A 56,159-nucleotide genomic window follows, 5' to 3' on the forward strand; every position below is an offset into this window, starting at 1 on the left:
GCGGGCCTACGTCGCGCTGCTGCGCAGCGGCTCGGTCGTCTCCACCGGGGAGACCGACGCCATGGTCGACGGCGTGCGCGACCACATCGTGGACCTGCTGTGCGTGCGCGGCGGCGTGCCCGACCCGACCCCGCTGCAGCTGATGACCCTGCGCGGCTGGGTCGCGCTGGTCGAGGGCTCGGTGCTGGTGTGGCTGGAGGCGGGCCGGGTGCCCGCCCACGCCGAGCTGCGGGACTGGCTGGTGGAGCAGCTGTTCGCGATGCTCGGGGTCACCGTCGCCCGCGACCCGGACGCTCAGTTCTCCACGACGCCGAGCGCGTTGGGCACCAGCCGGTAGGCGTCCTCGGACGGGCTGTTCACGACCTGGTCGCGGAACACCATCGTCGAGGAGCCGCCGCCGTCGAGGTTGACGCCGTCGACGGCGCCCGCCCGGCGCAGCTGCTCGGCGGTCTCGGCCAGGGTGATCCCGACCGAGGTCGACTCGCGGCCGTCGGCGGTGAGCAGGATCAGCCGTCCCTGCGCGGTGTAGCCCGCGGCGCTGCGCGGGTCGCGCGAGCGGGTGTCCAGCCCGGCGACGGGTGCGCCGTCGCGCAGGATCGGTGACGCCCCGACCGCGGTCCGCGGCGCGGTCCCCGACGCGGCGGTGAGGGCCTGCCGCACGGTGACCCGGTCGCCGACGGCGAGCCCGCGCAGCGCGGCGGCGCCCTGGTCGCGGCCGGCGAGGACCTGTTCCCCGGCCGGGATCGCGCCCCCGCCGGGCGGGCCGACGGCGGTGACCGCGCCGTCGCGGACCACGACCTCGACCCGGTCCGGTGCGCACGGCGCGTCCCGGTCGGTGTCGCTGCCGCACAGCGTGGCGGCCCGGTCGCCCGCCCAGTCGGAGGTGAACAGCCCGATCCCGCCGACGGGCACGGCGTAGGCGTTGAGGGTGTCGATCCGCAGGCGGCCCTTCGGCCCGGTCGCGGACGCGTCGAGGGTGAGCCGGTCCAGGCGGGGGGTGCCGTCGTCGTCGATCGCGAGGACGTCGCCCTGCTGGGCGCCGGGGACGCCCGGGGCGAGCCGCCGCCCGGGCGGCACGGCGGAGGTGAGTGCCCGGCCGTCGCGGACCGAGGGGCCGGCCGGGGCGTTGCTGCGGGCCAGGTCGAAGAAGTCGCCGTTGATCGCGGCGACGGCGCCGCCGCGCCGGGCGTGCGCGGGCACCGAGGACCGCTCCCCGACCGTCGCGCCGGTGAGCAGGGTGGCGCGCAGCTCGGCCCGGTTCACGTCGGCGACGACGATGTCGACGGTCACCGGCCCGGCCGGGGTGTCGACGCGCTCCTCGCGGTGGGTGATCGCGGGGGCCTGCGGGGCCGGGGCGACGGGCGCCGCGGCCGGGCCCGGGGCGGCACCGGGTCCGGTGGACGCGGGTGCGGCGGCGGGACCGGCGGACGCTGCCGCCGGCGCGGTGGCCGCGACGGGGTGCGCCTCCCGGGCGGGGGCCGCGGACGCCTGCTGGGTGACCGGTACCAGTACCCCGATCACGACCGCCGCCGCCACCGCCGCGCCCCGGCTGCCCGTCCACCCCACCATGCCCGCACTCCCCCGATCGCCACCCCGGCCGGGACCGAGGTGAACACGGCGGTACGGCGACGGCGCGGGGCGTCACGCGTCGGTGGTGCAGGGCCACCCGGTCGGGGTCGGGACGTCCCCCTGTGGGGTGGCCCGGCTCCGCGGAGCGCGACCGTCGGCACCATGATCGCCGGGAGTGGAGCGGCCGGGTGAGGGAGCTGCTCCCCGCGCTCCACTCCCGGTGATCATGGCGTGGGTCAGAGCGTGCGGTGCGCCGCCCCGGGGTGGTCCTTCGCGAGCCGGGCGCCGTCGCCGGTGCCGTAGCGCTCGCGCAGGGTGGGGCCGCCCGCGTCGGCAGCGGCGGGCATCCGGCCGCGGCGGCGCAGCTCGGGCACGACGTGGGTGACGACGTCGGCCATCGTCCCCGGGGTGACGGCGTAGGCCAGGTTGAAGCCGTCGAGGTCGGCCTCGTCGGCCCAGCGCTCCAGCTCGTCGGCGACACCCGCCCCGGACCCGACGACGAGCGGCCCGCGCCCGCCGACGGTGATGAACTCCGCGAGCTCCCCCACCGTCCAGTCGCGGTCCGGCCCGGTGAACGACGCCAGCGCCGAGCGGGTCGCGTCGGTCTGGACGTACTCGAGCTTCTGCTCCGGCGACGCCCCGGCCAGGTCGACGCCGGACCAGCCGCCGAACAGCGCCAGCGCCGCGGACGGGTCGGTCAGCTCCAGGTACTCGGCCAGCGTCGCGCGGGCGGCCTCGTCGGTCTCCCCGGCGATCGCGGTGAGCATCGCGAAGACCTTCACCGAGTGCGGGTCCCGCCCGGCGCGGGCCGCCTCGGCGCGCACCGCGTCGACCGAGCGGCGGACCACCGCGGGCGACGGCCCGGACACGAACACGGCCTCGGCGTGGGTGCCGGCGAACCGGGCACCGCGCGGCGACGCGCCCGCCTGGAAGATCACCGGGGTGCGCTGCGGGGACGGCTCGGACAGGAACGGGCCGGGCACGTCGAACCAGCGGCCGTGGTGGGCGATGTCGTGCACCCGGTCCGGCTCGGTGAACACGCCGCGGGCACGGTCGCGGACCACGGCGTCGTCGTCCCAGGAGCCCTCCCACAGCTTGTAGCAGACCTCCAGGAACTCCTCGGCGAGCTCGTAGCGCTCGTCGTGCGGGATCTGCCCGGACCGGCCGAGGTTGCGCGCCGCGGAGTCCAGGTAGGACGTGACGACGTTCCACGCGACCCGGCCGCGGGTGAGGTGGTCGAGGGTGGTGAGCCGCCGCGCCAGCGCGTAGGGGTGCTCGTAGGCGACCGAGACGGTCACCCCGAACCCGAGCCGCGAGGTCACCCCCGCCATCGCGGGGACGAGCAGCAGCGGGTCGGCGAGCGGGACCTGCGCGGCGGCGCGGACGGCGGCGTCGCGGGAGCCGCCGTAGACGTCGTAGACGCCGAGGACGTCGGCGAGGAACAGCGCGTCGAAGCCGCCGTCCTCCAGCATCCGGGCCAGCGAGGTCCAGTGGTCGAGGTCGGTGTAGCGGTGCCCCTCGTCGGACGGGTGGCGCCACAGCCCGGCGGACTGGTGGCCCACACAGGCCATGTCGAAGGCGTTGAGCAGGATGCGGCCGGTCATGCCGACACCTTCTCCCGGGCGGTGCGCAGCCCGCCGCGGTGGGTCTCGCGGAGCAGGACGGTGGAGACGATGCAGATCGCGAACAGCACCCCGAAGTACCCCCAGATCAGCCACGGGGTCCCGCCGCCCGCGTAGAGCAGCGCGGTGGCGACCAGCGGCGTGGTGCCGCCGATGACCGACCCGATCTGGTAGCCCAGCGACGCCCCGCTGTAGCGCAGCCGGGTGTCGAACAGCTCGCCGTACCAGGCCGCCTGCGGGCCGTACATCGCGTCGTGGAAGAGGTTGACCAGCACGACCATGCCGACCACGACCAGCACGGTGGACCCGGTGTCGAGCAGCAGGAAGAAGGCCCCGAGGAACAGCGGCGCCCCGATCGCGCCGACCAGGTAGACCGGCTTGCGGCCGACCCGGTCGGACAGGACCGCCCACAGCGGCGTCGAGAACAGCCCGATCGCCGAGGCGATGATCACCGCGGTCAGCCCGGCGCCCTCGGCGGCGCCGGAGTCGCCCTGGGCCAGATAGGTCAGCGCGAACGTCGTCGCCAGGATGTAGACGGAGTTCTGGGCGATCCGGCTGCCGACGGTCAGCAGCACGGTGCGCCAGTCGGTGCGCAGCACCTCCAGCACCGGGCGGCGGGACAGCGTCCCGGCGTCGCGGGCGGCGGTGAACACCGCGGGGTCGGCGAGGGTGAGCCGGATGGCCAGCCCCACCACGACGAGCACGGCGCTGAGCAGGAACGGGATCCGCCAGGCCCCGGCGAGGAACGCCTCCTTGCCCGCGATCGCGAGCACCGCGGTGTAGACGCCCGACGCGAGCAGCATCCCGGCCGAGGAGCCGATCTGCGGGAAGCTGCCGAACAGGCCGCGCCGGCGCTCGGTCTCGGCGTGCTCGACGGCCATCAGCACCGCACCGGCCCACTCCGCGCCCACGGCGAGACCCTGGGCCAGCCGCAGCACCACGAGCAGCACCGGGGCCAGCAGCCCGACGGTCGGATAGGTCGGCAGCAGCCCGATGAGCGTCGTCGCGACGCCCATCAGCACCAGCGACCCGACCAGGACGGCACGGCGGCCGATCCGGTCGCCCAGGTGCCCGGCGACGACGGCGCCGATCGGCCGCGCCCCGAACCCGGCGGCGTAGGTCGCGAACGACGCCAGCACGCCGGTCGCCGGGTCGGCGTCGGTGAAGAACAGCGGGGCGAACACCAGCGCCGCGGCGGTGGCGTAGAGGTAGAAGTCGTACCACTCGATGGTGGTCCCGACGAGGCTCGCGACGGCGGCGCGGCGCGGGGTGGCGCCGGACGGCGGGGCGGGATCGGACACGGCGGAGCTGGACACGGGACCTGCCGGTGGGTGAGGCGGAGCGGGGAGTCGGTGCGCGGGGCCGGGGTCAGCGACAGGCGTGCGACGACAGGCGGCCGTGGTCCAGCCACCGCCGGCGGGTCAGCTCCGAGTGCTCCACACCGTCCACCCGAACAGACGACCCCCGCCCGGCGCAACGGAGCGGGACCGGAGTCACCTCCGCCCGGCCACCCGGACGTGCAGCCGGACCCACGCCCCGGCGTCGAGGTCGCGCGGCAGCGCCCGCGGCCCGAGCCCGCACTCGCGCGCCCAGTCCCGGGCGAGGGCGCGGCCGAACCGCCGCCCGACGACGTCGACGACCCCGCGGCCGCGGCCGGTGAACACCGCGTCGACCAGCCGGTGGTGATCCCGGGGCCGGGCGTCGAGCAGCGGCACGTCGCGGCGGGCGATCTCCAGCACCCCGCCGTCGACGGCCGGGACCGGCCGGAACGCCCGGGCCGGGACGCGGTCGTGCAGGGTGAAGGTGAACCACGGCCACCAGCGGGCGGTGAGCGCGCTGGTGCCGCCGACCGCCGCCCGCTTGCGCGCCACCTCCCACTGCACCAGCAGCAGCGCGTGGGCCCAGCGCGGGGCACCCAGCAGGCGTCGCAGCAGCGGGGTGGTCACCGCGTACGGGACGTTCGACACCACGTCGACGGGCCGGTCCAGGCGGGCGTCGAGTAGGTCTCCGTGGACGACGGTGACGGCGTCACCGAACCGCCGCCGCAACCGGGCCACCCGGTAGGGGTCGAGTTCGACCGCGGTCAGCGGCCTGCCGGGCAGCCGCAGCAGCGCGGCGGTCAGCGCGCCGTCGCCGGGGCCCAGCTCCAGCAGCGGCCGGGCCGGGTACCCGGCGACGACCGCGGCCAGCGCGGCCGGGACGGAGGCGTCGACGAGGAAGTTCTGGCCGTGCTCGTGACGGCCGAGCGGACGGGGTAGGGGGGATCGCACAGGAGGCTCCCGGGGTGGGAGCCGGGGGCGCGGCGGGGCGCCGCCCGGCAGGGGTACGAGGACCGGCTGCTCGGACGGCGGCGCCAGGATCGGCAGGGATCAGGTGTGGCGCCGCCGTCGGGCGACGCGCAGGCGTATCGAGGCCACGGGGCGACGGTAGGGGCGCCGGGGTCGCCGGCGCACCCGGATTTCAGTCCGTCAGGTCGGCGGGCGGCGCGGGCCAGTGCGGCAGGACGTGGCCGGGGTAGTCGTCGGTGACGGTGTCGGGGAAGGCGGGCGGGCGCTTCTCCAGGAACGAGGTGACACCCTCGGCGACGTCGCGGCCCTGCCCGAGGTGCGCGATCGCGGCCGAGTCGGCGCGATGGGCGTCCCACGGGGTGGGTGAGCCGAGCATCCCCCACAGCAGCTGGCGGGTCAGCGCGACCGACACCGCGGAGGTGTTGTCGGCGATCTCGCGGGCGATCGCGCGGGCGGCGCCGAGCAGCTCGTCGTCGGGCAGGACACGGGAGACCAGGCGTCCGTCGAGGGCCTCGGCGGCGTCGAACACCCGGCCGGTCGCGGCCCACTCCATGGCCCGGGAGACGCCGACGATGCGCGGCAGGAACCAGCTCGACGCGGCCTCGGGGACGAGCCCGCGGCGGGCGAACACGAACCCGAACCGGGCCGAGGCCCCGGCCAGCCGGATGTCGGCGGGCAGCGTCATCGTCGCCCCGATGCCGACCGCGGGCCCGTTGACGGCGGCGATCACCGGGGTGCGCAGGGCCGCCATCCGCATGGTCACGGTGCCGCCGCCGTCGCGGACGACGCCGCCGATGGTGCCGACGCCCGCCCGGTCGGCGGCGCGCTGCGGGTCGGTGGGGTCGAACGACGCCCCGCCGCGGCCCAGGTCGGCGCCGGCGCAGAAGCCGCGGCCGCGGCCGGTGAGCACGATCGCGCGGACGGTGTCGTCGGCGTCGGCGCGGTCGTAGGCGGCGATCAGCTCGCGGGCCATCGTCGGGGTGAACGCGTTGAGGCGGTCCGGGCGGTCGAGGGTGATCGTGGCGACCCGGTCGTCGACGTCGTAGGAGATCTCGGTGAAGGCGGGAGCGTCGGTGCTCATGATCGGCGAGTCTGCCCCGCCCCGCGCCCGGGCGACAGTGCCCGCGGCGTCCGCAGCCCGTCCGCAAGTGGGCTGCAAGCGGCCGGACGCACGGTGGTCGGGTCGCGCCGGACCGACCGGACGCGCCCCTTCCGGAAGGACCCACCGTGACCGTGCAGGACTCCCCCACAGCCCCCACCGCCCCGGCCGTCCCCGCCGTCGACCCCGCCCGGCGACGCCTGGTGGTGGGCGGCGGCGTGATGCTGCTCGCCTCCGCCGTGCTCTCGCTCGCCGGTGGCGTCGCCCACCCCGTCGTCGACGGGAACGCCCACTCCGTCGCGTCCCTGCTCGCCCCCGGCTCGCCGTGGGCGCAGCTGTCGATCTACGCCGGCGCGCTCGCGCTGATGATGGGCCTGCCCGCGGCCTGGGGCTGGTTCGCCCCGCGGGCCGGTGTGCTCGGCACGCTCGGGTTCGGCCTGTACTTCCTGGGCAACGCGCTGAGCGCGCAGGGCCACCTCGTCGTCGAGGGGCTGGTGGCGCCCGCGATCGCGCAGGCCGCCCCGGAGCTGGTCCCCGACGACGGCAGCATCCTCGCCGCCCCCGGTTTCGCGCTGCTGCAGATGGTCGGCGGGCTGGTCTTCCTGGCCGGGCTGGCGCTGATGGGTGTGGCACTGATGCGCACCGCCGGGGTGCCGCGCTGGATCGGCGCGGCCGCGCTGGCCGGGTCGCTGCTGCTGTTCGTGCCGCTGCCGGAGGCCCCGGTGCTCAGCGGGCTGCACGTGGAGCTGCTGCGCGGGATCGCCGTCGCCGGGCTCGGGGTCGTCATGATCCGCGAGGTGCGGGCCGCCCGGTGAGGCCCGCCGCGTCATCCGGCAGTCGCGAACCGCCGGGTGCGCACCGTCACGCCGCCGTCCGGGCGGCCGCCCGCGATGGCGGCCGCCCGGATGCAGGCGTGCGTCCACATGTTGAACTGCACCTCCTTGGCCACCCGCAGGGTGTTGTAGAGCACGTGCGACAGCCGGTCCCCGGGCCGCGCCCAGGACTCGATGTCGAAGCGCAGCATCTCCGGGTGGTCCGGGTCGCGACGGGTGCGGAAGTCGATCCGGCCGGCCTCCAGGTGCCCGTGCAGGGTGACGAAGGAGAACCCGGTCGGCCCGGCGGCGGCCACCCGCACCGGGCCGTCCCACGGGCCGGGCATGCGGATCAGGAACTCGTCGCCGACGGCCATCCCGCCGGGCTCACCACGGGTGCGGCGGAACACCGCGAACTCCGGTGACCAGCGGTCGGGGTCCGCGGCGAGGCGCGTCATGAGCTCCTCGGGGCTCAGCCGGGACCCGCGGATGCGCACGCTGTAGCGCCGGTGCAGCAGGGTCCCGACCCCGTCCGACGGGCGCTGGACGTCGTCGCCCTCGGCGCCCTGCGGCGAGGCGGGTGGCAGGTCCCCCAGGTCCCCGACGACGTCGCTGCGGTGGATCGGTGTGGTGCGCCAGAAGTAGCGCCACGACACCAGCGCCAGGCCCACCGGCCAGCGCAGCACCGCCGACACCCGCCGGGACCGCCGGTCCCCCGTCACCGGGGTGGACCGATCTCTCGTCGTGGCCGTCCTGGGAGTCCGCACGGCGTGGACGTACCCCCTCTGCGGGATTACATCCGCCGGGAGCGGGGAAGGAACCGCCATGACGGTCGGACGTGTCCTGCACCGGGTCGGGTTGCGCGGTGCCCAGCTCCAGTGGTTCTCCCTCGGCTCGGTGGGCTTCTCCATCGCGCTGTGGCTGCGCGCGAAGACCGTGGACCAGGACGAGCGCGGCAACGCCGAACGCCGCGCCGTCTTCGTCGGCCTGTGGCCGTCGATGTTCTGGCTGATCGGCGACTCGATGCGGCGCGAGGAGAAGGGCCGTCGGTCCTGAAGCGCCCCGCCCCCGGAGACCGTCGCGCCGACCTGGACGGGCTCGCCGCACGCGGCGTGAACTTCGACGACGCCGAGACCCCCACCGACACCCGTGACCCGCGCTGGCACGTCGACCACGGCCGGGCCCTGGTCGGCACCGAGCCGCCCGGCGACCCGGTCCCCGACGGCCCGTGGGAACGTGCCTGCGCGGTGCTGCGCGACTACCAGTTCACCGCCCCGAACCGGCTGCGCGGCGTGTTCCGCCCGTCCGACCCGCTGCTGGGGCGGGACATGCTGCTGGAGGGCCGGTTCGGGCCGATGCGCTTCCACCTCGGCGTCCGCGTGACCGGTCTCGTCGACGAGACCGTCGACGGCCGGCGCGTCTGGGGCTGGACCTACGAGACCCTGCACGGACACCTGGAGGAGGGGCGGCTCACCTACGAGGTGGTCAAGGACCTCACGACCGGCGACGTCGAGTTCGTCATCCGCGCGTTCTCCCGGCCCGCGCACATCCCGAACCCGCTGTTCCGGCTCGGCTTCGGACTGTTCGGCCGCGCGGTGCAGCTGGAGTTCTACCATCGGGCCGGGCAACGGGTCCGCGAGCTCGTGGCCGACGCGGCGGCGGGCAGACCGCTGCCACAGCCGCTGCCGGGTGCCGACGGGGTGACCGTCGCCCCGCAGAACGGCGGACGGCACTGGACGGACCCGTTCGCGGTGCTCGTCCGGCATCCGGGTGTCTGACCCGGGTGCGCGATCCGATGAGGGGGAGCTTCCGATGGACGACCGGATCCGGCGTCCGAACCCGTTCCGCTGGGTGGCCTACGCCTTCGGTGCCCGGCTGCCGGCCCGGAACCGGCGCTGGGTGCTGCACGACGTCACGACCCGCACCTGGGTGCTGCGCCACCTGATCCGCACGACGGTCCAGCTGATCCCGCTGCTGGCCCTGCTGTTCCTGGTGGTGCCCGGCCCGGCGTGGGTGCGGCTGGGCGCCATCGCCTCCGGCGCGGTGATCGGCTACTTCTACTCGACGGTCTACGTGGTCGAGGCGTGCGAGACCCGGGTGATGAAGGCCGGCTACCCGGTGGGGGCGGCCGCGTCGACCCGGGAGGCGCGACGCGCCGAGCAGCACGTCGACGCCCGCCTGCGTCACGACCGGGAGTTCGGGGCGGACCGCGACCGGGACGACCGCCGGGGCTGAGCACCCCCGCCGCGGCGCGCCCCGGCAGCGGTCACGCCGCGCCGTCGAGCCGGGCCCGGTGCTCCCCGGTGAGGTGCAGGTCACGGGCGTCGAGGGCCTCGTCGAGCTGGGCGGTGCGGCTGACCCCGACCAGCGGCCACGCCGGCCCGACGGCCTGCTCGCCCGCCAGCCCGGTCCGGCCGTGGCCGCCGGTGGTGATCCAGGCGAGCACGACCTGGTTGCGGGTCGCGCCGGTGTCGGCGGCGACAGCGTCGAGCGCGGCCAGCCGCGCGGTGGTGCCGGGGTGGTCGTAGGCGTCGGGCAGGGCGCGGTCGGCGCGGGTCAGCGCCCCGTTGACCAGCGGGGTGTAGGCCCACAGGGTCAGGTCCTCGGCGGTCGCGAGGTCCGCGGCGTCGGCGCCCAGCAGCATGTGCCCGGAGTCCGGCAGCGCCGCACCGGGCCGCGGGACCACGTAGGAGTGCCGGTACTGGACGGCGTCGAACCCGGCGACGCCCTGGGCCGCGGCGCTCGCACGGGCCCGCTCCACCCGCCACGCGGCGTGGTTGGACGCGCCGAGCCGCCCGGCCAGTCCGTCGGTGACCAGCGCGCCGAGCGCGGCGACGGTCTCGTCGAGGCCGGTCGCTCGGTCCTCGGTGTGCGCCCAGAACAGGTCGACGGCCTCGACGCCGAGCCGGGCCAGGCTGCCGGCGGCCGCGTCGCGCACCGCGGTGGCGCCGAGCCCGCCGCGCACCCCGGTCTTGGTGGAGATCCGGACCTGCTCGCGCACCCCGGGCCGGGCGGCGAGCCAGGCGCCGAGCACCCGCTCGCTCGCCCCGATCTCCCCGGCCGGGTCGTTCCAGAAGGCGTAGACGTCGGCGGTGTCGAGCCACACCCCGCCGCGCTCGACGAAGCGGTCGAGCAGCGCGAACGAGGTGGCCTCGTCGACACGGGTGCCGAGGTTCATGGTGCCGAGGACGATCTGCGGCGCGGGCGGGGAGGTCGCGGGGGTCATGGGAGGAGCATCCGGGTCGATGCCCGCGGCGGGGCGCCGGGGTGTGCCACGATGACCGTCGTGGATCCCGATCTCGACCCGGTGTTCACCGCGCACGACGTCGCGGTGGCCTACCTGTTCGGGTCGCGCGCCACCGGGACCGCGCGGCCGGACAGCGACCACGACGTGGCAGTGCTGTTCGCCGGTGAGCCCGCTCCCGTCGCCACCGAGCTGCTCGCCGCCGACCTGGCCGCCCTGCTCGGGACCGGGGTGGACGTCGTCGACCTCGGGCGGGCGGGCCTCGAGCTGCGCGGCCGGGTCGCGGAGTCCGGCCGGCTGCTGTTCAGCGCCGACGAGGTCGCACGGGTCCGGTTCGAGGTGGACGCCCGGATGCGCTGGATCGAGTTCCGCCCCGTCCTGGAGGAGACGACCCGTACCTTCCTCGCCCGTGTCGCGCGGGAGGGGTTGCGCTGATGGTCGACACCGACCGCGTGCGCCGGTTGCTGGTGATGCTGGAGCGCTACCGAGACCTCCTCGCCGAGGACGCCCCCCGACCCGTTCCGCCGCCGCCGTAGTCCTGCGGGGTCCGGTGGGCGCCTTCGCCACCCGCATCGCCGCCCTCGCCGCCTGACACCGGGCCCGCGCCGGTCCCCCGGCACGCCGCGGCGCCCCGTCCCGACGCGCGGCCCCCGGTGCACGGGGTGCCGCGCGGCGTCACGGGGCGCCGCGGGTGGAGCGGGTCAGGGGATGACGACCGGCCCGGTGGTCGGGGCGGGGTCGTCGGCCCAGCGGTGCCCGGTCTCGCGCGGGGTGACGCCGTCCTCGGACCACGCGGCCAGCAGCTGCGCGACCTTGGCGTGCATCACGGTGCGCAGCCGGTCGAAGGAGTTCTGCGGGTCGTCGTCGACCTCACCGAGCAGCAGCCACCAGGCCCAGGCGACCGCACCGGCGTTGGCGACGAAGTCCGGCAGCACCGGCACGCCGCGGGCGGCGAGCATGGCCTCGGCCTCCGGGGTGGTCGCGGCGTTCGCGGCCTCGACGACCACGCGGGCGCGGACGTCGTAGGAGTTGTCCGGGGTGATCGCGTAGGAGATCGCGGCCGGCACCAGGATGTCGACCTCGGCGGAGAGGATCGCGGTGCGCGGGAGCTGCTCGACACCGGCGGGCAGCCGGGTGCGGTCGATCTCGCCGAAGCCGTCGCGCAGGTCCAGCAGCGCGGGCACGTCGAGCCCGTCGGCGCAGTGCAGGGTGCCCGCGGCGTCGGCCAGCGTGGTGACCTTCATCCCGGCCTCGTACAGGTAGTAGGCGGCCGCACCGCCCATCGTGCCGACGCCCTGGATCGCGACCGTGGTGTCGGCCGGGATCTGGCCCCAGGACACCGCGGAGGCCAGGCAGGCGTGCGCGACGCCGTAGCCGCCGATCACGTCGCCCAGCTCGAACCCGCCGTCGACCTCGGCGGTCAGCCCGGTGCGCACCCGCTCCAGGGTGGCGGCCGGGTCGGCGGCGCGGCTGATCGCGGCGTGGTAACTCTGGCCGAGGCCGATCTTCTCGAAGACCTCGTCGATCAGGTGCTGCGGGACGCCGAGGTCCTCCGCGGTCACCCAGTGCGCGTCGATCCAGGGGCGCATGGCCTCGCAGAACCGCTCCAGCACCTCGACGGCGCGCGGGTCCTTCGGGTCGAAGTCGATGCCGCCCTTGGCCCCGCCGATCGGCAGGTCGAAGGTGGCGGTCTTGTTGGCCATGCCGCGTGCGAGGTCCTCGACCTCGGACAACGTGCAGCCGGCCCGCATCCGGGTGCCGCCGGTGGCGAGCCCGGCCCGCAGGGTGTGCACGACCAGGTAGCCGACGGCGCCGGTCACGGCGTCGTTCCACTGCAGGCGCATGTACGGCTCGGGGCGGCGGACGACCGGAGCGACGGTGGGCGCCGGGGCGCCGGAGACGTACGGGGCGGCCGTGGCCGCCGTCTGCGGGGTGCTCCCGGCCGGGTTCTGCATCGTCGTCATGGCGACCCACCTCCTGCTCGTGCTGCACCGGTCGTCGCCGCCAGGGGCCGTTCCGGTCTCGTCGACATCGCGGACCTCGTCGTCCCCCGGCCGCAGTCGTTCCCGACCGGTGGCCCCAGGTTGCGGTCGCACCCGGCCCCGCGTCCATTTACGGATCATTCACGGCGCTGTTCACCGTTCCTGCACAGCGCAATAGGCTCAGCCACATGGAGCTGTCCCTGTCTCGGCTGCGGATGCTGCGCGAGCTGCACCGGCGGGGAACCATCACGGCGGCGGCGACCGCGCTGCACTACACGGCGTCGGCGGTGTCCCAGCAGCTCGCGCAGCTCGAGCGCGACGTCGGGACCCGCCTGTTCGAACGGAGAGGTCGCCGGGTCCAGCTCACCGACCTCGGGGTCCTGCTGGCCGAGCACGCCGAGGAGATCCTCGCCTCGGTCGAGCGCGCCACCCAGGCCCTGGAGGAGGCGGGCGAGACCGTTGCGGCCAAGCTCACCGCCGGGGTGTGGGCCTCGGTCGCCTCGGGCCTGCTGCCCGACGCGCTGACCGCGCTGGCCCGTACCCACCCCGGTGTCGAGGTCCGCACCCGCGAGCTCGCCCCGGAGGAGACCGCGGCCGCGGTGCGCGACGGCGAGCTCGACCTGTCGTTCGTCATCGACTACTCGAACTACCCGATGACGTGGGACAAGGGCCTGGAGCGAGCGGTCATCGCCGTCGAGCGGGTCTACGCGGCGGTGCCCGCCGGGGCGGTGCCGGCCGCGAGCGTGATGCTGTCGGAGCTGGCCGAGCACCCGTGGATCGTCTCGCCCGCCCGGTCGCACTTCGGGCAGGCGGCCCGGCTGGCCTGTCAGAGCGCGGGCTTCGAGCCGCGGATCGACCACGAGGTCGAGGAGCAGGCCACCGCGATGGCGATGGTCGCGGCCGGGCTCGGCGTCACCCTGGTGACCGACCTGGGCCTGGCGCTGCGCCCGCCGGGGGTCGACATCGTCGCGCTCGGCGACTCCCTGACCCGCACGGTGTCGCTGGCCTACCGCACCACCACCGCACGACGCGCCGCGCTGCCGCTGGTGATCGAGGCCGTCCGGACCGCGGCGGCGCAGAAGGGGCTCGGCGCCGACGTCCCGGTCCCGGCGCAGCCGGACTCGCTCGGCCTGACCTGACCCGTTCCGCGGCGGAATCGTCGGAACCCGGTCGAACCGTTTCCGCCGCCGGTTCCGAAGAACGGTCGTGCTGACCGAGAACCGGACCGAGGGAAACGGGCCCCTGGCCCTTCCGTCGCGTTCCGTGGCGATCCTGGTGGAACTGCTGGCGATCGCCGCGGCGGTGGCATCGGGGCACCTCGTGGCGGCCCTGGTGGCGCCGGCGTCGTCGCCCTTCGTGGCCGTCGGCGACGCGGTCGTGCGGCTCTCGCCGCAGCCGGTCGTGGAGTTCGCCAAGTCCGCGTTCGGGACGGCCGACAAGCCGGTCCTGCTCACCGGGATCGGCGTGCTGCTGGTGCTGCTCGGCGCACTGGCCGGGCTCGCGGCGCGACGACGGCCCGCGGTGGGGACCGCGGCCGTCGCCGCGCTGGGGCTGCTCGCGGTGGCCGCGGTGCTGACCGGTCCGGTGCCGACCGCGACCGACCTGCCCGCACCGGTCGTCGCACTGGTGGTGGGCGTGGCGGTGCAGCGGGGGCTGGACCGCCTCGCCCGCCGTCCCGGTGGGACACGCACCGAGGGCGGCGGGAGCGGTGCCGGGGTCCCCCGGCGCACCGTGCTCGCCGGGGCCTCGGCCGCCGTCGCCGCCGGGACGCTCGTCGCGGGCGGCGCCGGCCTGGCGCTGTCCTCCTCGGGCAGCGGGATCGCGGCCTCGCGGGCCGCGCTGACCGGCAGGCTGGCCGCGGCGACGCTCGCCGAGACCGCCCCGCCGGTGCCCGCCTCGGCCGCGTTCCCCCAGCTCGGCACCGTCCCGTTCGTGACGCCGAACGCCGACTTCTACCGGATCGACGTCGCCCTGACGATCCCCGCGGTCCGGGCCGAGGACTGGTCGCTGCGGGTGCACGGCCGGGTCGGGCGCGAGCTCGTCCTCACCGTCGACGACCTGCTGCGACGCCCGTTGGTGCAGCGCACGATCACGATGACCTGCGTGTCCAACACGGTCGGCGGGAACCTGGTGTCCACCGCGGACTTCGTCGGCGTCGAGCTGGCCCCGCTGCTGCTGGAGGCCGGCGTCGACCCGTCCGCGGACCAGATCGTGTCCACCAGCCGCGACGGCTGGACCGCGGGCACCCCGACCGCGACCGTGCTGGAGCCCGGCCGCGGCGCGCTGCTCGCACTCGGCATGAACGGCGAGGCGCTGCCGGTCGAGCACGGCTTCCCCGTGCGCATGGTCGTCCCCGGCCTCTACGGCTACGTCTCGGCCACCAAGTGGCTCGCCGACATCGAGCTGACGACCTTCGCCGAGCGCAGCGTCTACTGGCGCGACCGGGGCTGGGCCGAGCGCGCCCCGATCAAGACCCAGTGCCGCATCGACGCCCCGGTCGGGTTCTCGAAGCTCCCGGCCGGACGTGTGCAGGTCGCCGGGGTCGCGTGGGCACAGCCGGTCGGGATCACCGCCGTCGAGGTCCGCGCCGACGACGGACCCTGGGTGCGCGCCGAGCTGGCCACCGAGGTCAACCCGAACACCTGGCGGATGTGGCGGGCCGAGCTCGACCTCTCCCCCGGCAGCCACACCCTCACCGCCCGCGCCACCGACCGCCGCGGGCTCGTTCAGACCGACGTCCGCGTCGAACCGATCCCGGACGGCGCGACGGGCTGGCCCAGCACCATCGTCACCGTCGTCTGAACCGATTCCCGAGGCTCTCGGAAAAAAGATCCGGAAACTTCCCGGAGACCCCGAACCGCCCGGCCCCACAGCCCGAACAATTCATCGACAGTCCACACAGGACAGACAGTTTCCTCGAAAGGGAATTCAGCCATGCGCGCCTCTCGCACCCTCGCCACCGTCGGCCTGCTCGCCGCCCTCTCGCTCGGCCTCACCGCCTGTGGCGGCGGCAGCGACTCCTCCACCCCGCCGGCCGCGGCCCCGGCCTCCTCCTCGGCGCCGGCGACCACCGCCGCCGCCGACGGCGTCACCACCAACGACGACGTCTTCGGCCCGGCCTGCAGCCAGCTGCCGCAGGGCGACGAGCCCGGCTCGCTCGACTCGATGGGCCCGCAGCCGGTCGCCACCGCCGCGAGCACCAACCCGCTGCTGACCACGCTGGTCACCGCCGTCGGCAAGGTCCCCGGCCTGGCCGACACCCTGAACCAGCAGAAGGGCATCACCGTCTTCGCCCCGGCGAACGACGCCTTCACCGCGGTGCAGAAGCAGCTCGGCGACGAGAAGTTCAACGCCCTGCTGGCCGACACCTCCGCGCTGCAGGGCCTGCTCTCCTACCACGTGACCCCGGAGCGCCTGGACGCCGCGGGAATCGTGGAGAAGAAGACCCTGACCGAGCTGGCCGGCGGTGACCTCACCATCGGCGGCACCGCCGAGGCCCCCACCGTCACCGACGGGCAGGGCAACACCGCCAACATCCTCTGCGGCAACATCCCGACCGCGAACGCCACCGTGTTCGTGATCGACAAGGTCCTCATGCCCAAGAGCTGACGACCGACAGCACGACACGACGGGCCCGGGGTGCGAACCCCGGGCCCGTCGTCGTACGAACACCCTGGTGTGACCGCGACCCCGATCCGCCCCGCCGAGTCCCTCACCCGGCCGCGGGCGGTGGTCACCGGTCTTCTCGGCGTCGGCTCGGCCCTCGCCGTGGGCGACCTCGTCGCGGGGCTGGTGGCGCCGGCGTCGTCGCCGTTACTGACCGTCGGCGACCAGTTCGTCCGGCTGACCCCGGAGTGGCTGAAGCAGTTCGCGATCGCCACGTTCGGCACCGCCGACAAGCTCGCACTGCTGACCGGGATGGCGCTGGTGATCACCGGGCTGGCCGTGGCCGCCGGGCTCCTGGCCCGGCGACGGCCCGCCCCGGGCGTGGCGGTCGTGGTCGCGATGGGGGTGACCGCCCTGGTCACCACGGTGCTCGCACCCGCGTTCCGGCCGGTCGACCTGCTCGCCCCCGCCGTGGCGCTCCTCGTCGGGCCGACGGTGTTCCTCGCGGTGCACGCCGCGTTCACCCGGGCGGCCCGGGACGGCCTGGGCGCCGCAGCGCCGCTGTCGCGCCGGCGGGCCCTCTCGCTGGCCGGCGGGGTCGCGGTCGTGTCGCTGGGGGCGACCGTCGCCGGGCGGCTGCTCGCCGCCGCGCCGTCGACGTCCGGGCCCGCGGCACTCGCGCTGCCGCCCGCCCCGCCGGTACCGGCGCTCCCGCCGGACGCGACCCTGCCGGGCGCACCGGCCTGGCTGACCCCGACCGCGGACTTCTACCGGATCGACACCGCGCTGCAGGTCCCGCGGGTCGACGCCGCGTCGTGGACCCTGCGGGTGCACGGCATGGTCGAGCGCGAGCTGACCCTCTCCCTGGACCAGCTGCGGGCCCGCCGGGTCGTCGAGGTGCCGATCACGATGGTGTGCGTGTCCAACCCGGTCGGCGGCGCGCTGATCTCCAACGCGCGGTTCACCGGGGTGCGCCTGGCCGACCTGCTCGCCGAGGCCGGGGTCGGGCCCGGGGCCCAGCAGCTGCTGTCCACCAGCGTCGACGGGTTCACCACCGGCACCCCGGTCGACGTCGTCACCGACGGCCGCGACGCCCTGCTCGCGTTCGGCATGAACGGCGAGGCGCTGCCGGTCGAGCACGGCTTCCCGGTGCGCATGGTCGTCCCCGGCCTCTACGGCTACGTCTCCGGCTGCAAGTGGATCACCGACATCGAGGTGACCACCTGGGACGCGGCCACCCCGTACTGGGCCGAGCGCGGCTGGGCCCGCGAGGGCCCGGTGAAGACCCAGTCCCGCATCGACACGCCGGTCGCCGGGGCGTCGGTCCCGGCCGGGCGGGTCGTCGTCGCCGGGACGTCGTGGGCGCCGCACCTCGGCATCACCCGGGTCGAGGTCGCCGTCGACGGCGGGACCTGGGTCCCGGCCCGCCTCGGCGCTGACGTCGCTGCCGACACCTGGCGGATGTGGCGCACCGAGATCGAACTGGGACCCGGCGAACACACCCTGCGCGTGCGCGCGACCGACCGGACCGGCACGGTGCAGACGGAACGGGAACAGGTCTCGATCCCCGACGGCGCGACCGGCCGGCACACGGTGCCGGTCACCGCGGTCTGACGGGCGGGCCGGCCCCGCCGCGCTCCCCCCGCCGAGTCGATCCGGAAGTCGATGCACCCCTCAGCCCACCCCGCCCCGCCGTCCGTCCCCCGCCGCCTGGTGGTCGCGACCCTGCTCGCCGGCCTGCTCGCGGGCCTGCTCGCCGCGCTGGTGCCGTTCGCCCCCGTCGACACCCGCAGCACGACCGTGACCTGGCCCCGGGCGGGCGAGCAGCCGGTGTCGACGACGGCGGCGTTCCAGCCCTACGCGCCGGAGGCGGTGCGCGTCGACGTCGGCTGCCGGGTGCTGCGCGCCGCGCAGGCCCGCTCCGCCGACACCGGGACGGCGACGACCGTCGTGGCCTCGGAACGGCCCGGTGCAACCGGGATCGGGTTCGCCGTGCTCACCGGACCGGGCGGGGAGCTGCGGGTCCTGGTCGGGGGCCGTGAGCTGCTGCGCGCCCCCGTCCCGCCCGGCGACGACTGCGGGCTGGTCCTCGACACCGACGAGGCCGGGTCCCGGGTCACCCTCGGCGACGCCGCCCCGCGCGCCTTCTCCGGCGACGTCGTACGCGCGGTCGCCGCGTTCACCACCCAGCTCTCCCCCGCCGACGCCGACGGCCTGCGGGTCACCGCGCGCACCGCGGACTGGTTCGCCGCCGCGTCGTCGCCGGCCAAGACCGCGCTGATCGGGCTGCAGTGGCTCGCCGCCGCCGTCGCCGCGGTGCTGCTGGCCCGCCTGGCCGGTGACCGGTTCCGGCGCCGCCGTGGCGCGGCCCGGCTCCGGCGGGCCCGGCTGGCCGCGGTGGGCACCCCGGCCGGGATCGGGCGGGCCGCCGCGGACGTGCTCGTCGTCGTCACCCTCGCGGTGTGGACGGTGCTCGGGCCGCTGTCCACCGACGACGGCTTCACCGAGGCGATCGCGCGCAACGCGACCGGCACCGCGACCGGCGACTTCGGCAACGTCTACCGCTGGGGCAACGCCTCGGAGGCGCCGTACACGCTGGTGATCCGTATGGTCCGGGCGCTCGCCGAGACCGGGGTGGGGCCGCTGGTGCTGCGCGTGCCGTCGGTGCTCGCCGGGATCGCGGTGTGGCTGCTGCTGTCGCGGGTCGCGCTGCCGGCGGTGCTGGCACGCCACCACCGCCGGGCCTGGGTGCGGGGCACGCTCGGCGTCGCGCTGCTGGCGTGGTGGCTGCCGCTGAACCTCGGGGTCCGCCCGGAGCCGTTCGCGGCGCTCGCGACGACCGCGGCGCTGTGCTGTGCGCTGCGCGCCGCCGCCCGGCCCGGGCGCCGCGGCGGGACGTGGACCGCGGCCGCCGCCCTGGCCTCGGGGCTGGCACTGGCGGTGACGCCGTCGGCGGTGACCGTCGCCGGTCCGCTGGTGCTGCTGCTCCCGGCGCTGTGGCGGCGGGTCACCCGCCACGGCGGCGGGGGGCTCGCAGTCGGAGTCGCGGCGACCGTCGCCGCGGCCGGGATCGCCGCGGCCGGGCTCACCCCCGTCTTCACCGGGCAGAGCCTGTACACGGTCGCGCGGGCCACCGAGATGCACCAGTTCTACGGCCCGGCCACACCGTGGTTCCAGGAGCTGCGCCGCTGGAGCTACCTGCTGGGGTTCGGCACCGAGCAGGGCGGCCTCGGCCGCCGGGTGCCGGTGCTGCTCGCCGTCGCGATGCTGGTCGCGGCGCTGCCGCTGGTCGCCCGCGGCGCGCACCGGTGGGGTCCGGGTCTGCGGTGGACACCGGTCCCCCTGGCCGGGCTCGCACTCGGGTTCGTGCTGCTCACCCCGGCGCCGTCGAAGTGGACCCACTACTTCGGGACGCTCGCCGGGACCGGGGCGCTCGCCGTCGCCGCGGGGGCGGTGCTGGTGGTGACCGCGGCCCGGCGGCCCGCCGACCCGACCGTGCGCGGCGCGGCCGCCGCCGGGACCCTGGCGGCGGTCGTGCTGGCCGCGCTGGCCTTCTCCGGACGCAACGAGTGGTTCCTGTGGTCGGGCTGGGGCGTGCCGCGCGCCGACGGGCCGTTCGCGCCGCTGAACTCGCCCGCGGTGTGGGCCGTGGTGGCGGTGGCGGTGCTGGTGGTGTCCACCGTCGCGGGACGACGACGGCACCGGACACGGCGGGAGTCCACGGCCCGGGCCGCGGCGGCGCTGCCCGCCGGGGTCGTGGTGGTCGCCCTGGTCACCGGGGTGTCGGTGGTGGTGGCGTCGTTCGTCGTCGCCCCGGTGCGCCAGGGCGGGGGCTACAGCGTCGGCGGACAGATGTGGAGCGAGCTGACCGGCCGCGACACCTGCGGGATCCTCGACCACGTCACGGTTCCGGTCGACGCGGGCGCGCTGCCCGCCGCGGGCGGCGCCGACACCCTCACCGGGTTCGCCGAAGGCCGTGGCTGGGTCGACGCCCCGCCGCGCGGCGAGCTCGCCTGGGGCAGTCTCGACGGCGGCCCGGGCACCACCGGCGAGCTCCGGACCCGCTGGTTCACCGTCGCGCCGGGACCGGGCGACCGGGTGCTGTCGGTCGACGTCGCCGGGCGGACCGGGCAGGGCAACACCCTGGAGCTGGAGTACGCCCGCGCCGGGTCGCCGGGCCCGGACGGGCGCGTGTCGCTCGACGACACCGCGACCGGTGCCCGCGGCACCTACCCCACCGAGCGGGTGCAGGAGGCCGTGCCGCTGGACCGGCCGGCCTGGCGCACCGTGCGGGTGCCCGTCTCCGCGTTCCCGGCGGACGTCGACCGGGTGCGGGTGCACGCCGTCGACACCGCCGTCGGGCCGGGCGGCTGGGTGGCCGCGGCCGCCCCGCGGATGCTCACCCCGGCGCCGGTGGTGCCGATGCTGCGCGACGCCGACGGCCCGGTCTACGTCGACTGGTCGATCCTCTGGTCGGCGCCCTGCCTGCGCGACCTGCCCGCCGTCCGGGCCGGGCTGGTGCAGACCCCGCGCTACCTGGTGCTGGGCCCGTCGTCGCTGGGGTTCGCCGTGGACGTGTCGTTCGCCGACGTCGCCGGGGGCAGCTTCGCGGCGATGCGCCGCACCACCACCGAGCAGGTCGTCGCGACCCGGATCGACACCGCCGACGACCCGGACCAGGCCGACTGGGGCTCGGTCACCCGGATCGACACCGACCTCGCCGTCGACGCCTACGACGTCACCTCGGTCCCGGTGCGCCGCTGGGGCTGGGAGGGCGACCGGACCCCGGTCGGGTACCCGGCCCTCCCGGCACCGTGACCACCCTCCGGTCGGAGGGGGCCCACGGCCGCGTCCGGCTGATAGACACATGCGGACACCCGCACGCAACGAAGCGAGGGACACCGTGGCCTTCCCCGGTCTGCAGCACGTCGCCCTGACCGTCAGCGATCTCGAACGCAGCACGCGCTGGTACGCGGCGCTGTTCGGCACCGAGCCCGTCCTGGACGAGGACGAGGAGGGCGGCCGCTTCCACCACACCGTCTTCGCCCTCGACGGCGGGATGCTGTTCGGTCTGCACACCCACCAGGGCCGCGAGTCCGGCGAGCCGTTCGACGAGGAGCGCACCGGCCTCGACCACGTCGGCTTCGCGGTCGGCTCGCACGCCGAGCTGGAGCAGTGGGCGCAGAAGCTGACCGAGCTCGGGATCGCCCACGAGGGCGTCAAGAAGGCGCACTACGGCAGCGGCGTCTCCTTCCGCGACCCGGACAACATCGCCCTGGAGTTCTTCACCGGGCCGGAGTGAACCGGTGCGGGGCGTGTCCGGACACGCCCCGCCGCACGCCCACCCGGTGGACGGCTCCTTGCTCCTGACCGGGTATCGCGATCGAATCATGCGGTGATGCGCACCCTGCTGGAGCCGTTCTGGCCGGGCCGGCGTGTCGTGGCGTTCGACGAGCTGTGTCGGTGGGCCGCGTAGCGACCCCGAGGGGTCGCCGCGTGGCCGCCCCGTGCCCCGTGCGCGGGTACGACGCCCGCGCCACCGACCGCCCATCCGGAGGACCCCGTGTCCGTCACCGACGAACTGCTCGAGAACAACGCCCGCTACGCCGAGAGCTTCTCCGGCCCGCTCCCGCTGCCGCCGGCCCGCAAGATCGCGGTGGTCGCCTGCATGGACGCCCGGCTCGACGTGTACCGCGTCCTCGGTCTGAACGAGGGCGACGCCCACGTCATCCGCAACGCGGGCGGCGTCGTCACCGACGACGAGATCCGCTCGCTCGCGATCAGCCAGCGGCTGCTGGGGACCGAGGAGATCATCCTCATCCACCACACCGACTGCGGGATGCTGACCTTCACCGACGACGCGTTCAGGGCCTCGATCCGCGACGAGACCGGCATCAAGCCGCCGTGGGCCGCCGAGGCGTTCGACGACCTCGACGCCGACGTCCGTCAGTCGCTCGCCCGGATCCGGGCGAACCCCTTCGTCCCGCACACCGACGCCGTCCGCGGTTTCGTGTTCGACGTCGCGACCGGGCGGCTGACCGAGGTGGAGTAGGCCCGTCACACCCCGCGTGCGGTCGTCGCACCCGTCGCGACGGGTGCGGCGACGTCGCGAGGGGTGCGGCGGCAGCGGGTCAGGACGGCAGCAGCACCAGGACCGCCGCGCCCGGCACCCCGGCCTCGCCCAGCAGGTAGGCCGTCCGGTCGGCACCGCCCAGGCGCACCCGGGGCCGGCCGAACGCGCCGACGCCGCGGCACTCCCACAGCGGCGTCCACTCCGGTGCGTCGGCGCGCAGGGCGGCGCGGACCCCGCGGGTCCCCGGGTCGGTGGGGTCGAGATCCGAGGCCATCCGGAACCGGCGGTGCAGCGCGGCGAGCAGCCCGTCGGGACCGGGGCCGGGGCACGACGTCACCGCCGGGCCGGGGTCCGGCCCGAACCGGGCCCGCGCCGACGGGTCGGCCGCCAGCTGCCACAGCACGTGCCGCCGTCCCGGGTCGTCGTCGGCGGGCCGGCCGACCGCGGCCTCCCACGCGTCGTTGGCGGCGACGACGCCGAGCCGGGCGTCGAGCAGCACCGCCGGGTGATCGGGCCAGCTCGCGAGCACCGGGGCCAGCTCCTCCGGCGCGGTGCCCGCCGCCGGTCCCCCGTCGCGGGACAGCCGGGTCAGGTGGGCGATCCCGGGGGCGTCGATGCCCAGCACCCGGCCGACCGCGGTGAGGACCTCGTCGGAGGCGGTCACCCGCCCCTGTTCGAGCCACGTGTACCAGGTCAGACCGACCCCGGCGAGCGCCGCGACCTCCTCGCGGCGCAGCCCCGGCGTGCGCCGGCGGCCCCGGTCGGGCAACCCGACCGTCGCCGGCGCGACCCGCTCCCGGTAGGAGCGCAGACAGGCGCCCAGCTCACGGCGGCGGTCGGCCGTCGCCGTCCGGGACCGGGCCGTCGCCGATCCTGTCACCACGGGTACCCCCATCGGTTCGCTCCTGGTCCGGGCCCGGCCGTCGTCGCACGGTGGGTCCATGATCGGTATCGGTGTCAACCTCGCGGCCGGGCTCGAGGATTCCGGGTCGGCGAACCTGGTGGAGGAGATCGTGGACCGCGCCCGGGCGGTCGCCGCGGCGGGACTGCGCACGGTGTGGCTGCCGCAGGGCTACGGGTTCGACACGCTCACCCTGTACGCCGCCGTGGCCCGGGAGGTCCCCGACGTCGAGCTGGGCGCGTCGGTCGTCGTCGTGCAGCCGCGCCACCCGCGGGTGCTGGCCGCGCAGGCGCTGACCGTGCAGGCGGCATCGGGCGGGCGGCTCACGCTGGGGCTCGGGGTGAGCCACCCGGGGTTGCTGGAGGTCTACGGCGTGCCGTTCACGCGGCCGGTGGCCGCACTGTCCGACCACCTCGACGTGCTCGCCCCGCTGCTGCGCGGCGAACAGGTCCCCGGCTCGTCCGGTCCCGGGTCGGACCCGGCGGACACCGCGGTGCCGGGCGCCGCGCCGGAGGTCCCGCTGCTGCTCGGCGCGCTGGGCCCGCGGATGCTGCGGCTGGCGGGCGAGCGGACCACGGGCACCATCACCTTCCTCACCGGGCCGCGGACGATCTCCGGGCACGTCCGGCCGTTGCTCGACGCGGCGGCCGCAGGACGGCCGTCGCCGCGGGTGGTCGTCGGGGTGCCGGTGTCGGCGACGACCGCACCGGACCGGGTGCGGGCCGCCGCCGCGGCCGACTACGCGGCCTACGCCCGGCTGCCGTCCTACGCGGGGGTGCTGGAACGGGAGGGGCTGAGCTCGCCGGGCGGGCTCGTCGTCGCCGGGGACGAGGACGTGATCGCGGCCGGGATCGCCCGCTACGCCGACGCCGGTGCCACCGACCTGCTCGTCAGCCCGCTGGGCGACGCCACCGAGCGGGCGCGCACCGTCGCGGTCCTCGGCCGGATCGCCGCGTCCTGAGCGCCGCATCTCGGCGACGCCCGGATGCGCGGTCGCCCGCACGCCGACCGGCCCGCCGGCACCGGGGCGCGCGCCGAGATGCAGCCCAGCGGGCGCACGGGGTCGCCCTGCGCCTCCTGAGCTGCATCTCGGTGTCATCCCGGGCCCGCCGGGACGCGACTCGTGCCGCGTCCCGGCGGGACGGTCAGGCGACGCGCGGGCGGCGGCGCAGCGCCGTGCGGGCCGCCGCGAGCTGCTGGGCCACCTCGGCGGTGATCAGCTCGGCGTGCAGGGCGTCGTTGCCCGGGTCGCCGCCGCCGCGCAGCGCGCGGTGGCGCCGCACGAGGGCGTCGAGACCGTCGAGAAGCTGGGTTCCCGGATCAGCGGTGGGCAGGGTCGGAACGCTCATGGGATGTCTCCTGGTGACGAGGTGTCGGTGTCGATCCGTCGGGTCGATCGACCGGCCGACACAGCGTCGTGGACACCCTCACGTAGTCGATGTGACGCCGCCGGGACAGGACGGTGTTGATGTACCAGCTCACGGCGCCGCGGCTTTCCTGCCGGCGATCGCGGCTAGCAGCTCTCGGGTGTAGTCGTCCCGCGGGTCGTCGAACAGCTCCGCGGTGGGCCGCAGCTCGCGGAGCCGACCGTCGCGCATCACGCCGGTACGGTGCGCGACCCGCCGGACCACGGCGAGGTCGTGCGAGATGAACAGGTAGGACAGGCCGTCGCGCTGCTGCAGCTCCGCGAGCAGCTCCAGCACCTGGGCCTGCACCGAGACGTCGAGCGCGGACACCGGCTCGTCGGCGACGACGAGGTCCGGCGACAGGGCCAGCGCCCGGGCGATCGCGACGCGCTGGCGCTGCCCGCCGGACAGCTCCTCGGGCCGCCGGTCGAGCGTCCCGGACGGGAGTGCGACCCGGTCGACGAGCTCCGCGGCGCGGTCGGCCTGCTCGGCGGCCGAGCCGACGGAGAACGCCCGCAGCGGCTCGGTGACGATCTCGCGGACGGTGAACCGGGGGTCCAGCGAGGCGTAGGGGTTCTGGTAGATCAGCTGGGCGCGGCGGCGCAGCGCCCGCCACGCCTCGCCGCGGACGTGGGTGACGTCCTCGCCGCCCAGCAGCACCTGCCCGGAGGTGGGGTCCTCCAGGCGCAGCAGCAGCCGCGCGGTCGTCGACTTGCCCGATCCGGACTCCCCGACCAGGGCGACGGTCTCGCCGCGGGCGATCGTGAACGACACCCCGTCGACGGCGCGGTGGGTGCGCCGCCGCCACGAGCCGCGGACCCGCGGCAGCGGGAACTCCTTGACCAGGTCGCGGACCTCGGCGACCGGGGTCCCCGAGGTGTCGACGGCGGCCGGCTCCGGTGGGGCGGTGAGCGCGAGACCGGGGGCGGCGGCGAGCAGCTCCCGGGTGTAGGGGTCGCGGGCCCCGGTGAGCAGCTCGGCCGGGGTGCCCTGCTCGACGACCCGCCCGTGCCGCATGACGACGATCCGGTCGGCCCGGTCGGTGGCGACGGCGAGGTCGTGGGTGATCAGCAGCAGCGCGGTGCCGAGGTCGCGGCGCAGCGCGTCGAGGTGGTCGAGGATCCGCCGCGCCACGGTCGCGTCGAGGGCGCTGGTCGGCTCGTCGGCGACGACCAGCGCGGGCCCGGCGGCGAGGGCGATCGCGATGAGCACGCGCTGGCGCATCCCGCCGGACAGCTGGTGCGGGTACTGCCCGGCGCGGGTGTCCGGCTCGTCGAGCCCGGCCTGCCCCAGGAGCTCGACGGCACGGGCCGGTGCGGAGCGGCGGTCGGCGAGCCCGTGGGTGCGCAGCACCTCCGCGACCTGCACGCCGACCTTCTGCACCGGGTTCAGCGCGACGCCCGGGTCCTGCGGGACGAACCCGATCCGGGCGCCGCGCACCGACCGGTACGCCCGCTCGGACAGCCCGGTGAGGGTGGTGCCGTCGAGGGCGACGGTGCCGGCGGTGACGGCGCCTGCGACGGGCAGCAGCCCGAGCACCGCGGCGGCCAGGGTGGTCTTGCCCGACCCGGACTCCCCGACGACGGCGACGACCTCGCCGGGCGCGACGGTCAGGTCGACCCCGCGGACGGCGTGCACCGTCCCGCCGCCACCGGCGTAGGCGACCTCCAGGCCCTCCACCTGCAGCAGGGCTCTCATGCGGACCGCCCCCACTCGCCGTCCAGGGCGCGGGAGATGCGGTTGACCGACAGCACGGTCGCGGCGATGACCAGGCCGGGCATCGCGCACACCCACCAGGCGACGGCCAGGTAGTTGCGGCCGTCGGCGACCAGCGAGCCCCACTCCGAGGCGGGCGGTGGGGCGCCGTAGCCGAGGAAGCTCAGCGCGGACACCGCGAGGATCGCGAGGCCGAACTCCAGCACCGCGAGCACGACGACCGGCCCGGCCGCGTTGGGCAACACGTGCCGCCACAGCGAGACGTACCAGCGGGTGCCGACCGCGCGGGCGGCCTCGACGTAGAGGGCGCGGCGCACCCGCAGGGTCTCGGCGCGCATCACCCGGGCGAAGCTGGCGACGCTCGCCACGCCGACCGCGATCGCGACCTTCACCGTCCCGAAGCCGAGCGCGGTGATCAGGGCCAGCGACAGCAGGATCGCGGGGATCGCGAGGAGCACGTCGACGCCGCGCATGAGGATCTCGTCGACCCAGCCGCCGGCGAACCCGGCGAGCAGCCCGATCAGCCCGCCCGCGACGAGGGCGACGGCGACCGCGATCACCGTGGCCTGCAGCGACAGCGAGGCGCCGTGCACGACCCGGGTCCACACGTCGCGGCCGAGGTGGTCGGTGCCGAACCAGTGGCCCGGCCCGGGCGGGGCGAGCCGGTGCGCGGTGTCGCCGACGGCGGGGTCGCCGGGTGCGAGCAGCGAGGGCACGAACGCCGCGGTCAGCACGAGCAGCACGACCGCCGCGGCGAACACCAGCCCGGGCCGGGACCGCAGGAACCGTCCGAGCCGGGCCCGCGGCCGTCGTCCGGCCGGGGGCGGTGCGTCGCGGACGCCGGGCGCGACGAGGGGTGTGTGGTCGAGCAGGGTCATCGGGTACTCCCGGAGGCGACGGCGACCCGCGGGTCGAGCAGCGGGTAGGCGAGGTCGACGAGCAGGTTGACCACGACGAACGCGAGCGCCGCGAACAGCACGACCCCCTGGACGACGGGGATGTCCTGGGCGCCGACCGAGGCGACGGTGAGCCGGCCCAGGCCGGGCCGGGTGAACACCGTCTCGACGACGACGGACCCGGCGAGCAGGTTGCCGACGACGTACCCGAGCACGGTGAGGGCGGGGATCGCGGCGTTGCCCAGGGCGTGCCGCAGGTGCACCGCGGCCTCCCCCACCCCCTTGGCGCGGGCGGTCGTCACGTAGGGCGCGTCGAGTGCCTGGGTGAGGCTCTTCGCCAGCACCTGCGCGACGAGCGCACCGGTCGGGAGCCCGAGGGTGACCGCCGGGAGGATCAGCGACTCCGGTCCGCGGTCGCCGACCGAGGGCAGCCAGCCGAGGGAGAACGAGAACAGCTGCACCAGCATCAGCCCGACCCAGAACACCGGCAGCGACACCGCCAGCGACGGCAGCGACGCCAGCACCTGCCGCAGCCACGGCGTCCGGGCCCAGGTCGCGGCGAGCGCGACCGCGGTGCCGCCGACGACGGCGACGAGCAGCCCGGCGGCGGCGATCTGCAGGGTCGGCGGGAGGGCCTCCGCGACCGCGGTCCGCACGTCCTGCCCGCTGGCGAACGACGTCCCGAGGTCACCGTGCAGCGCCGCCCAGAGCTTCGTCACGTACTGCACCGGCAGCGGCTGGTCGAGGCCGTAGCGGGCGCGCAGGGCGTCCAGCTCGGCCGGCGACACCGGCTCGCCGTCGCCCGAGGCCATCGTCGCGACCGGGTCGCCGGGCAGCAGGTAGAGCACGACGAAGCTGACCGTCCACGCCGCCCAGAGCACGACGGCGGCGAGCCCGAGGCGACGCAGCAGGTACGGGACGGTCATCGCGCGTCGGACTTCCAGGCGTCGTGCAGCTGGATGCGCGAGGACGCGTCGAACGCGACGCCGTGCGCGTCCGGGCCGACGCCGAGCACGGTGGTGAGCTCGACGACGGGCGCGGTGTCGAACCGCTCGGCGAGCAGCTTCTGCGCCTGCCCGGCGAGTGCCGCGCGCTGCGCCGGATCGACGGTGGCTGCCTGCGCCACCAGCGGGGCCTGCAGCGGACCGGCGGGCAGCCGGTAGCGGTTGGTCCCGTCGGCGCCGTAGGTCGACCGCAGGATGTCCGGGTCGGCGCGGGTCAGGTTGCCCCACGCGGCGACGAAGTCCCCTCCGTCGAGGACGGCCTGGGTCTCGGCGATCTGGATCTCGCGGAGCTGGAGGTCGATCCCGATCCGGCGCAGCTGCTGCTGGATCAGCTCCAGCGCGGGCTTGGTGGTGCCGATGTTCTGGGCGAACGTCAGCGGCACGGTCAGGCGCTGCCCGCCCTTGGCGCGGATGCCGTCGGGCCCGGGCACCCACCCGGCGCGGTCGAGCGCGGCCGTCGCGGCGGCCGGGTCGTAGCCGACGAGCGCGGACTGGTCGGCGTAGGACGGCGTCGTCGACGACAGCGGGGAGGTCGCCGCGCGCGTCTGGCTCGGGTAGACCGCGGCGACGACCTCGTTGCGGTCGATGCCCCGGCTCACCGCCTCGCGGACGGCGGCGTCGACGCCGAGCGGGGTGCCCTGGTTGAACGTGATCCCGAACGGCAGGCCCGGGTTCGGCCGGGCCGGGAGCTGGACGCCGGCCCCGGTGAGCGGGGCCTCGTCCTGCTGGCCGACGCTGGCGATCGCGTCGACCTCGCCGGACTGCACGCTGCCCGCCCGCACCCCGGACTCGGGGACGACGCGGAACTCGGCCCGGTCGAGCCAGGCCTCGCCGGGGTGGGTGAACAGCTGCGAGCCCCAGTCGTAGCCGGCCCGCTTCGCGAGCACGGTGACGTCGTTCTTGGCGTAGCGCTCGATCGTGAACGGGCCGGAGCCGACGACGCCGGCGCAGCGCTCGTCGTCGGAGCGGGCGGCGCTGGCCGGGGACAGCAGGCCGAGGCTGTGGGTGGAGGTGCCCTGCAGGAACTGCACGTTGGGCTTCGCGAACCGGACGGTGAACCCGGTGGGGCTCGTGACGTCGGTGCCGGTGTACCCGGCCAGGTACCCCTTGGGGAGGCTGCCGCGGGCGCCCAGCTTCACCGCCCGGTCGAGGTTCGTCCTCACCGCGGCCGCGTCGACCGGCGCACCGTCGGAGAACGTGGCCCCGGGGCGCAGCGTGAACGTCCAGGCGGTGGCGTCGGCGTTCGACGACCAGCGGGTCGCCAGCCAGGGCACGATCGCCCCGGTGGACGGGTCCTGGTCGGTGAGCGAGTCGACGACCTGGCGCAGCGAGTAGATCGAGTCGTTGCTCTGCACCTGCTGCGGGTCGGCGCAGCCCTGGTCCGAGGAGACCGCGAACACCAGCGTCCCACCCGGCTGCGGCGGGCCCGCGTCGGCGGCGGCGCCCCCGGCGCCGGAGCCGCAGGCGGTGAGGGTGAGCGCGGTGGCGGCGAGCAGCACCGCCGACCGGCCGGCGGGCAGGTCCCGCCACCATCCGCGACGACGGCGCGTCACGACGCCACCGCCGGGCGGCGCTCGCCGAACCGCGACGGGCTCGCGAGTCCGAGGTGCTCGCGCAGCGTCGCGCCGGGGGTGTAGTCGGTCCGGAACACTCCGCGCTCCTGCAGGATCGGGACGACCTTCTCCACGACCTCGTCGAGGCCGGACGGAGTGACGTGGGAGCCGAGGATGAAGCCGTCGGAGGCGTCGGCCTGCACGTAGCGGTCGATCTCGTCGGCGACGTGCTCCGGGGTCCCGACGAACACCGCGCGGTCGAAGACGTGCTTGACGGTCTCGCGCAGGGAGTACCCGTGGGCGGCGGCGAGCTCGCGCCAGGCGGCGACGGTCGCGTGGGCGTCCTGGGTCAACGGGGCCCGGCCCTCGATCCACTTCGGGGCGTCGGGGGTGGGGTCGACGTCGGGCAGCGGGCCGTCCGGGTCGTAGGCGGACAGGTCCCGGTTCCACACCATCTCGGCGAGCACGATCGAGGTCCACGGGTCGACCTGCTGGTCGTGGATGTGGGCGTGCCGTTCGCGGGCCTCGGCGTCGGTGTCGCCGAGGACGACGCCCGCGCTGGGCAGGATCCGCACCTCGTCGGGGTCGCGGCCGGCCTTCCGGACGCGGGCCTTGACGTCGTCGTAGAAGGCGCGGGCCTCGTCGAACTTCTGGTAGCGGGAGAAGATCGCGTCGGCGGACGCGGCGGCGAAGTCGCGCCCGGCCGGGGACTCCCCGGCCTGCAGCACCACCGGGTGGCCCTGCGGGCTGCGCGGGGTGGTGAAGCGCCCGGCGATGTCGAACTGGTTGCCCGAGACCGCGAAGTCGCCGACGTGGCCGTCGCGCAGGAAGGTGCCCGACGCGGGGTCGGCGACGACGGCGTCGGAGCCCCAGGAGTCCCACAGCGCGCGGACCGCGGCGAGGGTCTCCCCCGCGCGCTCGTAGCGCTGGTGGTGGCCGAGGAACGCGCCGCGGCGGAAGTTCTCGCCGGTGGGGGCGTCGGAGCTGGTCACGACGTTCCACGCGGCCCGGCCGCCGGAGAGCAGGTCGAGCGTGGCGAACTTGCGGGCCAGCTCGTAGGGCTCGTTGAAGGTGGAATTGATCGTCCCGGCCAGCCCGATGTGCTCGGTGACCGCGGCCAGCGCGGCGAGCACGGTGAAGGTGTCCGGGCGCCCGACGACGTCGGAGTCGAACACCTCGCCGCCGCGGGTGCGCAGCCGCAGCCCCTCGGCGAGGAACAGCAGGTCGAGCTTCCCGCGCTCGGCGGTGCGCGCCCAGTGCTCGAAGGACTCCCAGTCGATGTGGCTGCCGGAGGCGGGGTCGCTCCAGACGGTGTCGTGGTTGACGCCCGGGAAGTAGGCGCCGAGCACGATCTGCTTCCTGCCGGTCCTGGTCATGCGGTCGCTCCGGAGAGTGCGGGGTTGAACGCGGTCACGGCGTCGACCCGGGCGCCCGGGGCGTAGCGGCTGACCGGGCGGGTCAGGCCGAAGCGCGCGCGCAGGGTGGTCTCGCCGTAGGTGGTGCGGAAGGCGCCGCGGGCCTGGAGCTCGGGCACCAGGCCGTCGACGACCGCGTCGAGGTCGGTCGGGAGGACGGCCGGGCGCAGGCGGTAGCCGTCGAGGCCGGCACGGCGCCAGGACAGCAGGGTGTCGGCGAGCCCGGCCGGGGTGGTGGCGAGGACGGCGGCGTCGGAGGAGAGCGGGTCGAGGGCGTCGAGGCGGGCGAGCCGGTCGCGAGCGGCGCGCTCGGTCGCCTCGAGGACCACGACGACGTCGCCGAGGATCCGCAGCGGCGGTGCGGTGCGGCCCACGGCGGCCTCGGCGGCCCGGACCTGGGCGACGATGCGGGCGGCGTCGTCGGCGTCGTGCGGGGTGGTGAACACGACGTCGCCGACCCGGGCGGCGAGCAGCGCCGGGGCGTAGCCGTGGGCCAGCGAGACGACCAGCGGCTGGCCCTGCGGCGGGCGCGGCACGATCGACGGCCCGGCGACGCCGAAGTGCTCCCCGGCGAAGTCGACCCGGTGCAGCTTGTCCCGGTCGACGAAGCGCCCGGTCAGGGCGTCGCGGATCTCGGCGTCGTCCTCCCAGGAGTCCCAGAGCCTGCGCACCACCTCGACGGCGTCGGCGGCCTCGCCGAACAGCTCGGCGACGAGCTCACGGGCGGCCGGGGTGTCGAGGTCGGCGCGGCGCAGGCCGGGGACGGTGCGGCGGCCGAAGTGGGCGGCCTCGTCGGCGCGCACCGAGGTCTGCACCCGCCAGCCGGCGCGGCCGCGGCTGTCGTGGTCGAGGGTGGACAGCGCCGACGCGACGTGGAACGGCTCGGTGTGGGTGGTGGTGACGGTCGGGACCAGCCCGATCCGTGAGGTCAGCGGCGCGAGGAAGGCGGCGACGAGGGAGGCGTCGAGCCGGCCCTGCACCCGGTCGGTGCGCCGGTCGGCGCCGCTCAGGTGGTCCCCGGACTGCAGCCCGAGTGCGTCCTCGATCGTGAGCAGGTCCAGCAGCCCGCGCTCGGCGGTGCGGGCCAGGTCGGTCCAGTAGCGGGCGGTGAACAGCTCGCCGGGGCGGGCGCCGGGCTCGCGCCAGGCGGCGGGGTGCCAGCCGGCACCCTCGAGCGCGACGGCCAGGTGCAGAGGGCCGTCGCCGGTGGTGGTGTCCGATGTGGACATACGGCATCGCTTTCTCGTCGCACGGGGGCACGACGGGACGACAAGGACGTCGGGGCGGCCCGCGGGACGCGGCGGCCGGGACGGGTGGCCGTCGTGGACGGCCGGGACGGGGTGGGCGGGGCGCCCTGCGGGACGCCGGTCAGGCCCGACAGGTGGCGCCCGCGACCCGCATCAGGTCGACGTGGCGGCGGTACCGGGGATGGTGCGCGGCACGCACCTGCTCGGCGACCGTGCGCATGGGTTCCTCCATCGAACCCGGCTGGAGCACCCGCTCCCGCGTGCTGCGGGGGGTTGCTGCGGCGTCGTCGAGCCGGGTCTCTCGGCCGCTCCGGATGGTGTGCGACCCGACTGTAGGTTTCCGGTGCCCGACGGTGTCAACCCGCATCACAGTCGAGTGACCTGCGCCGCAGCAAGTCTCCCGACCTGCGGAACCGCCACCCGGATGCCAGGGAAGATGTCCGGACACGCTGACCGTGTTCCTGGTTGGTGGACGCCGGGTTGTCCGGAGAGGTGACCACCGCGCACCCTGGTCGGGTGACGATGAGCCAGCGGCGGCCCTCGCGCCCCGCACGGCTCGTGGGGGACGCGACGGCCCCCGTCCCCCAGCGGCAGGCGCGCACGGCGTGGCGCGCTGTGCCCCTGCGCCCTACCGGCCTCGAGCCGTTCTGGCCGAGCCGGCGCGCGCCCGCCTACAGCGAACTCTGTCGCTGACCGGTCTCCCGTCCCGCGGGCCGTAACGCCACGCCCCCGGCGTGCGAGGCACCCGCCGGACCGGGAACCGCCCGCCGGACACCACTCCGGCCCGCCACCCGTCCCGTACCCCGGCACGCCCTCCCAGGGCCGGCCGGCCCCGGCGCGCAGCGGTCGTCCCGACCGCCCGCCGCCCCCACGGAAGGACCCCGTCCCGCGATGTCCCCGCACGTCCTGCGTCCCGGATCCCGGGCGCGCACCGCCGCCGTCCTGCTCGCGCTGCTCACCGCGCTCGGGCTGCTGGCCGGCTGCTCCCGCGCCGACGAGAGCACCACCGCCGCGGGAGCCACCTCCCCCGCGACCGAGGTCCGCCTCGGCTACTTCCCGAACATCACCCACGCCCCCGCGCTGGTCGGGGTGAAGCAGGGCCTGTTCGCCGCCGAGCTGGGGAACACGAAGCTCACCACCCAGACGTTCAACGCCGGCCCGGACCAGGTCAACGCCCTGCTCGGCGGCTCGATCGACGTCGCGTTCATCGGTTCCGGCCCGGCGATCAACGCCTTCACCAAGTCGAACGGCGAGGCCGTGCGCCTCGTCGCGGGATCCACCTCGGCCGGCGCCCAGCTGGTGACCAGCCCGGACATCACCTCCCCCGAGCAGCTCAAGGGCAAGATCATCGCGACGCCGCAGCTGGGCAACACCCAGGACATCGCGCTGAAGACCTGGCTGTCGGAGAACAAGCTCCCGATCGGGCAGGGCCCGGCCGCGGTGACCGTGCAGAACATCGAGAACCCGCAGACCCTCGACCTGTTCAAGCAGGGCAAGGTCGCCGGCGGCTGGCTGCCCGAGCCGTGGAGCTCGCGCCTGGTCGACGCCGGGGCGAAGGTCCTGGTCGACGAGAAGTCCCTGTGGCCCGGCGGGAAGTTCCCGACGACCGTCGTCATCGTCCGGACCGAGTTCCTCCAGCAGCACCCGCAGACCGTCGAGGCGATCCTGCGGGGCGAGCAGAAGGCCATCGCGCTCATCCGCGACAACCCCGCCGAGGCGAAGACCGTCTCCAACGAGGCGATCGGCGAGATCACCGGCAAGCCGCTGGCGGCGAACATCCTCGACCGCGCCTTCACCGAGCTGTCCTTCGACTCCGACCCGCTCGCCTCGACCTTCCCGCAGCTGGCCAAGGACTCGGTCACGGCGGGCATCGCGAAGAGCGAGGCGAACCTGACCGGCTTCCTCGACCCGGCTGCGGTCGACGCGGTCCGGACCAGCTCCGGGGAGACCGCCGTGGACCCGGCCGGTCTCGCCGCCGCGAACTGACCTTTCCGATCGACGAGGGGAACCACCGATGACCGTCGACCTGACCACCCGGCGCCCGAGGACCCGCGGCACCGCCGTGGAGCTGTCCGGGGTCGCCAAGACCTTCGGCACCGGCACCGGGGCCGTGACCGCGCTCAACGGGATCGACCTGCGGGTCGGCGACGGCGAGTTCCTCTGCGTGCTCGGCGCGTCCGGCTGCGGCAAGTCGACGCTGCTGAACCTGCTCGCCGGGCTCGACGAGCCCACCGCGGGCGCGGTCCGGGTCGGGTCGGCGCGGCCGTCGTTCATGTTCCAGGAGGCCGCGCTCATGCCGTGGCTGACCGCGCTGCGCAACGTCGAGCTGCCGCTCAAGCTCGCCGGGCACGGCCGGTCGGCCCGGCGTGAGCGGGCCGAGGAGCTGCTCACCCTGGTACGGCTGGAGGGCCTGGGCGACAAGCGTCCGCACGAGCTGTCCGGCGGCATGCGCCAGCGCGTGTCGCTGGCCCGCGCCCTGGCCGCGGCCACCGGCCTCGGCGACACCCACGGCGCCGGGGGGCTCCTGCTGATGGACGAGCCGTTCGCCGCGCTCGACGCCATCACCCGCGACGTCCTGCAGGGCGAGCTGCTGCGGGTCTGGCGGGCCACCGGGACGACGATCGTGTTCGTCACCCACGACGTCCGCGAGGCCGTCCGGCTGGCCGAGCGGGTCGTGCTGCTGTCGTCGCGGCCGGGGACCGTCGTCCGCGAGTGGACGGTGCCCGCCGGCGGTCACGACGCCGAGGCGCAGGCCGAGCTGCACGACGACATCACCGGACGGCTGCGGGCGGTGATCACCAGCCATGCCGCGTGAGGAGTCCTCGATGACCGTCGTCGACGACGACCGCGACTCCGCGGCCGCCGTCGCCGGGCTCGACGCGCTCGACACCCCCGTCGAGCGGACGACGCCGTGGTGGCAGCGGTTCCTGCGGACCTGGCTGCCGCCGATCGTCGCGCTCGTGGCGATCGTGGTGGTCTGGCAGATCGTCTGGGCCTCGGCGGTCACGCCCGAGTACCGGCTGCCCGCCCCGGGCGCGGTGGCCGAGGCGTTCGGCGAGACCGTCGTCAGCGGCGAGATCTGGTCGATCCTGTGGACCTCGATCAGCCGGGCCGCGCTCGGCTTCCTGCTCGCCCTGGTGATCGCCACCCCGCTCGGCGTGGTCGTCGCCAAGGTGCCGCTGGTCCGTGCGGCGATCGGGCCGCTGCTCACCGGTCTCCAGTCACTGCCGTCGGTGGCCTGGGTGCCCGCCGCGGTGCTGTGGTTCGGGCTGACCAACACCACGATCTTCTTCGTGGTCCTGCTCGGCTCGGTGCCCTCGATCGCGAACGGCCTGGTCGCGGGCATCGACCAGGTGCCGCCGATCCTGCCCCGGGCCGGCCAGGTCCTGGGCGCGACGGGCTACCAGATGGCCCGCTACGTCCTGCTCCCCGCGGCGCTGCCCGGCTACCTCGCCGGCTGCAAGCAGGGCTGGGCGTTCTCCTGGCGCTCGCTGATGGCCGCGGAGATCATCGCGGCCGGACCCGCCCTCGGGGTCGGGCTGGGCGCCTACCTGAAGAACGGCGCCGACGTGAACGACATCGTGCAGGTGTTCGCCGCGATCCTGCTGATCCTCATCGTCGGCATCGGGGTCGAGCTGCTGGTCTTCCGGCCGCTGGAGCGACGGGTGCTGCGCGCCCGGGGGCTGGCGCTCACCGTCTGACCCGGCCGTCGACCTCCCCGTCCCACGACCGGGCCGCCCGTACGAACCCGCGTACGGGCGGCCAGGTCGTGCGTGATCCGAGGTGTCCGGACGGGTTCCCGCACCCGTTCCCACCAGCCGAAACGTCGTGACTCCAATCCCAACTCCAAGGGTTGGGTTTCGAGCCCGGGGCGGTTACCGTCACCGTATGACCGTTCCGGTTCCGCTGACCACGCGCGCGCACATCGACCTCGCGCGCGTCGCGTCGGCGCTCTGTCGGTCCTGACCCGGGCACGGCCCACCGCGCCGCCCGGTCCCGCTCGACGGCGCCCCCGACCGCACCACCCCGGCGTGCCGCGCCTGTGGTGCCGGTCCGGCACCCCGGCCGGCCGGGTGGCCCCGCCCGGTGTGCGCCGCCGCCGGGCGGGCGGACCACCGCGGCTCCGCACCCCGCCGGCGCACCCGGCCACCTGACGACACCCGTCCCACCGGCCCCGTGGGGCAGACCGGTCCCACCGTGCCCGCCCGACACGGCCGGTTCCGGCGTGCCGGTACCTCCGGCACCCCACCCCCGTACCCGGCCCGTCCCCGCGACGGCCCACGAGCCCGCCACCTCCGCCCGGCACCCGCACCGCCCGGGCCGGCCGGCGTGCCCTCCGAACCCCAGGAGCCCCCATGACGACCGTCTCCGAACGGGAGCGCACCAGCTCCCCGCCCGAGGTCGAGACCCTCCGCACCCGGCACACCCGCGGACCGGACCGGGTCCCCCGCTGGGTGGTCAAGACCGCGTCCCCGGTCGTGCTCATCGGGCTGTGGCAGGTGCTGTCGAGCACCGGCGTCCTCCCGCGCGACGTCCTCGCCTCCCCCGCGACCGTCGCGGTCACGGCCGCCGAGATGTGGGCCGACGGTGCGCTGCAGAGCGCGGTGGCGGTGTCGAGCGTGCGGGTGCTGTCCGGCATCGCGATCGGTGTCGTCGCCGCGGTCCTGCTCGCGACCCTCTCCGGGCTGTTCCGCCGCGGCGAGGACGTCATCGACGCCCCCGTCCAGATGCTGCGCACGGTGCCGGTCATCGGGCTCATCCCGCTGCTGATCATCTGGTTCGGCATCGGCGAGGAGCCCAAGATCGCGCTGATCGCGCTGGCGGTGACCTTCCCGCTCTACATGAACCTGTTCGGCGGCATCCGCAACGTCGACGCGACGCTCGTCGAGGCCGCCCGCACGCTCGGCCTGGGCTGGTTCGGCCAGGTCCGGCACGTGATCCTGCCGTCGGCGATGCCCCAGTTCCTGGTCGGGCTGCGCTACTCGCTCGGCACCGCGTGGCTCGCCCTGGTCTTCGGCGAGACGATCAACGCGACGTCGGGGATCGGCTACGAGATGAACACCGCCCGGGAGTTCTTCCAGACCGACGTGATCGTCGTCTGCCTCGCGCTCTACGCGGTGCTCGGGCTGGTCGGCGACCTCGTCGTGCGCACGCTGGAGAGGGGGCTGCTGTCGTGGCGACCGGCGTTCAGCGGGCGGTGAGGCCCGTCTCGGTCCGCGGCCTGAGCCGGCACTTCGGTGACCGGGCCGTCCTGACCGACCTCGACCTGGACATCGAGCCCGGCGAGTTCGTCGCCCTGCTCGGCGCCTCGGGCTGCGGCAAGTCCACCCTGCTGCGGATCCTGGCCGACCTCGACAACGACGTCAGCGGGGAGGTCACCGTCGCCCGGCGCCGCGCCGTCGGCTTCCAGGCCCCGCGCCTGCTGCCGTGGAAGAAGGTGTGGCGCAACGTCGTGCTGGGCCTGCCCGGGCGGCCGGACCGCGCCCGTGCCGTGGCCGCGCTGACCGAGGTCGGCCTCGCCCACCGCACCGACGTGTGGCCCAAGGTCCTGTCCGGCGGCGAGGCGCAGCGGGCCGCGCTGGCCCGCGCCCTGGTCCGCGACCCGGACCTGCTGCTGCTCGACGAGCCGTTCTCCGCGCTCGACGCGCTCACCCGGATCACCGCCCGCGGGCTCGTCGACGAGCTGTGGCAGCGCCACCGCTGCGCGGTGCTGCTGGTGACCCACGACGTGGAGGAGGCGCTCGTCCTGGCCGACCGCGTCCTGGTGATGGACGGGGGCCGGATCGCGCACGACGCGCCGGTCCCGTTCCCCCGCCCGCGCGACGTCACCGACCCCGCCTTCCAGCACCTGCGGGCCGACCTGCTCGGCAGGCTCGGCGTGCACCGACCCCAGGAGCGAGCGTGAGCATCGAGTTCATCGGCATGATCGGGACCCAGGAGGTCTCCGAGATCCGGCCCGCCACCGGCCCCGTCCTGGACCCGGCCGTCGTCCGCCGGTTCGCCGCCGCCCACGAGGAGGCCGGCTTCGACAAGGTCCTCATCGGGCACTCGTCGTCGACGCCCGACGGGCTGCAGGTCGCCGCCTACGCCGTCGCGCACACCGACCGGCTCGGCTTCCTGGTCGCGCACCGGCCCGGCTTCACCGCGCCCACCCTGGCCGCCCGCCAGTACGCGACGCTGGACCACGTCAGCGGTGGCGGCCGGGTCGCGATGCACGTCATCTCCGGGGGCAGCGACACCGACCAGCGCCGCGACGGCGACTGGCTGGACAAGGACGAGCGCTACGCCCGCACCGACGAGTACCTCTCGGTCGTCCGCCGGGCCTGGACCGACCCCGAGCCCTTCGACCACGCCGGCGAGCACTACCGGGTCGCCGGCGTCGCCCAGGAGATCCGTCCGCTCGGCCCGATCCCGGTCTACTTCGGCGGGTCCTCCGACGCCGCGTACCGGGTCGGCGGGCGGCACGCCGACGTCTTCGCGCTCTGGGGCGAGCCCCTCGCCGGGACCGCCGAGCAGATCGCCCGGGTGCACGACGCCGCCCGCGCCGCGGGCCGCACCGAGCCGCCCCGGATCAGCGTGTCCTTCCGCCCGATCCTCGGCGACACCGAGGAGCAGGCGTGGGCCCGCGCGCACGACGTCCGGGACCGGATCGTCGCCGCCCGGGGCGGGCACGGCTCGTTCACCGGCACCCGGATGCGCGAGCCGGGGGCACCGGCCAACGTCGGCTCGCAGCGGCTGCTCGCCGCCGCCGAGGCCGGTGAGCTGCACGACCGCTGCCTGTGGACCGCCACCGCGGCCGCCTCCGGCGCGGCCGGCAACTCCACCGCGCTCGTCGGCACCCCGGACACCGTCGCCGCGGCGCTCGCCGACTACGCCGACATCGGGGTCACCACCCTGCTGATCCGCGGCTACGACCCGATCGACGACGCCCGCCGCTACGGCAGCGAGCTGCTGCCCGCCGTGCGCGCCGAGCTCGCCCGCCGCGGCGCCGGGGTGGGGGTCCCCGCGTGAGCGCACCCGCCACCGCCGGCACCGTGTGGACCCCCGAGGGCACCTCGCGCGGCACCGTCGCCGTCCTGACCGGCCGGGGGGAGCACCCCGGTCTCTACGCCCGGCTCGGCCGACGGCTCGCCGTCGACGGCTGGACCCTCGCCGTGCCCGGCCCCGGCGCCGGGGTGGACGAGGTCGGCGCCGCGCTGGCCGGCGCGACCAGGGCCCGGGTGCTGCTCGGGTCCGACACCGGTGCGCTGCGCGCCTGGGAGCTGGCCGCCACCGTCCGGCCGGACGGGCTCGTGCTGGCGGGGCTGCCCACCGGCGCCCCGGGGGCACCGCCGGCGGACCGGGCCGGGGAGCTCGACGCCCGCACCGCCTGCCCGGTGCACCGTGGGCTGCTCGAGTCCGACCCCGACTTCACCTGGGGCGCGTTCGCGCAGGCGCCGCCCCCGCCGCCGTCGGACCCGCTGCCCGGCTCCCCCGTGCTGTGGCTGCACGGCGACGCCGACCCGGTGGCCCCGGTTGCCGGGATCCGGGCGCTGGCCCGCCCGGGCGACGACGTCGCCGTCGTCGTCGACGGGGTGCACGACGTGCTCAACGACCAGTTCCACCGGATCGTCGCCGCCCGGCTCGTGCAGTTCCTCGAGCGCCTCGCCAAGGGCGCCCGGTTCGCCGAGGAGACGCCGACCGCCGCGGCGGAACCGGTCCGCGCGCGCCGCGCCGCGCCGCTGACCGTCTCGGCGCGGCTGGACCACGCGATGCGCGCACTGGCCGAGCTCGTCGCCGCCGACGGCGCGACCGTCACCTGCGACGCGATGGCGCGCGCCCGCGGCGTCCCGCTGAACTCGCTGGTCAACGTGATGCTCGCGCTGCGCCGGGCCGGCCTGGTGACCAGCCGCCGCGGCTGCGAGGGCGGCTACCGGCTGGCCCGGCCGGCCGCGGAGATCACCGTCGCCGACGTCGTGCGCGCCACCGAGGGCTCGATCGCCCAGGTCCGCGACGGCGGTCCGGCCGCGCCGCTGTGGGCGGACCTGGAACGCACCGTCGCCGACTTCCTGACCACCCGCACCCTGACCGCCCTGGAGGGCGATACCCGGTGACCACGCACCCGCACGGGACCGACCCGTTCCACCCCGACCTCGTTCCCACCCCGCCCGACCACGCCCGGGTGCACCTCGTCCGGGGCGCCGAGCTGTCCGCCGACACCGCCCAGACCAGCGGCATGTCCCGCCGCGAGGCGGTGAGCGGACGGACCGTCGGCTCGTCGAAGCTCTGGACCGGTGAGACGCACGTCGCGCCCGCCACGAACTCCGGGGACCACCACCACGGCGAGGCGGAGACCTCGATCTACGTCGTCTCCGGCCGGCCGCGGTTCGTCTTCCACGACGGCACCGGCGAGGTGGTCCTGCAGACCGAGCCCGGCGACTACGTGTTCGTGCCGCCGTGGGTCCCGCACCGCGAGGAGAACCCCGACCCGGAGGTGCCGGCCGTCGTCGTGATCTCCCGCAGCACCCAGGAGGGGATCGTCGTGAACCTCCCCTCGCTCACCCCGCTCACCGACCCGGAGACCACCCCGTGACCCGCCGACCGCTGCTCGCCCTGCCCGCCGTGCTCGCCGCGCTGGCGCTGCTGCTCACCGGCTGCTCCGGCGCCGCCGACGACGGCCCGGCCGACCTGTCGCAGGTCACCCTGCGGGTCGGCGACCAGGCCGGCATCCAGCAGGCGCTGGTGAACGCCTCCGGCGCCCTCGACGGCGCCCCCTACCGGGTGGAGTGGGCGCAGTTCCCGGCCGCCGCGCCGCTGCTGGAGGCACTGCGCGGCGAGGCGATCGACGTCGGCATCGCCGGCGACGCACCCACCCTGACCGCGCTGTCCTCCACCGACCGCATCAAGATCGTCGAGGCGACCCGCTCCCCCAGCCAGGGCGGCCTCGCGCTGCTCGTGCCGAAGGACTCCCCGATCCGGTCGGTCGCCGACCTGCGCGGGAAGAAGGTCTCGCCGACCACCCAGGGCAGCATCGGCCACTACCTGCTGCTGCGGGCGCTGGAGGAGGCCGGCGTGCGGCCGGACGAGGTGACGATCTCGTTCCTGCAGCCGGTCGACGCGGCCGCCGCGATGAACTCGGGTGCGATCGACGCCTGGTCCACCTGGGACCCCTACACCGCGGTCGCGCAGCAGGAGTCCGGCGCGCGGATCCTGCGCGACGCGAAGGGCCTCGGCACCGGGCTGACCTTCCTCGACGCCAACACGGCGGCGCTGGAGGACGCGGGCACCCGCGCCGCGCTCACCGACTTCACCGAGCGCTACGGCCGTGCCCTGCAGTGGGCCCGGGAGCACCAGCAGCAGAACGCCGCGATCTACGCGGAGCTGACGAAGCGGCCGGCCGCGGTGGCCGACCTGATGGCGCAGCGGGCGCTGCGCGACACCCAGCCGCTGTCCCCGGAGCTCGTCGCCGAGCTGCAGGGGGTCGCCGACCGCTACTCCGCCTACGGCGTGCTGCGCACCCCGGTCGACGTGGCCTCCGCGATCGAGGACCTGCGCGCCCCCGCCGGCTCCTGACCCCGACGCCCCCACCCCGCGCCACGTGAGCGGGGTGGGGGCGTCTCCCGCACCGGGACGAGGGTGCTCACGTCCGGTAGTCGGCGGCGAACGGGACGGACCGGGCCGATCCGGCGTCGGCCGGGGCGCCGTCGGGCGGGGTCCACAGGCCGCGCTCACGCAGCACCGGCATGACGCCCTCGCCCATCCACCACGCCTCCTCCAGGTGCGGGTACCCGGAGAGGACGAACTCGTCGATCCCGGCCTCGTGGTACTCCGCGATCCGGTCGGCGACCTCGGTGTGGCTCCCGACGAGTGCGGTGCCCGCGCCGCCGCGGACCAGGCCGACCCCGGCCCACAGGTTCGGCGCGATCGTCAGGTCCTCGACGGAGGTCTTGACCCCGCCGTGCAGGGCCCGCATCCGGCGCTGCCCCTCCGACTCCGAGGCCGCGAGCCCCGCCTGCACCCCGGCGATCGTCGCGGGGTCGAGCGCGTCGAGGAGCTTCTGCGCCTGCGCCCACGCCTCGGCGGCGGTGTCGCGGGTGATCACGTGCAGCCGGATCCCGAAGCGCACGGTGCGCCCGCGGTCGGCGGCGAGCTTCCGGATCCAGCCGATCTTCTCCCGGACGGCCTCCACGGGCTCGCCCCAGGTGAGGTACACGTCGGCGTGCTCGGCGGCGACGTCACCCGCGGCCGGGGAGGACCCGCCGAAGTAGACCGGCGGGACCGGGTCGGGCAGCCGCGACAGCGACGCCGTCTCGACCCGGACGTGCTCGCCGTCGAGGTCGACGGTCCCGCCGCGCCACAGCCGGGTCACGACCGAGAGGAACTCGCCCGTCCGGGCGTAGCGGGCGTCCTTGTCGAGGAAGTCGCCGTAGGCGCGCTGCTCGCGGGACTCGCCGCCGGTGACGACGTTGAGCAGCAGCCGGCCGCCGGAGTGGCGCTGGAAGGTCGCGGCCTGCTGGGCGGCCAGGGTCGGGGAGATCGATCCGGGCCGGAACGCGACGAGGAACTTCAGGCGCTCGGTGTGCGCGACGAGCATCGCGGTGGTGAGCCACGCGTCCTCGCACCAGGCGCCGGTCGGGGTGAGCGCGCCGTCGAACCCGGCCTGTTCCGCGGCCCGGGCGACCGTGGTGAGGTACTCGATCGAGGCGGGACGGATGGCGCCGGCGGACCCGGTCGCGTTGCCGTGGCCTCCCCCGACGAGGTGGCGGCCGTCGCCCATGGTGGGCAGGAACCAGTGCAGGGTGACTCCCATCCGGGAGACGGAACAGTGCCGCACCCGCCGGCGCAAGTCGGCCGGGACGACGGTCACAGGGTGTTCCACAGTGGACCGTCCAGCCCGCGGGACACCTGTCCGGACGACCCGGATCATGCCTCCCACCAGGCAGGACGCCGGTGATCCGGGTCCCCGTCCCCTTGGGTGACGGCGCCGGTCACGGCTACCGTGGCGTCCGTGACCGGATCGGTGCTGCTGACCACGCGAGGCCATGTCGACCTCGCGCGCGTGGCGTCGGCGCTGTGTCGGCGCTCGGCCCGTCGCCGCTGAGGCCACGCCCTCGCCGACCGGGATCCGTACCGCGCCCGGTCCTGCGGGACCGCCCCCGGGACCACCGGCGGCCGTCGCGGCCGCCGGGCCCCCGCCCGCCGCCGGCCCGACGGGGCCCGGACGTCCCCGCGGACCGCCGGCCCCGCACCGCGGCACCCACCCGTACCCCACCCCGGCGCCACCGCGCCGCCGTCGTGCCCCGGCGCGTCGCCGCCCCACCGGAAGGACCTCCCGTGACCACCACCTCCCCCGCCCCCACCGGCACCGACGGCCGCGCCGCCTGGACCGACGAGCAGCTCGACGCCGTCTTCGCGCCGGTGTTCGCGCGGATCGCGCAGGGCGCGGTGGCCCGTGAGCAGGGCCGGGCCCTCGCCCGCGACGAGGTCGCCGCGCTGCGGGCGGAGCGCTTCGGCGCGCTGCGGCTGCCCGTGGAGCTCGGCGGCTACGGCGCCACGGTGCGCCAGCAGTTCCGGCTGCTCGTCGACCTCGCCGCCGCGGAGTCGAACCTGCCCCAGGCGCTGCGCGTGCACTGGTGGTACGTCGACGACCTGCTGCTCGCCGCACCGGGCGCCGACCGCGACGCCCGCCTCGCCGCCGTCGCGGAGGGTGGACTGGTCGGGAACGCGATCACCGAGCCCGGCGTCGGCGCGATCGACCGGTACCGCACGACGCTGACCCCCGACGGCGACGGCTACCGGCTCGACGGCACCAAGTACTACTCGACCGGCAGCCTCTACGCCGACCAGATCCTGGTCGCCGCCGACCTCGACGGGGAGCGCGTGTCCGTGCTCGTCGACGGCGACGCCGAGGGCGTCGTGCAGCACGACGACTGGGACGGCTTCGGCCAGCGCCTCACCGCCAGCGGCACCACCGACTTCCGGGGCGTCGCGGTCGCCCGCGACCGGGTCCTCGGCCCCGGCTACGGCACCGAGGGCCGCGGCTGGGGCACCTCCTACCTGCAGCTCGTGCAGCTCGCCGTGCTCGCCGGGATCGCCCGGCGCGCCACCGACGACGTCGCCGCCTGGGTCCGCGAGCGCACCCGCACCTTCACCCACGCCCCGGCCGATCTGCCCCGCCACGACCCGCTGGTGCAGCAGGTCATCGGCCGGCTCTCGGCCGCCGCGTGGTCCTCGCGCGCCCTGGTGCTGACCATCGCCGAGCAGCTCGACGCGCTGCTGGCCGCGGGCGGGGAGGACGCGGAGCTGCTCGACCGGGTGGAGCTCGACGTCGCCCACGCCCAGGCCGCGGTCATCCCGGCGGTGCTCGACGCGACGACCGAGCTGTTCGAGGTCGGCGGTGCCTCGATCACCTCGGAGAAGCTCCGGTTGGACCGGCACTGGCGCAACGCCCGGGTCATCTCCACGCACAACCCGCTGATCTACAAGCTGCAGTCCATCGGTGACCACGTGCTCAACGGCACCGACCTGCCCTACGCCTGGAGCGCGGGCAAGCGATGACCGGCCACCCGCGACGGCTGCACCTCAACGCCTTCGACATGACCTGCGCCGGGCACCAGTCGCCCGGGCTGTGGCGCCACCCCGAGGACCGCTCGCACACCTTCCACGACCTGCGCTACTGGACCGATCTGGCGCAGCTGCTGGAGCGCGGCGGGTTCACCAGCCTGTTCGTCGCCGACGTCGTCGGGCTCTACGACGTCTACCGCGACGGCCCCGAACCGGCGATCCGCGACGGCGTGCAGGTCCCCGTCGGGGACCCGACGCTGGCGGTGTCGGCGATGGCCGCGGTCACCGAGCGGCTCGGCTTCGGGATCACCGTCTCGCTGACCTACGAGAAGCCCTACGCCCTGGCGCGCCGGTTCTCCACGCTGGACCACTACACCCGGGGCCGGGTCGCGTGGAACGTCGTGACCTCCTACCTGGAGTCCGCGGCCCGCAACCTGGGCCTGGAGAAGCAGGTGCCGCACGACCGGCGCTACGACGTCGCCGACGAGTTCATGGAGGTCGTCTACCAGCTGTGGGAGGCCTCCTGGGACGACAACGCGGTGCTGCTCGACCGGGAGAAGGGCGTCTACACCGACCCGGCGAAGGTCCGCCCGATCGACCACCACGGCGAGTTCTTCGACGTGCCCGGCATCGGGCTCACCGAGCCGTCGCCGCAGCGCACCCCGACGATCTTCCAGGCCGGTGCGTCGTCGCGCGGCACGACGTTCGCCGCCCGGCACGCCGAGGGCGTCTTCGTCATCTCCCCCACCCCGGAGACCCTGGCGCCGCGGGTCGCCGAGCTGCGCAGGCAGACCGCCGCGCAGGGCCGCGACCCACGCGCGGTGAAGGTCTTCACGATGGTCACCGTGATCACCGGCGCCACCGACGAGCAGGCCCGGGAGCGCTGGGCCGACCTCGCGCAGTACGTCAGCCTGGAGGGCGCGCTCACCCTCTACGGCGGCTGGTCGGGCCTCGACCTGTCCACCATGGACCCGGACGAGCCGCTGCGGTTCGCCGAGACCGAGGCCATCCGCAGCGCGGTGGAGCTGTTCACCACCGCGGACCCGACCCGTGAGTGGACGCCGCGGGCGATCGCCGAGCACATCGGGATCGGCGGGATGGGCGCGGTCGTCGTGGGCGGGCCGCAGACGGTCGCCGACGAGCTGGAGCGCTGGGCCGAGGTCGCCGACGTCGACGGGTTCAACCTGGCCTACGCCGTCACCCCGGGCACCTTCGCCGACGTCGTCGAGCACGTGGTGCCCGAGCTGCGCCGGCGCGGGGTCCTGGCCGAGGCGCCGGAGGGTGCGACGCTGCGCGAGCACCTGCAGGGCGCCGGTCAGGCCCGGGTCCGGGCCGACCACCCCGCCGCCGTCCACGCGCGGCGCCGGGGCCCGACCCCCGCCTGACCCGGCTGCCCTCCCGGCCCGCGGTCCCGCTCCCCGCTGCACGAGCGGGCCGTTCGTCCCGTAGGTCGGCACGAACGGCCCGTTCGCGCCGAGCCCGGCGCACGACCCGCCGCGCGAACGGCCCGGTCGTGCCGAGCCGGGCCGGACGTCGTGGTGTCGTCGTCGCCCTCCGGCTCGCGGCCGATCCAGGGGCCGGCGGCGTCCCGGACGGACCGACCACTCCGTCGAGTGATCGCCTAACACGACGGCGCACCGGATTCGTACGGAGACGACGAAACTCACCATCGCTTTCCGAATTCGTTCACCCGTTCGTATGATCTCCGCGTGCGACTTCCCGGACCGAGCGTGGGCGACCTGCTGGTCGGCCGCATCTGGCTCGACCTCGGGTACCTCGCCGGCGCGACCTGTCGGGCCTGACGCGACCACCGCCGTCCGTCCCCGTCGCGCCCGAACAGGACTCCCGTCGTGCAGACCGCCACCACGTGGGCGCCGCCCGCGTCCGTCCGCCTGTCCGCCGTCGACCGCGCCTTCGGCTCCGGTCCCGACCGCCGCGTCGTGCTCGACGAGGTCGACCTCGACGTCGCCGCCGGTGAGGTCGTCGCCCTGCTGGGCGCCTCCGGCTGCGGCAAGTCGACCCTGCTGCGGCTCGTCGCCGGTCTCGACCACCCGTCCGCAGGCGAGGTCCGGGTCGACGACGAGCGCGTCGACGGCGTGCAGGGCCGTGCCGCCGTCGTCTTCCAGGAGCCGCGGCTGCTGCCCTGGCGCACCCTCGCCGACAACGTCGCGTTCGGGCTTCCCGACCGCACACCCCGTGACGAGCGGGCCGACGCCGTCGCCCGCGCGCTGGAGGCGGTGGGGCTCGCCGAGTTCGCCGGGTACCGGCCACGGGCCGTCTCCGGCGGCATGGCCCAGCGGGCCGGGCTCGCCCGCGCGCTCGTCCGCACCCCCGGGGTGCTGCTGCTCGACGAGCCGTTCGCCGCGCTCGACGCACTGACCCGGCTGCGGATGCAGGACCTGGTCGACGACCTGCAGCGCGCCTCCGGGGCGACCGTGCTGCTCGTGACCCACGACGTCGACGAGGCCCTGCACCTCGCCGACCGGGTCGTCGTCCTCGGTCGGGCGGCCCCCGACCGAGGTGCCGCGGTGGTGCACACGCTGCGGCCGCCGTCGCCACGCCCCCGCGACCGCTCCGACCCCGCCGCGACGGCGCTGCGTGCGGACCTGCTGTCCCGCCTCGGCGTCCCCGCCCAGCACAGCCGCATCCCCACCCAGCGATGAACGGGAGACCGACCATGCGCCCGCTGCGCACCGTCCTGCCCGCCCTGCTCGCCCTGCTGCTGCTCGCCGGCTGCGCGGCCGGGGAGAACGCCGACGGCACCGTCGCCGGGGACTCCGGAGGCGGAGCGGCCGCGGTCCGGCTGGACTACGCCTACTACAACCCCGAGAGCCTGGTGATCCGCGAGCAGGGCTGGCTGGAGCAGGAGCTCGGCCGGGACAACGTGGAGTGGGTGCTCTCGCAGGGGTCGAACAAGGCCAACGAGAACCTGCGGGCCGGGGTGATCGACGTCGGCTCGACGGCGGGCACCCCGGCGCTGCTGGCCCGCGCCAACGGGTCCCCGATCCGCTCGATCGACGTCTACTCCCGGCCCGAGTGGTCCGCGATCGTGGTGCCCGCCGGCTCGGCGATCACCGACCCGGCGCAGCTGCGCGGGCGCAAGGTCGCCGTCACCCAGGGCACCGACCCGTACTTCTTCCTCGTACAGACTCTCGCGCGGGCCGGGCTCGACCGCGACGACGTCGAGATCGTGAACCTGCAGCACTCCGACGGGCGCACCGCGCTGGAGCGGGGCGACGTCGACGCCTGGGCCGGTCTCGACCCGTTCATGGCGCAGTCCGAGCTCTCCGTGGGGTCGCGGCTGGTCTACCGCAACCTCGACTTCAACTCCTACGGGCTGCTCAACGCCACCGAGTCGTTCCTGGAACGCGACCCGGACACCGCGGCCGTCGTCGTGCGGGCCTACGAGCGGGCGCGGGCCTGGATCGCCGAGAACCCCGACGAGGCCGTGGCGACGCTGGCCCGGGCCGCGTCCATCGACCCGGCCGTCGCCCGCAAGCAGCTCACCGAGCGCACCCGGCTCGACATCGACCCGGTCCCCGGCCCCGACCAGCGGGCGGTGCTGGAGCGACTGCTGCCGATCCTGGTGTCGGAGAACCTGGTCCGCTCCGAGAGCGACGCCCGCACCGCGCTGGACACCCTGTTCGAGCCACGTTTCGCCGAGCAGGCCGCCGGCACCCGGTCGGACGGGAGCCGGCTGTGACCGTCACCGGGACCAGGGGCACCCGCCCCACACCGGCTCCGGCGACGCCGGGACCGGCCGCCCCGGACCGGCCGACGCGTCGCAGGCTGCTCACCGGCGCCGCCGCCGGCCTCGTGCTGCCGGTCCTGCTGGTCCTCGGCTGGCACCTGCTCGCGGCGTCCGGACGGTTCTCTCCCGCGCAGCTGCCCGCCCCGCTCGACGTCGCCGCCGCACTCGGTGAGCTCGCCGGACGCGGCGAGCTGTGGCAGCACGTCGCGATCAGCGTGCAGCGGGTGCTGCTCGGCTTCGGCGCGGGTGCAGGGGCGGGCCTGCTGCTGGGTGGGCTCGTCGGGCTCTCCTCCCGGGCGCGGTCCCTCCTCGCCCCCACCGTGCAGGCGCTGCGTGCGGTGCCCTCGCTGGCCTGGGTGCCGCTGCTGCTCCTGTGGCTCGGCATCGGCGAGACCCCGAAGATCACTCTCGTGGCGATCGGGGCGTTCTTCCCCGTCTACACGACGGTCGCGGCCGCACTCGACCACGTCGACCACCGGCTCGTCGAGGTCGGCCGCGCCTACGGACGCTCGGGCCTGCGACTGTTCCTGCAGGTGCAGCTGCCGGCGATCGCGCCGCCCGCGCTCGCCGGGCTGCGGCTCGGGCTCGCGCAGGGCTGGCTGTTCCTGGTCGCGGCGGAGCTGATCGCGTCGTCGATCGGGCTCGGGTTCCTGCTGATCGACAGCCAGAACACCGGGCGCACCGACATCCTCCTGCTGGCGATCGTGCTCCTCGCGGTGCTGGGGAAGCTCACCGACGCGCTGCTCGGTCTGGCCGAGCGGGCGCTGCTGCGCCGCTGGACCTGACCCGCACCGCGGCCAGCAGCGCCAGCGCCAGCACCGGTGCGACGGCGGTGGCGGCGAACCCCGCGGCCCCGGCGTGGGCGTACAGCGGCACCCACACCGGCGGCGCCAGCGCGCCGCCGAAGAACTGGGCCGACAGCGCCAGTGACGCCGCCCCCGCCCGGTTGCCGACGGTGCTCGTCGCCGCCACGGCGTTGACCGTCGTGCGCAGACCGGTGACCGCGGCGCCGACCGCGGCAATGCCCAGCCCGAGCAGCCACACCGTCGGCCCGAGCGCGGCGAGGAGCAGCCCGGCCGCCAGCAGGAGGTTCATCAGCACCCCGGTCCGGCGCGGTCCCAGCGTGTCCAGCCGCCGGCCCAGCAGCGGCGCGGCCAGCAGACCGGCCACACCGAACGCGGCCGCGAGCAGGCCTCGCTGCCACGGCCCGAGCCCGAAGTCGGCCTCGGCGCGCAGGATCGACAGCACCGTCAGCCCCACCGCCGCCAGGTAGCAGAGGAACGACAGCCCGCAGGCCAGCGCCAGGTTCCGGTTCAGCAGCGCACGTACCGGCGGTGGCCCGGCGGGGCGGGGCCCGGCCGTCATCGTCGGCGGGAACACCGCCAGGACCACCGCGACCACGGCCGGGAACACGAACGCCAGCCGCCAGTCCAGCGCCGCCGACGGCCCGGACACCAGCGGGCTCGCCGCCTGCCCGGCGGCCTGCATCCCGGCGAAGAAGCCCAGCGCCCGGCCGAGCCCGGCCCGCGGGACCAGGTCGGTGATCGCGGCGACCAGCAGTGGCGTGGTGAACGCGTTCGTCACCCCCTGCAGCGCGCGGGCGGCGAGGAACCACTCGACGGTCGGGGCCAGCACGCAGCACACGCAGGCACCCACGAACGCCACCAGCGACACCTGCATGGTGCGGGCCCGGCCCCAGCGTTCGGCGAGGGTCCCCGACACCAGCATCACCGCCGCGAACGGGAGCATGTAGGCCGTGACGGCCGCGGCCGTCACCTCGGGCGTGCCGGCCAGGCCGGTCGCGACCTCGTGCACCATCGGCGTGACCATCGTGCTGGCGTACGGGCCCAGGAAGCCGCCGACGTAGAGCGGCCACGCCCGGACACCCGGACGTGGCCGCAGCGGGGTGGTCACCCGTCTCAGACCTCCACGAGGTTCTTGACCAGACCCTCGTAGGTGCGGTCCGGCTCGATCAGGCCCCAGGACACCATCCAGTCGTAGGTGCGCTGGAACTGCGCCTGCGGGTACGGCGCCGGATCGACGTAGCGCAGCCGGCCCAGCGGGATCTCGTGCGGCTCCACGGTCCCCAGCTCGGCCGGGATCTCGCCGGTCAGGTGGTGCAGGTACGGGCGCGGGTCGGCGTTGATCGCCGCCACCGCCCGCACGACGGCGCGGTTCACCCGGGCGTAGGTGTCCTCGTCGACCTGGGGGCTCGCGATCTCGGCACCGACGTAGAACGCCTCGGCCAGTACCTTGTAACCCTGCTTCTCGGCCAGGGTGATCCACGGCTCCATCAGGGCGGCGGCCTCCACGGTGCCGTCGCGCAGCGCCTCGAACCGGACCTGCGGGCCGCCGTAGTGCGCGACCGAGATCTCCTCCCGCGGCAGGAAGCCCTCCAGGGTCTGCAGCGCGACGTAGTGCGAGCCGTGGTGGAAGTTCACCGCCACCGTGACTCCCGCGAGGTCCTGCGGGTGGGTCGCCGGGTGGTCCCCTCGGACCATGATCGCCTGACCGTTCACGGCTGCCCGCTTCGAGACGACCCGCCCGCCGACGGCGGTGTCCTGGGCCCGGCGCACCTGTCCCCACTCGCAGGCCCGGTACAGCGACGCCTCACCGCTCTCGAAGTGCGACTTGGTGGCGCCGAACGCGCTGAGGAGCTCGTGGTCCTCCAGCGGGGAGAGCCCGGCGTTCGCGTAGGCCTTCGTGACGAACTCGACGTCGACCCCCTCGTCGGCGAAGTAGCCCTCGTCCTGGGCGACGAGCTGGGGCAGTGAGAACACCAGGGACAGCAGCTCCATGGTGACCTTCGGACGCTCGGTCATGAGGTCGTTCCCTTCCGTTCGGGCGCACCGCGCTCGGGCGAGAGCGGTGTCGGATGCGCGCTCAGGCGAGCGCGGCGACGATGCGGGTGTGCAGGTCGAACAGGTGCGGGTCCTCCGCCGAGCGGGGCCGGGCCCGGTCGACGTGGTGCTCCGCGGCGATCCGGGCCGGGCGGCCGGCCAGGACGATGACGCGGTCGGCGAGCAGGGCCGCCTCCAGCGGGTTGTGGGTGACGAGCAGGCCCGTGCGGGGACGGCGCATCCACAGCTCCTGCAGCAGCAGCCGCAGCTTGCGGGCGGTCAGCTCGTCCAGCGCGCTGAACGGTTCGTCGAGCAGCACGAGGTCGGGCTCGACCGCGAACGCCCGTGCCACTGCGACCCGCTGACGTTGACCGCCGGACAGCACGCTCGGATAGGATCCGGTGTACTCGGCGAGCCCCACCGCCTCGAGCACCGCGTCCGCGGCGCCCGGTTCCAGGCCCGCGGCCTCCAGCGCGAGGACCACGTTCTGCCGGACCGGGAGCCAGTCCAGCAGACGCGGCTGCTGGAACACCACCCCGAGGCGGGGCCGTCCGATCTCGACGGTGCCGCGGTCGGGCACGGTCAGCCCGGCGACCACGTGCAGCAGGGTCGTCTTGCCGGTCCCCGAGGCGCCGACCAACGCGACGAGCTCACCTTCCTCGACGGTCAGCGAGAAGTCCTCCAGGACGGTCTGCGGCGTGCCGGTGCGGACGTCGACGAAGGTCTTCCCGACACCGTCGAGCCGGATCCGGGTGGTGGCCGGGGCGCTCACACCGTCACCGCCCTGCGCCAGCGGCCGGCGCGCCGCTCCAGGCCCTGCAGCACGCCGTACTCCAGCACCGCCATGACGACGGCGAACAGCAGCGTCCACGCCAGGACGGCGGCGACGTTCTGCCCGGCGAAGGCGTTGTTGAGCTGGTAGCCCACCCCGCTCGACATCCCGAAGACCTCCACGAGCACGATCACCTTCCAGCCGAGCGACAGGCCCAGCCGGGCACCGGCGAACAGCGACGGCGCGAGCGCGGGCAACCACAGCCGGCGCAGCCGCGTGCGGCGGGAGAACCGGTAGACGTGCGCCATCTCCAGCAGGTCCGGGTCGACCGAGCGCACGCCCTGGTAGATCGTCAGGACGAGCGCGGGCGCCGAGGCCAGAGCCACCGCGATCACCGGGTTGGCCAGACCGACGCCGAACCAGATCACGCACAGCAGCGCCCACACCAGCCCCGGAATGGTCAGGCCGAGCAGCACCGCGGGCTCGCAGAACCGGCGCGCGACGGCGTTGCGCCCCATCGCGATCCCCACCGCGACGGCGACGACGAAGGCCAGTGCGAAACCGAGCGCCACCCGCAGCACCGTGATGCCGAGCTGGGTGACGAGATCGCCGTCGACGACGATGCCGACGAGCTCCCCCGCGATGTCGCCGACGCCCGGGACCAGCACGGAGTCGACCAGCACCGCCATGACCTGCCACCCGAGGGCGGCCAGCACCACGAACGCCGCGGCCGGGCCCACCGCGCGCAGCACCGACCGACCGCCGGCCCCGGCCGCGGCGGACCCGCCGGGACGGTCGCCCTCGCCTGCGGACACGGTGGTGGCCGACGGTGCCGGCGCGCCGGCCGGTGCGGCGGTGCCCGGATCGGTGCCGGTGCTCATGCCGCCCCCAGCTCGGTCCAGGGCAGCTGAGCGGGCACGGCCTTCACCAGGCCGACCTGCCGGGCGACCTCGACCTGGCGTTGCAGGTTCGCGAACGCGGGCGCCCCCCACTCGACCGGGTAGACGTCCCGCATCCGTTCGGGCAACAGGGCGATCGCGGCCCGCTCCGTGGCCGGGATGCCGTAGACCTCGTGCAGGTCGGTCAGGACCGCGGGTCGCTCACGGATGATCTCGTGGGCGCGCACCCGCAGGTCGGCGACCGCGCGGGCGGCGACCGGGTCGCGGTCCAGGAAGGCACGGACGGTGCCCTGCCCGTTGAGGATCAGCGACGCCGGGTCCTCGCCGGTGCCCTGCGCCCACTGCTCACCGACGGTGGCGATCTGGCGGGCACCCCGCCCGACCAGCCGTGTCGCGTTGGGCTCGATGGTGACGATCGCGTCGACGTCGCCGCGGTCGAACAGGGCCAGCCCGGCCAGTACGGCGCCGGGGAACAGCTCGTACTCGGCGTTCAGGTCGGTCCCGTTCACCGCGGCCGCGAGCTGGGTGGAGCGGAACGCGTCGCTGTTGTTCGGCGGCGTCGCGACCCGCTTGCCCCGGAGGTCGGCCGGCGTCCGGTACGGGCTGTTCTCCGGGACCAGCCAGCGGACGTGGTTGGTGAGATTGGGTGAGAACAGCACGACGTCCGACCCCGCCTCGGCTGCGACGACCGCTCCCAGCGGGCCGAAGCTCGCGACGTCGAGCGCGCCGGAGAGCAGCTTGTTCTGCACGTCCCCCGGACCGGTGCCCGAGACGTAGCTGAGGTCGAGCCCCTCGAGCAGGCCGTTCTGCTCGGCGATCGGCCGGATCACCGAGCTCGCGGTGCCCGCGCCGGAGTCCTCGACCCGGGCGCCGGCCCGCCCGCCTGCCGCACCACCGCAGGCGGCGAGCAGAGGTGTGGCGGCGAGGCCGGCGGCGCCGAGGAGGACGGCGCGCAGAACGGTGCGCCGGTCGGTGGTCAGGGGATGTTCGGGCATGGGTGGGTCTCCGTGTCCGGGGAGGAGTCCGCGCGCGGGCGCGACGAGGACCGGCGTCGCGCGGAGCGCGGCCGGATGGGAACGGGCCGTGGGGCCCGGCGGGATGAGAAGGCCGGTGGGTCAGCGGGCCGACGGGCCCGGACACGTCCCACCGTTGATCCGGCAGAGGTCGATGTGCCGGCGGCTGGTGAGCAGCCGCGTGCGGGCGCCGGTCATCGCAGTGCCTGCAGCGTCTCGTAGCCGGAGCGGCCGTCGGTGAGCCGCCAGGACCGCATCCAGGCGTAGGTCTCGGTGAACCGCTGCTCGGTGAACGGGACGATGTGGGTGTAGCGGTAGTGGTCGGACCGCAGGTCGGCCGGGTCGAGCCGGTCGCCGGCCTCGGCTGCGACCAGCGGAGCCCACCGGGCACGGTCGGCGTTGATCAGGTCGACGGCACTGTTCACCGCGCCCCGGTAGGCCGCCTGCTGCTCGGCGGTCAGGTGCGGGGCCACCACCTGGGACCCGCGGTAGGTGTAGGTACCCAGCACGTGCGCACCGTGGACCAGTGCCGCGGACAGGAACGGCTCCATCAGCATCGTCGCCCGCGACCGGCCGGCGAGCAGCGCGTCGAGCCGGTCGACCGGCCGGCCCCCGTGCACCAGTGCGATCCGCTGCCGGGGCACGGTGCCCTCCAGCAGGTGCAACGCGGTGTAGTGGGACCCGGTGTACTCGTTGATCGAGACCGGGACGTCGGCGAGGTCGTGCGGCTCGTTGAGCTCCGGGTCGAGGCTGACGAGCGCCTGGGCGACGACGGCGGCACGCAGGTGCCCGATCCGGCCGCCGCGGGCGTCGCGCTCGAGACGGTCGATGCCGCCCCACTCGCAGACGTTGTAGACGTCGGCGCGGGCCGCGGCGAACTGCGACTCCTTGTACCGGACACCGGGGTTGCGGCGCGCGTCGGCGGAGCGGTCGGCCGGGTCCTCGAAGCGGACCGACAGGCCTGCCTCGGTGAAGAGCCCCTCCGAGACCGCGACGAGCTCGGGGAGGTCGAACACGACGTGGTTCGGCGACACCACGATCTCGTCACGCACAGCGGTCACGACGCGTCCTCCTCCCGGTGCGGTGAACACCACCGTAGGAAGCGACGGACAGGCCCGTCAACAGGCAGTTTGCAGGATGCGGGACACACTTCCGCAGTGCGCAATGTACGGACACGTGTCCAGATTCGTCCGGTTCGGGATCGCCCTCTCAGAACTCCCCGAACGCCATCGACACCGGCAGCCCCTCCAGTGCGTCCGCTGCGGTCCGGACCAGCGCGCCGACCTCGTCGAGGGAGCCGTCGGGCAGCCGGCTCACCGGACCCTGGACCTCCACCCCCATCCGCACGACCTCGCCGGGGCCGACGAGCGGCGCCGCGACCGCGCGCAGGGCGTCGTCGTGCGGGTCGTCGAGCACGGCGTAGCCGCGGAACTGGGTGGCGAGCAGGTCGGTCTCGGCGAGCCACGACTCCGGCGAACGGTGCCCGGAGCGGGTGAGCAGCGCAGCGGCCTCGTCGAGCGGGTCGGTCCCGAACGCGACGACGGCGTGCCCGATCGCCGAGTCCAGCAGCGGGACCCGGCGCCCCGGCTGCCCGGTGTAGCGCAGCGCCCGGGTCGAGGGCACCGACAGCACCACGAGCACGTCGTCGCCACGGCGCATGCCGATGCTCGCGGTCTCACCCGTGCGGTCCGCGAGCTCCTTCAGCACGTCCGCCGCCTCGGGGACCCCGGAGGAGCCGAGCGACTTGCGGGCCAGCCGCAGCAGCAGCGGGCCGGGCAGGAACCGGTCGGATGCCGCGTCGCGGCACAGCAGGTTGCCCGACACCAGGGTGTGCGCCAGCCGGTGCACCGTCGACACGGTCATCCCGGTGATCTTGGCGATCTCGGTCGTCGTGAGACCGCCGTCGCT

55 protein-coding genes and 1 riboswitch (2 of these 56 only partly in view) are annotated in these 56,159 nt (G+C 75.5%); of the genes, 30 read left to right on the forward strand and 25 right to left on the reverse strand.

The features are described 5' to 3' along the window. Positions 1–337 carry the 3' portion of a TetR/AcrR family transcriptional regulator gene (locus KPL57_RS52500; protein WP_226357887.1) on the forward strand. 314 nt of this gene lie to the left of the window's left edge, so only the last 337 of its 651 coding nucleotides appear in the window; its start codon lies off the left edge, out of view; the stop codon is at positions 335–337. On the opposite strand, the gene KPL57_RS52505 is transcribed toward KPL57_RS52500, so the two are convergent. The 5 genes from KPL57_RS52505 to KPL57_RS52525 form a co-directional block, all read right to left on the reverse strand. Then, complete coding sequence (locus tag KPL57_RS52505) at positions 295–1,569, reverse strand: phosphodiester glycosidase family protein (RefSeq protein ID WP_226357888.1); 1,275 nt, start codon at positions 1,567–1,569, stop codon at positions 295–297. The genes KPL57_RS52500 and KPL57_RS52505 overlap by 43 nt on opposite strands. A gap of 236 nt (positions 1,570–1,805) precedes the next feature. Beyond that, positions 1,806–3,173, reverse strand: a complete 1,368-nt coding sequence (locus tag KPL57_RS52510; RefSeq protein ID WP_226357889.1) for an LLM class flavin-dependent oxidoreductase — start codon at positions 3,171–3,173, stop codon at positions 1,806–1,808. Continuing rightward, positions 3,170–4,507: an MFS transporter gene (locus tag KPL57_RS52515; RefSeq protein WP_226357890.1), complete on the reverse strand. Its 1,338-nt coding sequence runs from the start codon at positions 4,505–4,507 to the stop codon at positions 3,170–3,172. Before KPL57_RS52515 ends, KPL57_RS52510 begins: the two co-directional genes overlap by 4 nt. Before the next feature lie 177 nt (positions 4,508–4,684). Then, on the reverse strand, positions 4,685–5,461 hold the full coding sequence (locus tag KPL57_RS52520) for an rRNA adenine dimethyltransferase family protein (protein WP_226357891.1): 777 nt from the start codon (positions 5,459–5,461) through the stop codon (positions 4,685–4,687). A 190-nt stretch (positions 5,462–5,651) separates the two neighbouring features. Further along, positions 5,652–6,560 (reverse strand): enoyl-CoA hydratase-related protein, encoded by a 909-nt coding sequence (locus KPL57_RS52525; protein ID WP_226357892.1) that lies wholly within the window; start codon positions 6,558–6,560, stop codon positions 5,652–5,654. A gap of 146 nt (positions 6,561–6,706) precedes the next feature. Between KPL57_RS52525 and KPL57_RS52530 the strand changes: the two genes are divergently transcribed. Continuing rightward, positions 6,707–7,393 (forward strand): hypothetical protein, encoded by a 687-nt coding sequence (locus tag KPL57_RS52530; RefSeq protein WP_226357893.1) that lies wholly within the window; start codon positions 6,707–6,709, stop codon positions 7,391–7,393. A gap of 11 nt (positions 7,394–7,404) precedes the next feature. On the opposite strand, the gene KPL57_RS52535 is transcribed toward KPL57_RS52530, so the two are convergent. Then, positions 7,405–8,112 (reverse strand): DUF1990 family protein, encoded by a 708-nt coding sequence (locus tag KPL57_RS52535; protein ID WP_226357894.1) that lies wholly within the window; start codon positions 8,110–8,112, stop codon positions 7,405–7,407. Positions 8,113–8,215: 103 nt separating this feature from the next. Between KPL57_RS52535 and KPL57_RS52540 the strand changes: the two genes are divergently transcribed. From KPL57_RS52540 to KPL57_RS52550, 3 genes are read left to right on the forward strand one after another with little or no spacing between them, the layout of a single operon-like run. Next, positions 8,216–8,446 carry a hypothetical protein gene (locus KPL57_RS52540; RefSeq protein WP_062403384.1) on the forward strand — a complete coding sequence of 77 codons (231 nt, stop codon included), beginning with the start codon at positions 8,216–8,218 and terminating at the stop codon, positions 8,444–8,446. Between the two features lie 56 nt (positions 8,447–8,502). Further along, entirely contained in the window at positions 8,503–9,168 is a 666-nt protein-coding gene (locus KPL57_RS52545; RefSeq protein WP_224402003.1) for a DUF1990 family protein, read from the forward strand. A gap of 34 nt (positions 9,169–9,202) precedes the next feature. Then, positions 9,203–9,625, forward strand: coding sequence for a DUF5313 family protein (locus KPL57_RS52550; protein ID WP_226357895.1), 423 nt, complete (start codon positions 9,203–9,205; stop codon positions 9,623–9,625). Between the two features lie 31 nt (positions 9,626–9,656). On the opposite strand, the gene KPL57_RS52555 is transcribed toward KPL57_RS52550, so the two are convergent. Beyond that, positions 9,657–10,616 carry an aldo/keto reductase gene (locus KPL57_RS52555; RefSeq protein WP_226357896.1) on the reverse strand — a complete coding sequence of 320 codons (960 nt, stop codon included), beginning with the start codon at positions 10,614–10,616 and terminating at the stop codon, positions 9,657–9,659. Positions 10,617–10,667: 51 nt separating this feature from the next. Between KPL57_RS52555 and KPL57_RS52560 the strand changes: the two genes are divergently transcribed. Beyond that, the gene (locus KPL57_RS52560; RefSeq protein WP_226357897.1) at positions 10,668–11,069 is read left to right on the forward strand and encodes a nucleotidyltransferase domain-containing protein; all 402 of its coding nucleotides are present in this window, start codon (positions 10,668–10,670) and stop codon (positions 11,067–11,069) included. 266 nt (positions 11,070–11,335) lie between these two features. Here the strand turns inward: KPL57_RS52560 and KPL57_RS52565 are convergent, their stop codons facing one another. After that, positions 11,336–12,478, reverse strand: coding sequence for a Glu/Leu/Phe/Val dehydrogenase dimerization domain-containing protein (locus KPL57_RS52565; protein WP_073574454.1), 1,143 nt, complete (start codon positions 12,476–12,478; stop codon positions 11,336–11,338). A 326-nt stretch (positions 12,479–12,804) separates the two neighbouring features. On the opposite strand from KPL57_RS52565, the gene KPL57_RS52570 reads away from it, so the two are divergent. The 7 genes from KPL57_RS52570 to KPL57_RS52600 all read left to right on the forward strand — a co-directional run bounded on the left by KPL57_RS52570 (position 12,805) and on the right by KPL57_RS52600 (position 22,274). Next, positions 12,805–13,755 carry a LysR family transcriptional regulator gene (locus tag KPL57_RS52570; protein ID WP_226357898.1) on the forward strand — a complete coding sequence of 317 codons (951 nt, stop codon included), beginning with the start codon at positions 12,805–12,807 and terminating at the stop codon, positions 13,753–13,755. Between the two features lie 124 nt (positions 13,756–13,879). Next, complete coding sequence (locus KPL57_RS52575; protein WP_226357899.1) at positions 13,880–15,418, forward strand: molybdopterin-dependent oxidoreductase; 1,539 nt, start codon at positions 13,880–13,882, stop codon at positions 15,416–15,418. 132 nt (positions 15,419–15,550) lie between these two features. After that, positions 15,551–16,225, forward strand: a complete 675-nt coding sequence (locus KPL57_RS52580; protein ID WP_226357900.1) for a fasciclin domain-containing protein — start codon at positions 15,551–15,553, stop codon at positions 16,223–16,225. Positions 16,226–16,294: 69 nt separating this feature from the next. Continuing rightward, the gene (locus KPL57_RS52585; protein ID WP_226357901.1) at positions 16,295–17,836 is read left to right on the forward strand and encodes a sulfite oxidase; all 1,542 of its coding nucleotides are present in this window, start codon (positions 16,295–16,297) and stop codon (positions 17,834–17,836) included. A gap of 51 nt (positions 17,837–17,887) precedes the next feature. Then, positions 17,888–21,040: an arabinosyltransferase domain-containing protein gene (locus tag KPL57_RS52590; RefSeq protein ID WP_226357902.1), complete on the forward strand. Its 3,153-nt coding sequence runs from the start codon at positions 17,888–17,890 to the stop codon at positions 21,038–21,040. Between the two features lie 85 nt (positions 21,041–21,125). Next, on the forward strand, positions 21,126–21,524 hold the full coding sequence (locus KPL57_RS52595) for a VOC family protein (protein WP_217266850.1): 399 nt from the start codon (positions 21,126–21,128) through the stop codon (positions 21,522–21,524). A 261-nt stretch (positions 21,525–21,785) separates the two neighbouring features. After that, a complete protein-coding gene (locus KPL57_RS52600) occupies positions 21,786–22,274 on the forward strand; it encodes a carbonic anhydrase (RefSeq protein WP_226357903.1) in 489 nt (162 codons plus the stop codon). A gap of 79 nt (positions 22,275–22,353) precedes the next feature. Here KPL57_RS52600 and KPL57_RS52605 read toward each other — a convergent pair whose 3' ends face one another. After that, positions 22,354–23,190, reverse strand: coding sequence for a helix-turn-helix domain-containing protein (locus KPL57_RS52605; protein ID WP_226357904.1), 837 nt, complete (start codon positions 23,188–23,190; stop codon positions 22,354–22,356). 46 nt (positions 23,191–23,236) lie between these two features. On the opposite strand from KPL57_RS52605, the gene KPL57_RS52610 reads away from it, so the two are divergent. Next, positions 23,237–24,157, forward strand: coding sequence for a TIGR03564 family F420-dependent LLM class oxidoreductase (locus tag KPL57_RS52610; protein ID WP_226357905.1), 921 nt, complete (start codon positions 23,237–23,239; stop codon positions 24,155–24,157). Positions 24,158–24,341: 184 nt separating this feature from the next. On the opposite strand, the gene KPL57_RS52615 is transcribed toward KPL57_RS52610, so the two are convergent. The 8 genes from KPL57_RS52615 to KPL57_RS73000 all read right to left on the reverse strand — a co-directional run bounded on the left by KPL57_RS52615 (position 24,342) and on the right by KPL57_RS73000 (position 32,653). Beyond that, complete coding sequence (locus tag KPL57_RS52615; RefSeq protein ID WP_062396219.1) at positions 24,342–24,545, reverse strand: hypothetical protein; 204 nt, start codon at positions 24,543–24,545, stop codon at positions 24,342–24,344. Between the two features lie 129 nt (positions 24,546–24,674). After that, a complete protein-coding gene (locus KPL57_RS52620) occupies positions 24,675–26,300 on the reverse strand; it encodes an ABC transporter ATP-binding protein (protein WP_226357906.1) in 1,626 nt (541 codons plus the stop codon). Further along, on the reverse strand, positions 26,297–27,196 hold the full coding sequence (locus KPL57_RS52625; RefSeq protein ID WP_226357907.1) for an ABC transporter permease: 900 nt from the start codon (positions 27,194–27,196) through the stop codon (positions 26,297–26,299). Before KPL57_RS52625 ends, KPL57_RS52620 begins: the two co-directional genes overlap by 4 nt. Beyond that, entirely contained in the window at positions 27,193–28,140 is a 948-nt protein-coding gene (locus KPL57_RS52630; RefSeq protein WP_226357908.1) for an ABC transporter permease, read from the reverse strand. Before KPL57_RS52630 ends, KPL57_RS52625 begins: the two co-directional genes overlap by 4 nt. After that, positions 28,137–29,771: an ABC transporter substrate-binding protein gene (locus KPL57_RS52635; protein WP_226357909.1), complete on the reverse strand. Its 1,635-nt coding sequence runs from the start codon at positions 29,769–29,771 to the stop codon at positions 28,137–28,139. The genes KPL57_RS52630 and KPL57_RS52635 overlap by 4 nt, the downstream gene beginning before the upstream one ends. After that, complete coding sequence (locus KPL57_RS52640) at positions 29,768–31,147, reverse strand: NtaA/DmoA family FMN-dependent monooxygenase (protein ID WP_226357910.1); 1,380 nt, start codon at positions 31,145–31,147, stop codon at positions 29,768–29,770. The genes KPL57_RS52635 and KPL57_RS52640 overlap by 4 nt, the downstream gene beginning before the upstream one ends. Beyond that, on the reverse strand, positions 31,144–32,415 hold the full coding sequence (locus KPL57_RS52645) for an LLM class flavin-dependent oxidoreductase (protein ID WP_226357911.1): 1,272 nt from the start codon (positions 32,413–32,415) through the stop codon (positions 31,144–31,146). The genes KPL57_RS52640 and KPL57_RS52645 overlap by 4 nt, the downstream gene beginning before the upstream one ends. Before the next feature lie 139 nt (positions 32,416–32,554). After that, positions 32,555–32,653, reverse strand: a complete 99-nt coding sequence (locus KPL57_RS73000) for a putative leader peptide (protein WP_318299301.1) — start codon at positions 32,651–32,653, stop codon at positions 32,555–32,557. A gap of 5 nt (positions 32,654–32,658) precedes the next feature. Then, a riboswitch (SAM riboswitch) is annotated at positions 32,659–32,754 on the reverse strand. Positions 32,755–33,324: 570 nt separating this feature from the next. On the opposite strand from KPL57_RS73000, the gene KPL57_RS52650 reads away from it, so the two are divergent. The 10 genes from KPL57_RS52650 (at position 33,325) to KPL57_RS52690 (ending at position 41,985) form a co-directional block, all read left to right on the forward strand. Beyond that, the gene (locus KPL57_RS52650; protein ID WP_226357912.1) at positions 33,325–34,419 is read left to right on the forward strand and encodes an ABC transporter substrate-binding protein; all 1,095 of its coding nucleotides are present in this window, start codon (positions 33,325–33,327) and stop codon (positions 34,417–34,419) included. Positions 34,420–34,447: 28 nt separating this feature from the next. Further along, the gene (locus tag KPL57_RS52655; protein WP_226357913.1) at positions 34,448–35,248 is read left to right on the forward strand and encodes an ABC transporter ATP-binding protein; all 801 of its coding nucleotides are present in this window, start codon (positions 34,448–34,450) and stop codon (positions 35,246–35,248) included. Next, positions 35,238–36,134, forward strand: coding sequence for an ABC transporter permease (locus KPL57_RS52660; RefSeq protein WP_374203910.1), 897 nt, complete (start codon positions 35,238–35,240; stop codon positions 36,132–36,134). The genes KPL57_RS52655 and KPL57_RS52660 overlap by 11 nt, the downstream gene beginning before the upstream one ends. A 187-nt stretch (positions 36,135–36,321) precedes the next feature. Then, positions 36,322–36,399 (forward strand): putative leader peptide, encoded by a 78-nt coding sequence (locus tag KPL57_RS73005; protein WP_368858483.1) that lies wholly within the window; start codon positions 36,322–36,324, stop codon positions 36,397–36,399. Between the two features lie 389 nt (positions 36,400–36,788). Beyond that, complete coding sequence (locus KPL57_RS52665; protein ID WP_208827110.1) at positions 36,789–37,634, forward strand: ABC transporter permease; 846 nt, start codon at positions 36,789–36,791, stop codon at positions 37,632–37,634. Continuing rightward, complete coding sequence (locus tag KPL57_RS52670) at positions 37,607–38,338, forward strand: ABC transporter ATP-binding protein (protein WP_073574353.1); 732 nt, start codon at positions 37,607–37,609, stop codon at positions 38,336–38,338. Before KPL57_RS52665 ends, KPL57_RS52670 begins: the two co-directional genes overlap by 28 nt. Continuing rightward, entirely contained in the window at positions 38,335–39,444 is a 1,110-nt protein-coding gene (locus KPL57_RS52675; RefSeq protein WP_226357915.1) for an LLM class flavin-dependent oxidoreductase, read from the forward strand. The genes KPL57_RS52670 and KPL57_RS52675 overlap by 4 nt, the downstream gene beginning before the upstream one ends. Beyond that, positions 39,441–40,526, forward strand: a complete 1,086-nt coding sequence (locus tag KPL57_RS70900) for an Rrf2 family transcriptional regulator (RefSeq protein ID WP_226357916.1) — start codon at positions 39,441–39,443, stop codon at positions 40,524–40,526. Before KPL57_RS52675 ends, KPL57_RS70900 begins: the two co-directional genes overlap by 4 nt. A 68-nt stretch (positions 40,527–40,594) precedes the next feature. Then, positions 40,595–41,005: a cupin domain-containing protein gene (locus KPL57_RS52685; RefSeq protein ID WP_226358036.1), complete on the forward strand. Its 411-nt coding sequence runs from the start codon at positions 40,595–40,597 to the stop codon at positions 41,003–41,005. Next, positions 41,002–41,985, forward strand: coding sequence for an ABC transporter substrate-binding protein (locus tag KPL57_RS52690; protein ID WP_226357917.1), 984 nt, complete (start codon positions 41,002–41,004; stop codon positions 41,983–41,985). Before KPL57_RS52685 ends, KPL57_RS52690 begins: the two co-directional genes overlap by 4 nt. Positions 41,986–42,052: 67 nt before the next feature. Here KPL57_RS52690 and KPL57_RS52695 read toward each other — a convergent pair whose 3' ends face one another. Further along, on the reverse strand, positions 42,053–43,222 hold the full coding sequence (locus KPL57_RS52695; RefSeq protein WP_226357918.1) for an LLM class flavin-dependent oxidoreductase: 1,170 nt from the start codon (positions 43,220–43,222) through the stop codon (positions 42,053–42,055). Positions 43,223–43,420: 198 nt separating this feature from the next. On the opposite strand from KPL57_RS52695, the gene KPL57_RS73010 reads away from it, so the two are divergent. From KPL57_RS73010 to KPL57_RS70905, 6 genes are all read left to right on the forward strand, one after another. Continuing rightward, positions 43,421–43,513: a putative leader peptide gene (locus KPL57_RS73010; RefSeq protein WP_337825862.1), complete on the forward strand. Its 93-nt coding sequence runs from the start codon at positions 43,421–43,423 to the stop codon at positions 43,511–43,513. Positions 43,514–43,746: 233 nt separating this feature from the next. Beyond that, entirely contained in the window at positions 43,747–44,970 is a 1,224-nt protein-coding gene (locus KPL57_RS52700; RefSeq protein ID WP_226357919.1) for an acyl-CoA dehydrogenase family protein, read from the forward strand. After that, a complete protein-coding gene (locus tag KPL57_RS52705) occupies positions 44,967–46,361 on the forward strand; it encodes an LLM class flavin-dependent oxidoreductase (RefSeq protein ID WP_226357920.1) in 1,395 nt (464 codons plus the stop codon). Before KPL57_RS52700 ends, KPL57_RS52705 begins: the two co-directional genes overlap by 4 nt. Positions 46,362–46,826: 465 nt before the next feature. Next, on the forward strand, positions 46,827–47,639 hold the full coding sequence (locus tag KPL57_RS52710; RefSeq protein ID WP_374203911.1) for an ABC transporter ATP-binding protein: 813 nt from the start codon (positions 46,827–46,829) through the stop codon (positions 47,637–47,639). Next, on the forward strand, positions 47,636–48,679 hold the full coding sequence (locus KPL57_RS52715; protein WP_226357921.1) for an aliphatic sulfonate ABC transporter substrate-binding protein: 1,044 nt from the start codon (positions 47,636–47,638) through the stop codon (positions 48,677–48,679). Before KPL57_RS52710 ends, KPL57_RS52715 begins: the two co-directional genes overlap by 4 nt. Further along, positions 48,676–49,512: an ABC transporter permease gene (locus KPL57_RS70905; RefSeq protein ID WP_226357922.1), complete on the forward strand. Its 837-nt coding sequence runs from the start codon at positions 48,676–48,678 to the stop codon at positions 49,510–49,512. The genes KPL57_RS52715 and KPL57_RS70905 overlap by 4 nt, the downstream gene beginning before the upstream one ends. Here KPL57_RS70905 and KPL57_RS52725 read toward each other — a convergent pair. From KPL57_RS52725 to KPL57_RS52755, 7 genes are all read right to left on the reverse strand, one after another. Continuing rightward, positions 49,457–50,641 carry an MFS transporter gene (locus KPL57_RS52725; protein WP_226357923.1) on the reverse strand — a complete coding sequence of 395 codons (1,185 nt, stop codon included), beginning with the start codon at positions 50,639–50,641 and terminating at the stop codon, positions 49,457–49,459. The two genes, KPL57_RS70905 and KPL57_RS52725, sit on opposite strands and share 56 nt — an antisense overlap. A gap of 5 nt (positions 50,642–50,646) precedes the next feature. Then, positions 50,647–51,549, reverse strand: coding sequence for an ABC transporter substrate-binding protein (locus KPL57_RS52730; protein ID WP_226357924.1), 903 nt, complete (start codon positions 51,547–51,549; stop codon positions 50,647–50,649). 61 nt (positions 51,550–51,610) lie between these two features. Next, complete coding sequence (locus KPL57_RS52735; RefSeq protein ID WP_226357925.1) at positions 51,611–52,339, reverse strand: ABC transporter ATP-binding protein; 729 nt, start codon at positions 52,337–52,339, stop codon at positions 51,611–51,613. Beyond that, the gene (locus KPL57_RS52740; protein WP_226357926.1) at positions 52,336–53,220 is read right to left on the reverse strand and encodes an ABC transporter permease; all 885 of its coding nucleotides are present in this window, start codon (positions 53,218–53,220) and stop codon (positions 52,336–52,338) included. Before KPL57_RS52740 ends, KPL57_RS52735 begins: the two co-directional genes overlap by 4 nt. Beyond that, positions 53,217–54,233, reverse strand: coding sequence for an ABC transporter substrate-binding protein (locus KPL57_RS52745; RefSeq protein ID WP_226357927.1), 1,017 nt, complete (start codon positions 54,231–54,233; stop codon positions 53,217–53,219). Before KPL57_RS52745 ends, KPL57_RS52740 begins: the two co-directional genes overlap by 4 nt. A gap of 212 nt (positions 54,234–54,445) precedes the next feature. Then, complete coding sequence (locus tag KPL57_RS52750) at positions 54,446–55,312, reverse strand: nitrate ABC transporter substrate-binding protein (protein ID WP_226357928.1); 867 nt, start codon at positions 55,310–55,312, stop codon at positions 54,446–54,448. 148 nt (positions 55,313–55,460) lie between these two features. Then, positions 55,461–56,159 carry the 3' portion of an IclR family transcriptional regulator gene (locus tag KPL57_RS52755; protein ID WP_226357929.1) on the reverse strand. 90 nt of this gene lie beyond the right edge of the window, so the window shows 699 of its 789 coding nt (coding positions 91–789); its start codon lies beyond the right edge, outside the window; the stop codon is at positions 55,461–55,463.

The sequence above is a fragment of the Pseudonocardia sp. ICBG601 genome (assembly GCF_020496245.1).

Bases quoted from the DNA above. Each gene is read 5' to 3' on its own strand.
- KPL57_RS52705 (WP_226357920.1), top strand. From the start codon at position 44,967: ATGACCGGCCACCCGCGACGGCTGCACCTCAACGCCTTCGACATGACC.
- KPL57_RS52745 (WP_226357927.1), bottom strand. From the start codon at position 54,233: ATGCCCGAACATCCCCTGACCACCGACCGGCGCACCGTTCTGCGCGCC.
- KPL57_RS52660 (WP_374203910.1), top strand. From the start codon at position 35,238: ATGCCGCGTGAGGAGTCCTCGATGACCGTCGTCGACGACGACCGCGAC.
- KPL57_RS52715 (WP_226357921.1), top strand. From the start codon at position 47,636: ATGAACGGGAGACCGACCATGCGCCCGCTGCGCACCGTCCTGCCCGCC.
- KPL57_RS52625 (WP_226357907.1), bottom strand. From the start codon at position 27,196: ATGACCCTGCTCGACCACACACCCCTCGTCGCGCCCGGCGTCCGCGAC.
- KPL57_RS52570 (WP_226357898.1), top strand. From the start codon at position 12,805: ATGGAGCTGTCCCTGTCTCGGCTGCGGATGCTGCGCGAGCTGCACCGG.
- KPL57_RS52610 (WP_226357905.1), top strand. From the start codon at position 23,237: ATGATCGGTATCGGTGTCAACCTCGCGGCCGGGCTCGAGGATTCCGGG.
- KPL57_RS52550 (WP_226357895.1), top strand. From the start codon at position 9,203: ATGGACGACCGGATCCGGCGTCCGAACCCGTTCCGCTGGGTGGCCTAC.
- KPL57_RS73000 (WP_318299301.1), bottom strand. From the start codon at position 32,653: ATGCGCACGGTCGCCGAGCAGGTGCGTGCCGCGCACCATCCCCGGTAC.
- KPL57_RS52620 (WP_226357906.1), bottom strand. From the start codon at position 26,300: ATGAGAGCCCTGCTGCAGGTGGAGGGCCTGGAGGTCGCCTACGCCGGT.
- KPL57_RS52525 (WP_226357892.1), bottom strand. From the start codon at position 6,560: ATGAGCACCGACGCTCCCGCCTTCACCGAGATCTCCTACGACGTCGAC.
- KPL57_RS52590 (WP_226357902.1), top strand. From the start codon at position 17,888: ATGCACCCCTCAGCCCACCCCGCCCCGCCGTCCGTCCCCCGCCGCCTG.
- KPL57_RS73005 (WP_368858483.1), top strand. From the start codon at position 36,322: ATGACCGTTCCGGTTCCGCTGACCACGCGCGCGCACATCGACCTCGCG.
- KPL57_RS52580 (WP_226357900.1), top strand. From the start codon at position 15,551: ATGCGCGCCTCTCGCACCCTCGCCACCGTCGGCCTGCTCGCCGCCCTC.
- KPL57_RS52655 (WP_226357913.1), top strand. From the start codon at position 34,448: ATGACCGTCGACCTGACCACCCGGCGCCCGAGGACCCGCGGCACCGCC.
- KPL57_RS52615 (WP_062396219.1), bottom strand. From the start codon at position 24,545: ATGAGCGTTCCGACCCTGCCCACCGCTGATCCGGGAACCCAGCTTCTC.
- KPL57_RS52605 (WP_226357904.1), bottom strand. From the start codon at position 23,190: ATGGGGGTACCCGTGGTGACAGGATCGGCGACGGCCCGGTCCCGGACG.
- KPL57_RS52565 (WP_073574454.1), bottom strand. From the start codon at position 12,478: ATGCGCCTGCAGTGGAACGACGCCGTGACCGGCGCCGTCGGCTACCTG.
- KPL57_RS52730 (WP_226357924.1), bottom strand. From the start codon at position 51,549: ATGACCGAGCGTCCGAAGGTCACCATGGAGCTGCTGTCCCTGGTGTTC.
- KPL57_RS52695 (WP_226357918.1), bottom strand. From the start codon at position 43,222: ATGGGAGTCACCCTGCACTGGTTCCTGCCCACCATGGGCGACGGCCGC.
- KPL57_RS52665 (WP_208827110.1), top strand. From the start codon at position 36,789: ATGACGACCGTCTCCGAACGGGAGCGCACCAGCTCCCCGCCCGAGGTC.
- KPL57_RS52560 (WP_226357897.1), top strand. From the start codon at position 10,668: ATGACCGTCGTGGATCCCGATCTCGACCCGGTGTTCACCGCGCACGAC.
- KPL57_RS52555 (WP_226357896.1), bottom strand. From the start codon at position 10,616: ATGACCCCCGCGACCTCCCCGCCCGCGCCGCAGATCGTCCTCGGCACC.
- KPL57_RS52505 (WP_226357888.1), bottom strand. From the start codon at position 1,569: ATGGTGGGGTGGACGGGCAGCCGGGGCGCGGCGGTGGCGGCGGCGGTC.
- KPL57_RS52645 (WP_226357911.1), bottom strand. From the start codon at position 32,415: ATGTCCACATCGGACACCACCACCGGCGACGGCCCTCTGCACCTGGCC.
- KPL57_RS52630 (WP_226357908.1), bottom strand. From the start codon at position 28,140: ATGACCGTCCCGTACCTGCTGCGTCGCCTCGGGCTCGCCGCCGTCGTG.
- KPL57_RS52650 (WP_226357912.1), top strand. From the start codon at position 33,325: ATGTCCCCGCACGTCCTGCGTCCCGGATCCCGGGCGCGCACCGCCGCC.
- KPL57_RS52740 (WP_226357926.1), bottom strand. From the start codon at position 53,220: ATGAGCACCGGCACCGATCCGGGCACCGCCGCACCGGCCGGCGCGCCG.
- KPL57_RS52640 (WP_226357910.1), bottom strand. From the start codon at position 31,147: ATGACCAGGACCGGCAGGAAGCAGATCGTGCTCGGCGCCTACTTCCCG.
- KPL57_RS52510 (WP_226357889.1), bottom strand. From the start codon at position 3,173: ATGACCGGCCGCATCCTGCTCAACGCCTTCGACATGGCCTGTGTGGGC.
- KPL57_RS52540 (WP_062403384.1), top strand. From the start codon at position 8,216: ATGACGGTCGGACGTGTCCTGCACCGGGTCGGGTTGCGCGGTGCCCAG.